The 53617-nt window shown below is 71.6% G+C and carries 52 protein-coding genes, 1 tRNA gene and 1 riboswitch (1 of these 54 running past the window's edge); of the genes, 20 read left to right on the forward strand and 33 right to left on the reverse strand.

All coding sequences use genetic code 11. The features are described from left to right. A protein-coding gene (locus tag ABT403_RS21705; RefSeq protein WP_344156658.1) for a class E sortase crosses the window boundary here: on the reverse strand, nucleotides 1–118 show its 5' portion. 752 nt of this gene lie to the left of the window's left edge; 118 of the gene's 870 nt are visible here — the first part of the coding sequence; it begins with the start codon at nucleotides 116–118; its stop codon lies off the left edge, out of view. 47 nt (nucleotides 119–165) lie between these two features. Here ABT403_RS21705 and ABT403_RS21710 point away from each other — a divergent pair, with 47 nt between their 5' ends. Both ABT403_RS21710 and ABT403_RS21715 read left to right on the forward strand, forming a co-directional pair. After that, on the forward strand, nucleotides 166–1167 hold the full coding sequence (locus tag ABT403_RS21710) for an SEC-C metal-binding domain-containing protein (protein WP_344156661.1): 1002 nt from the start codon (nucleotides 166–168) through the stop codon (nucleotides 1165–1167). Nucleotides 1168–1279: 112 nt separating this feature from the next. Then, complete coding sequence (locus ABT403_RS21715) at nucleotides 1280–4453, forward strand: DEAD/DEAH box helicase (RefSeq protein WP_425580156.1); 3174 nt, start codon at nucleotides 1280–1282, stop codon at nucleotides 4451–4453. 17 nt (nucleotides 4454–4470) lie between these two features. On the opposite strand, the gene ABT403_RS21720 is transcribed toward ABT403_RS21715, so the two are convergent. Beyond that, nucleotides 4471–5493: a hypothetical protein gene (locus ABT403_RS21720; protein WP_344156667.1), complete on the reverse strand. Its 1023-nt coding sequence runs from the start codon at nucleotides 5491–5493 to the stop codon at nucleotides 4471–4473. Nucleotides 5494–5591: 98 nt separating this feature from the next. Continuing rightward, complete coding sequence (locus ABT403_RS21725) at nucleotides 5592–6131, reverse strand: GNAT family N-acetyltransferase (RefSeq protein WP_344156670.1); 540 nt, start codon at nucleotides 6129–6131, stop codon at nucleotides 5592–5594. Nucleotides 6132–6585: 454 nt separating this feature from the next. Between ABT403_RS21725 and ABT403_RS21730 the strand changes: the two genes are divergently transcribed. After that, on the forward strand, nucleotides 6586–6885 hold the full coding sequence (locus ABT403_RS21730) for a hypothetical protein (RefSeq protein ID WP_344156673.1): 300 nt from the start codon (nucleotides 6586–6588) through the stop codon (nucleotides 6883–6885). 977 nt (nucleotides 6886–7862) lie between these two features. On the opposite strand, the gene ABT403_RS21735 is transcribed toward ABT403_RS21730, so the two are convergent. The 5 genes from ABT403_RS21735 to ABT403_RS21755 all read right to left on the reverse strand — a co-directional run bounded on the left by ABT403_RS21735 (nucleotide 7863) and on the right by ABT403_RS21755 (nucleotide 12871). Then, the gene (locus ABT403_RS21735; protein ID WP_344156852.1) at nucleotides 7863–9077 is read right to left on the reverse strand and encodes a DUF445 domain-containing protein; all 1215 of its coding nucleotides are present in this window, start codon (nucleotides 9075–9077) and stop codon (nucleotides 7863–7865) included. A 227-nt stretch (nucleotides 9078–9304) separates the two neighbouring features. Continuing rightward, nucleotides 9305–10039 (reverse strand): DUF1707 SHOCT-like domain-containing protein, encoded by a 735-nt coding sequence (locus ABT403_RS21740; RefSeq protein WP_344156676.1) that lies wholly within the window; start codon nucleotides 10037–10039, stop codon nucleotides 9305–9307. A gap of 186 nt (nucleotides 10040–10225) precedes the next feature. Further along, nucleotides 10226–11188, reverse strand: a complete 963-nt coding sequence (locus ABT403_RS21745) for an ABC transporter ATP-binding protein (RefSeq protein ID WP_344156678.1) — start codon at nucleotides 11186–11188, stop codon at nucleotides 10226–10228. A gap of 2 nt (nucleotides 11189–11190) precedes the next feature. Beyond that, the gene (locus tag ABT403_RS21750; protein ID WP_425580157.1) at nucleotides 11191–12075 is read right to left on the reverse strand and encodes an ABC transporter permease; all 885 of its coding nucleotides are present in this window, start codon (nucleotides 12073–12075) and stop codon (nucleotides 11191–11193) included. Further along, nucleotides 12068–12871: an ABC transporter permease gene (locus ABT403_RS21755; RefSeq protein ID WP_344156681.1), complete on the reverse strand. Its 804-nt coding sequence runs from the start codon at nucleotides 12869–12871 to the stop codon at nucleotides 12068–12070. The genes ABT403_RS21750 and ABT403_RS21755 overlap by 8 nt, the downstream gene beginning before the upstream one ends. Before the next feature lie 174 nt (nucleotides 12872–13045). Here ABT403_RS21755 and ABT403_RS21760 point away from each other — a divergent pair, with 174 nt between their 5' ends. Further along, nucleotides 13046–15595 (forward strand): transglycosylase domain-containing protein, encoded by a 2550-nt coding sequence (locus ABT403_RS21760; protein WP_425580158.1) that lies wholly within the window; start codon nucleotides 13046–13048, stop codon nucleotides 15593–15595. 18 nt (nucleotides 15596–15613) lie between these two features. On the opposite strand, the gene ABT403_RS21765 is transcribed toward ABT403_RS21760, so the two are convergent. The 3 genes from ABT403_RS21765 to ABT403_RS21775 form a co-directional block, all read right to left on the reverse strand. Next, the gene (locus ABT403_RS21765) at nucleotides 15614–15934 is read right to left on the reverse strand and encodes a DMT family transporter (protein ID WP_030158619.1); all 321 of its coding nucleotides are present in this window, start codon (nucleotides 15932–15934) and stop codon (nucleotides 15614–15616) included. A 29-nt stretch (nucleotides 15935–15963) separates the two neighbouring features. Next, nucleotides 15964–16042, reverse strand: a riboswitch (guanidine-III (ykkC-III) riboswitch). 55 nt (nucleotides 16043–16097) lie between these two features. After that, on the reverse strand, nucleotides 16098–16439 hold the full coding sequence (locus ABT403_RS21770) for a GroES family chaperonin (RefSeq protein ID WP_031150129.1): 342 nt from the start codon (nucleotides 16437–16439) through the stop codon (nucleotides 16098–16100). A gap of 49 nt (nucleotides 16440–16488) precedes the next feature. Then, nucleotides 16489–16806, reverse strand: coding sequence for a DUF3618 domain-containing protein (locus tag ABT403_RS21775; protein WP_344156686.1), 318 nt, complete (start codon nucleotides 16804–16806; stop codon nucleotides 16489–16491). A 117-nt stretch (nucleotides 16807–16923) separates the two neighbouring features. Here ABT403_RS21775 and bcp point away from each other — a divergent pair, with 117 nt between their 5' ends. From bcp to ABT403_RS21790, 3 genes are all read left to right on the forward strand, one after another. Then, nucleotides 16924–17391: a thioredoxin-dependent thiol peroxidase gene (gene bcp, locus ABT403_RS21780; protein ID WP_344156689.1), complete on the forward strand. Its 468-nt coding sequence runs from the start codon at nucleotides 16924–16926 to the stop codon at nucleotides 17389–17391. A gap of 132 nt (nucleotides 17392–17523) precedes the next feature. Further along, on the forward strand, nucleotides 17524–18543 hold the full coding sequence (locus ABT403_RS21785) for an HNH endonuclease signature motif containing protein (RefSeq protein WP_344156692.1): 1020 nt from the start codon (nucleotides 17524–17526) through the stop codon (nucleotides 18541–18543). A gap of 42 nt (nucleotides 18544–18585) precedes the next feature. Then, nucleotides 18586–18669 (forward strand) — tRNA-Leu (locus tag ABT403_RS21790). An 84-nt stretch (nucleotides 18670–18753) separates the two neighbouring features. Here the strand turns inward: ABT403_RS21790 and rdgB are convergent. From rdgB to ABT403_RS21810, 4 genes are all read right to left on the reverse strand, one after another. Continuing rightward, complete coding sequence (gene rdgB, locus ABT403_RS21795) at nucleotides 18754–19356, reverse strand: RdgB/HAM1 family non-canonical purine NTP pyrophosphatase (protein WP_344156695.1); 603 nt, start codon at nucleotides 19354–19356, stop codon at nucleotides 18754–18756. Nucleotides 19357–19384: 28 nt separating this feature from the next. Further along, entirely contained in the window at nucleotides 19385–19795 is a 411-nt protein-coding gene (locus ABT403_RS21800; RefSeq protein ID WP_344156698.1) for a hypothetical protein, read from the reverse strand. A gap of 96 nt (nucleotides 19796–19891) precedes the next feature. Further along, nucleotides 19892–20626, reverse strand: a complete 735-nt coding sequence (gene rph, locus ABT403_RS21805) for a ribonuclease PH (protein WP_344156701.1) — start codon at nucleotides 20624–20626, stop codon at nucleotides 19892–19894. A gap of 97 nt (nucleotides 20627–20723) precedes the next feature. Continuing rightward, nucleotides 20724–21035, reverse strand: coding sequence for a PTS sugar transporter subunit IIB (locus ABT403_RS21810; protein WP_344156704.1), 312 nt, complete (start codon nucleotides 21033–21035; stop codon nucleotides 20724–20726). Between the two features lie 138 nt (nucleotides 21036–21173). Here ABT403_RS21810 and ABT403_RS21815 point away from each other — a divergent pair, with 138 nt between their 5' ends. Then, nucleotides 21174–22475 carry a PTS transporter subunit EIIC gene (locus tag ABT403_RS21815; RefSeq protein ID WP_344156707.1) on the forward strand — a complete coding sequence of 434 codons (1302 nt, stop codon included), beginning with the start codon at nucleotides 21174–21176 and terminating at the stop codon, nucleotides 22473–22475. Between the two features lie 263 nt (nucleotides 22476–22738). After that, nucleotides 22739–23995: a PTS transporter subunit EIIC gene (locus ABT403_RS21820; protein ID WP_344156710.1), complete on the forward strand. Its 1257-nt coding sequence runs from the start codon at nucleotides 22739–22741 to the stop codon at nucleotides 23993–23995. Nucleotides 23996–24105: 110 nt separating this feature from the next. Here the strand turns inward: ABT403_RS21820 and ABT403_RS21825 are convergent, their stop codons facing one another. Beyond that, on the reverse strand, nucleotides 24106–24858 hold the full coding sequence (locus ABT403_RS21825) for an MBL fold metallo-hydrolase (protein ID WP_344156713.1): 753 nt from the start codon (nucleotides 24856–24858) through the stop codon (nucleotides 24106–24108). Between the two features lie 206 nt (nucleotides 24859–25064). Between ABT403_RS21825 and ABT403_RS21830 the strand changes: the two genes are divergently transcribed. Continuing rightward, nucleotides 25065–25487: a hypothetical protein gene (locus tag ABT403_RS21830; RefSeq protein WP_344156716.1), complete on the forward strand. Its 423-nt coding sequence runs from the start codon at nucleotides 25065–25067 to the stop codon at nucleotides 25485–25487. Nucleotides 25488–25640: 153 nt separating this feature from the next. Here ABT403_RS21830 and ABT403_RS21835 read toward each other — a convergent pair whose 3' ends face one another. From ABT403_RS21835 to clpS, 7 genes are all read right to left on the reverse strand, one after another. Beyond that, nucleotides 25641–26591: a PLP-dependent cysteine synthase family protein gene (locus ABT403_RS21835; RefSeq protein ID WP_344156719.1), complete on the reverse strand. Its 951-nt coding sequence runs from the start codon at nucleotides 26589–26591 to the stop codon at nucleotides 25641–25643. Continuing rightward, a complete protein-coding gene (locus ABT403_RS21840; protein ID WP_344156721.1) occupies nucleotides 26591–26869 on the reverse strand; it encodes a MoaD/ThiS family protein in 279 nt (92 codons plus the stop codon). The genes ABT403_RS21835 and ABT403_RS21840 overlap by 1 nt, the downstream gene beginning before the upstream one ends. Nucleotides 26870–26953: 84 nt before the next feature. Then, nucleotides 26954–27061 carry a putative leader peptide gene (locus tag ABT403_RS21845; protein ID WP_311736929.1) on the reverse strand — a complete coding sequence of 36 codons (108 nt, stop codon included), beginning with the start codon at nucleotides 27059–27061 and terminating at the stop codon, nucleotides 26954–26956. A 77-nt stretch (nucleotides 27062–27138) separates the two neighbouring features. Further along, entirely contained in the window at nucleotides 27139–27561 is a 423-nt protein-coding gene (locus ABT403_RS21850; protein ID WP_344156725.1) for a M67 family metallopeptidase, read from the reverse strand. Nucleotides 27562–27642: 81 nt separating this feature from the next. Further along, nucleotides 27643–29094, reverse strand: coding sequence for an amino acid permease (locus ABT403_RS21855; RefSeq protein WP_344156727.1), 1452 nt, complete (start codon nucleotides 29092–29094; stop codon nucleotides 27643–27645). Nucleotides 29095–29431: 337 nt separating this feature from the next. Then, entirely contained in the window at nucleotides 29432–30031 is a 600-nt protein-coding gene (locus ABT403_RS21860) for a DUF2017 domain-containing protein (RefSeq protein ID WP_344156729.1), read from the reverse strand. Beyond that, complete coding sequence (gene clpS, locus ABT403_RS21865) at nucleotides 30031–30345, reverse strand: ATP-dependent Clp protease adapter ClpS (protein WP_045948367.1); 315 nt, start codon at nucleotides 30343–30345, stop codon at nucleotides 30031–30033. The genes ABT403_RS21860 and clpS overlap by 1 nt, the downstream gene beginning before the upstream one ends. A 102-nt stretch (nucleotides 30346–30447) precedes the next feature. Here clpS and ABT403_RS21870 point away from each other — a divergent pair, with 102 nt between their 5' ends. Both ABT403_RS21870 and ABT403_RS21875 read left to right on the forward strand, forming a co-directional pair. Further along, the gene (locus ABT403_RS21870; RefSeq protein WP_344156732.1) at nucleotides 30448–31776 is read left to right on the forward strand and encodes a nicotinate phosphoribosyltransferase; all 1329 of its coding nucleotides are present in this window, start codon (nucleotides 30448–30450) and stop codon (nucleotides 31774–31776) included. A gap of 131 nt (nucleotides 31777–31907) precedes the next feature. Continuing rightward, the gene (locus ABT403_RS21875; RefSeq protein ID WP_344156734.1) at nucleotides 31908–32513 is read left to right on the forward strand and encodes an isochorismatase family protein; all 606 of its coding nucleotides are present in this window, start codon (nucleotides 31908–31910) and stop codon (nucleotides 32511–32513) included. Between the two features lie 31 nt (nucleotides 32514–32544). Here ABT403_RS21875 and ABT403_RS21880 read toward each other — a convergent pair whose 3' ends face one another. Next, the gene (locus ABT403_RS21880; protein WP_344156737.1) at nucleotides 32545–32847 is read right to left on the reverse strand and encodes a hypothetical protein; all 303 of its coding nucleotides are present in this window, start codon (nucleotides 32845–32847) and stop codon (nucleotides 32545–32547) included. Nucleotides 32848–32959: 112 nt separating this feature from the next. Continuing rightward, nucleotides 32960–35314, reverse strand: coding sequence for an immune inhibitor A domain-containing protein (locus ABT403_RS21885; protein WP_344156861.1), 2355 nt, complete (start codon nucleotides 35312–35314; stop codon nucleotides 32960–32962). 474 nt (nucleotides 35315–35788) lie between these two features. On the opposite strand from ABT403_RS21885, the gene ABT403_RS21890 reads away from it, so the two are divergent. Continuing rightward, nucleotides 35789–36094 (forward strand): hypothetical protein, encoded by a 306-nt coding sequence (locus ABT403_RS21890; RefSeq protein ID WP_344156740.1) that lies wholly within the window; start codon nucleotides 35789–35791, stop codon nucleotides 36092–36094. Nucleotides 36095–36171: 77 nt separating this feature from the next. Here ABT403_RS21890 and ABT403_RS21895 read toward each other — a convergent pair whose 3' ends face one another. After that, nucleotides 36172–36900, reverse strand: coding sequence for an RDD family protein (locus ABT403_RS21895; protein WP_344156743.1), 729 nt, complete (start codon nucleotides 36898–36900; stop codon nucleotides 36172–36174). An 81-nt stretch (nucleotides 36901–36981) separates the two neighbouring features. Continuing rightward, on the reverse strand, nucleotides 36982–38859 hold the full coding sequence (locus ABT403_RS21900) for an RDD family protein (protein ID WP_344156746.1): 1878 nt from the start codon (nucleotides 38857–38859) through the stop codon (nucleotides 36982–36984). A gap of 301 nt (nucleotides 38860–39160) precedes the next feature. Between ABT403_RS21900 and ABT403_RS21905 the strand changes: the two genes are divergently transcribed. Continuing rightward, the gene (locus tag ABT403_RS21905) at nucleotides 39161–39643 is read left to right on the forward strand and encodes an SsgA family sporulation/cell division regulator (RefSeq protein WP_344156748.1); all 483 of its coding nucleotides are present in this window, start codon (nucleotides 39161–39163) and stop codon (nucleotides 39641–39643) included. Nucleotides 39644–39666: 23 nt separating this feature from the next. Here the strand turns inward: ABT403_RS21905 and ABT403_RS21910 are convergent, their stop codons facing one another. Continuing rightward, complete coding sequence (locus ABT403_RS21910) at nucleotides 39667–41058, reverse strand: FAD-binding oxidoreductase (protein WP_344156751.1); 1392 nt, start codon at nucleotides 41056–41058, stop codon at nucleotides 39667–39669. 96 nt (nucleotides 41059–41154) lie between these two features. On the opposite strand from ABT403_RS21910, the gene ABT403_RS21915 reads away from it, so the two are divergent. Continuing rightward, nucleotides 41155–42693: a tetratricopeptide repeat protein gene (locus ABT403_RS21915; RefSeq protein ID WP_344156754.1), complete on the forward strand. Its 1539-nt coding sequence runs from the start codon at nucleotides 41155–41157 to the stop codon at nucleotides 42691–42693. 59 nt (nucleotides 42694–42752) lie between these two features. Here ABT403_RS21915 and hppD read toward each other — a convergent pair whose 3' ends face one another. Next, nucleotides 42753–43898: a 4-hydroxyphenylpyruvate dioxygenase gene (hppD, locus tag ABT403_RS21920; RefSeq protein WP_344156757.1), complete on the reverse strand. Its 1146-nt coding sequence runs from the start codon at nucleotides 43896–43898 to the stop codon at nucleotides 42753–42755. Nucleotides 43899–44027: 129 nt separating this feature from the next. Between hppD and ABT403_RS21925 the strand changes: the two genes are divergently transcribed. The 4 genes from ABT403_RS21925 (at nucleotide 44028) to ABT403_RS21940 (ending at nucleotide 46860) form a co-directional block, all read left to right on the forward strand. Beyond that, entirely contained in the window at nucleotides 44028–44498 is a 471-nt protein-coding gene (locus ABT403_RS21925) for an Lrp/AsnC family transcriptional regulator (protein ID WP_344156760.1), read from the forward strand. 104 nt (nucleotides 44499–44602) lie between these two features. Then, nucleotides 44603–45274 (forward strand): ArsR/SmtB family transcription factor, encoded by a 672-nt coding sequence (locus ABT403_RS21930; RefSeq protein ID WP_344156763.1) that lies wholly within the window; start codon nucleotides 44603–44605, stop codon nucleotides 45272–45274. 69 nt (nucleotides 45275–45343) lie between these two features. Next, nucleotides 45344–45562, forward strand: coding sequence for a hypothetical protein (locus ABT403_RS21935; RefSeq protein WP_344156766.1), 219 nt, complete (start codon nucleotides 45344–45346; stop codon nucleotides 45560–45562). Beyond that, nucleotides 45559–46860, forward strand: a complete 1302-nt coding sequence (locus tag ABT403_RS21940) for an MFS transporter (protein ID WP_344156769.1) — start codon at nucleotides 45559–45561, stop codon at nucleotides 46858–46860. Before ABT403_RS21935 ends, ABT403_RS21940 begins: the two co-directional genes overlap by 4 nt. Here ABT403_RS21940 and ABT403_RS21945 read toward each other — a convergent pair. Together ABT403_RS21945 and ABT403_RS21950 are read right to left on the reverse strand one after the other, a co-directional pair. Further along, the gene (locus ABT403_RS21945; RefSeq protein ID WP_344156772.1) at nucleotides 46790–47587 is read right to left on the reverse strand and encodes a S16 family serine protease; all 798 of its coding nucleotides are present in this window, start codon (nucleotides 47585–47587) and stop codon (nucleotides 46790–46792) included. The two genes, ABT403_RS21940 and ABT403_RS21945, sit on opposite strands and share 71 nt — an antisense overlap. A 148-nt stretch (nucleotides 47588–47735) precedes the next feature. Further along, nucleotides 47736–48377 carry an IclR family transcriptional regulator gene (locus ABT403_RS21950; RefSeq protein ID WP_007264382.1) on the reverse strand — a complete coding sequence of 214 codons (642 nt, stop codon included), beginning with the start codon at nucleotides 48375–48377 and terminating at the stop codon, nucleotides 47736–47738. A gap of 372 nt (nucleotides 48378–48749) precedes the next feature. On the opposite strand from ABT403_RS21950, the gene ABT403_RS21955 reads away from it, so the two are divergent. Beyond that, complete coding sequence (locus tag ABT403_RS21955) at nucleotides 48750–49811, forward strand: hypothetical protein (RefSeq protein ID WP_344156777.1); 1062 nt, start codon at nucleotides 48750–48752, stop codon at nucleotides 49809–49811. A gap of 82 nt (nucleotides 49812–49893) precedes the next feature. Here the strand turns inward: ABT403_RS21955 and ABT403_RS21960 are convergent, their stop codons facing one another. Together ABT403_RS21960 and ABT403_RS21965 are read right to left on the reverse strand one after the other, a co-directional pair. After that, nucleotides 49894–51681, reverse strand: a complete 1788-nt coding sequence (locus tag ABT403_RS21960) for a DEAD/DEAH box helicase (protein ID WP_344156780.1) — start codon at nucleotides 51679–51681, stop codon at nucleotides 49894–49896. 304 nt (nucleotides 51682–51985) lie between these two features. Then, entirely contained in the window at nucleotides 51986–53452 is a 1467-nt protein-coding gene (locus ABT403_RS21965; RefSeq protein WP_344156782.1) for an MFS transporter, read from the reverse strand. Between the last annotated feature and the right edge of the window lie 165 nt (nucleotides 53453–53617).

Genomic DNA, 53617 nt, shown 5'->3' on the forward strand with positions numbered 1-53617 from the left:
CCCCCACCGTGGTCAGCGCCTCAGCCGCCACCCACAGCAGCCCCGCGAGCCCGGCCCGGCCCGTCCGCCGTCCGCCCCCTTGCACCACGACACGCACCTGATCCCGCACGGCGGGCACCCTAAGACTTCCCCCCTCAACTGACCAGCGGCAGTACGGTGTGAACCATGCGCCCCGACACGCCTGCAGAGCACATCGCCGAAGCCGAGCGCCTCATCCGCACGGCGACCCGCTACCCCGAGGACCAGGAGCCCCTGCTCCTCCAGGCCGCGGCCCACCTCGAACTGGGCGACGCCAGGGACCGCGCGAGCGCCCTCTACGACCGCCTCCTCTCGGCCTCGCCCTCCAACCCCCACCTGATCAAGGCCCGCCAGGCCGCGAACCTGTGGGAGTACGGCCACGAGGCCGAGGCCCGCGCACTGATCTCCGGCATCCGCGCCGCGGCCCCCACGGACCCGGCCCCCTGGGAGGTGATCGCGGAGGCCCTCGAATCCCACGACGAGCTGGAGGCCTCCCACGAGTGCTTCACGGAGGCGGCGACCCTCCTCACCTCGGAGGACACCCCCCTCACCCAGGCCACGACCGCGCTCCTGACGGGTCGCCACCGCGTCCGCCGGCTCCTCGCCCTCCCGCACGACGACTGGGACATGGTCGCGGACACCCGCCACATCGGCCCGATCCCGCTGGACGAGCTCCACGACCCCAAGCGCATCTGGGCCCTGGGCTCCAACGACCCGGCGGAACTCCGCGCGGAGATCGCCCGCCTGCGCGCCGAACTCGGCGACCGCCGCGCCGCCCTCTCCCGCCCCTTCCCGGTCGCCATCCTCCACTGGCCCGCCCGCGAACTGGCCGAACTCCTGACGGGCTACCCCACCCTCGCGGCGGAGTACCCGTCCCACGAGGCCCACCTGAAGAAGGTCGAAGCCTCCCTCCGCGCCCTGGCCGCCTCGGGCACCACGAACCTCGGCATCGTCACCGGCAGCGTCCCCTCGTACGAGGCCTTCGCCGCCTCGGAGAAGTCCTCCCCGGCCTCCCCGTCCCTCCTGGCGGAATACGCCACCACCCTGGCCGCCCGAGGCAAAGCCACCCCCTGGCCCCCCACCCCCACGTCCCCCTGCTGGTGCACCTCAGGCAAGCCGTACGCGGAGTGCCACGGGGCAGCGAACTGATCCAAACCAGTCAATAACTGGCCGAGAAAGATCCTCCTCAACCATCAGTGCGCCACATTTCAGCGGCAACCGTCAGTGGCCCTTGCTACAACCAAGTGGCGAAGATCCATTGATGAGTGGAGGTTCCTTGTCTTCAGGTGTCCGCCCGACCGTGCCCACACCAGCGACCGGGGTGCATGAAACGCTGATCACGACTGCGCTGGAGGAGCAGCTCAAGGAGCTCATCTCCACCGGAGCAGTCGTGATACACGAACCAGTGGATAGCGATGTGGCGCAGCACGTCCTGACACGGCACGTGGCACACGCAGTTGGGCAGATCCTGAAGAAAGTGCCGCCTGGCGACTGGGTGCGCGTGACGAACGAAATCCTCCAGTCACTGCCTACGCGCGAGGGTGCCCGGCAATGGACGGAGCCCATCGTCGACGGGCCGCGTCAACTACTCGCAGTAGCGGAGCCGGTCACGGGTGCGGCATCGGCGGATGCAGGACCTTATGCCGTGCGACCGTCCACACCGTTCTCCGACACGGCACTCATCACCAACTCACCGGAGGATCCCAGTCTCGGAGCCGAGCTGCGGGCGGAGCTCGCCACAGCAGACCGGATCGACCTGCTGTGCGCCTTCGTGAAGTGGACGGGATTGCGCATCCTCGAGGAACCCCTCAAGCAGGCTGCCGCCCGCGGCGTCCCGATCCGCGTGATCACGACCACGTACATCGGGGCCACCGAGCGCCGCGCCCTGGACCGGCTGGTACGTGAGTTCAACGCGGAAGTGAAGATCAATTACGAGCTCCGCTCGACGCGCCTCCACGCCAAGGCATGGCTCTTCCGGCGCCGCTCGGGCTTCGACACCGCCTACGTCGGCAGCTCGAACCTCTCTCAAGCCGCGCTACTCGACGGATTGGAGTGGAACGTCCGCCTCTCTGGCGTCGCCACACCCGATGTGCTGCGCAAATTCGAGGCGACCTTCGACGCCTATTGGAGCGAGCGAGCGTTCGAGTCGTACGACCCCGACCGCGATGCAGCTCGGCTGGACGAGGCCCTGAAGATTGCCGGCGGTTCTGGCGGGGTCAACGCGGCACGAGCCATCAGCCTCTCGGGTCGCAGGATGCACCCCTTCCCCCATCAACGCGACATGCTGGAACGCCTTGAGGTGGAGCGCACGGTACACGACCGCCACCGCAATCTTCTCGTCGCCGCTACCGGTACCGGGAAGACCGTGATGGCCGCGCTCGACTTCAAACAACTGCAACTCATGTTGGGCCGTAAGCTGCGGCTCCTGTTCGTCGCCCATCGGAGGGAGATCCTCGACCAGTCCCTCCGCACGTACCGGAACGTCCTTGGCGACGCCGAATTCGGAGAACTGCTCTACAGTGGCGAGATCCCACAGGACTGGAACCACGTGTTCGCGAGCGTGCAGTCACTGAGCAAGCGGGCGCTGGACCGTCTTCCCGTCAATCATTTTGATGTCATCGTCATCGATGAGTTCCATCATGGGACCTCACCCACCTATCGCAGAATCGTCGACCATTTCAGGCCGCTCGAACTGCTCGGCCTGACAGCAACACCGGAGCGAATGGATGGGCTGACCATCCAGGACGAGTTCTTCCACGGGCGGATCGCAGCCGAGATGAGGCTGTGGGAGGCACTCGAAAACGACCTCCTCTGCCCCTTCCACTATTTCGGCATCAGCGACGACACCGACATGAGCGCCGTGGCATGGAAGCGTGGGGACTACGACCCCTCCTCCCTCAGCAGCGTTTTCACCGGCAACAATGATCGGGCTCAGCTCGTCATCACCGCCCTCCGACAAAAGCATGCCTCCCCCAATTCCATGCGCGCCCTTGGGTTCTGCGTCTCCGTCGCCCACGCGGAGTTCATGGCCAACTTCTTCACTCAGGCCGGCTTTAAGGCCATCGCCCTGTCGGGCGAAACCCCCGGCCCCCTCCGCAAGACCGCGCTCGACGAGCTTCGTGCGGGGGAGTTGAACGTCATATTCTCCGTGGACCTCTTCAATGAAGGGCTCGACGTGCCCGACGTCGACACCTTGCTACTCCTCCGCCCCACCTCTAGCGCCACCGTCTTCCTCCAGCAACTCGGTCGAGGGTTGCGACGCAGCGAGAACAAGCCGGTCCTGACCGTCTTGGACTTCATCGGGCAGCACCGCAAGGAATTTCGCTTCGAGGAGCAGTTCCGCGCACTGACTAATTTGACACGAAACCGACTGATCAACAGCATCGAACGCAACTTTCCTCACCTTCCTTCCGGATGCCAAATCCTCCTCGAGCGTAAAGCAAAGGAGAATATCCTGGCGAACATCCGAAGCCAAATCAACATCAATGTGACGCAACTCGCCAAGGAAGTTGCAGGCCACCGCGAAACGCGGATCTCCAATTACCTCAAGGAGAGCGGAAGGGAAATTAAGGAGATCTATCGAAACGATAGATCTTGGACGGAGTTGCTGCGGCGCGCAAAACTACTGACCGACGCATCTCCACAGAACGAAGAGGCCCTCTTGAAGCGGGTCTCCGCATTTCTTCACGTTGACGATCAAACCCGAGTTCAGGCGTACACCGCGCTCCTCGAAGACGGCGCACCTAGGTATGAGGACCTTGACGAACGAGGGCGAGCGCACGCACGCATGCTCTTCTTCTCCCTGTGGCCCCACGGCGGCGGCTTCTCCAGCTACCAGGAGGCTTTCGACTCGCTTCAGCCTCAAAAGCACTTCCGCGACGAGGTCCGTCAAGTACTGGCCCACGGCCTAGAGCAGGCCGACCATATGCCGCTGCCCCTGACGGGTGACCATGCCTCACTGCCCCTGTCCGTCCATGCGTCATACAGTCGCGAAGAAATCCTGCCAGCGCTGGGGCAGTCCGTGATCGGCGGTTTCATGCCCAACAACTTCCGAGAAGGTGCGCGGTGGTGCAAGGGTGTCCAAACCGACGCACTGTTCATCACTCTCGAAAAGGACGAGAAGGAGTTTTCCCCACAGACCCGCTACAGGGACTACGCCATGAATGACGTCCTCTTCCACTGGGAGTCACAGAACCAGACCTCGGAGAAGTCCCCCACCGGCATTCGGTACCAGAGACACGTTGAGAACGGGTCGCACGTGCTGCTCTTCGTTCGCCGCTTCAAGTCCACGGACATCGGGGGACCGCAAGCATGGATGTTGCTCGGGCCCGCCGACTACGTCCGCCACACGGGAAGCAAGCCGATGGCGATCGAATGGAAGCTCCATCACGAGATGCCAGCCGACGTTCGCTCATACTCCGCCATCACCAATTAGCCCAGGCCGCCAAGACCTCACCCCGCCCCCTGGAATAGCGGCAGTTGTTGGTGGCCGCGGGCTGTGAGGGTGGGTGGGGTTTGGCGGGGGGTGGTGAGGGTGAGGAGGGTGCGGAGGGCTGCCAGGACTTGCCCGGGGGTGTCGCGGATCATCGACGGGGTGGCGCTGACCACCAGGACGCCGTGGGACTCCAGGCGCAGGCGGCGGCGGAGGGTGGCGTGCCAGGCGTCGCGGGTGTAGTGGTACTCCGCCGAGTCGATCTCCAGGGCCACGCCCTCGTCGGGCCAGTAGGCGTCCGGGGTGGCCAGGAAGGTGCCGTCCGGGGTGTAGAGGCGGGCGTTCCACAGGGGGGTGGGGAGGTCCGTGCCGGTCAGGACGTCGCGGGCCTGGGCCTCGGCGACCGAGCGGACCCCGGCCAGGAGTTCCCCGGCGGCGGATCGGACTGCCGGGCGGGACAGGAGGCGGGCGCTGCGGAGTTCGGTGTGGAGGTCGCGCGGGTGGCACCAGCCGGACTGGACGACCTGGGCCAGGACCGAGCGGACGCGCTCCGGGCTCGGGCAGCGGGCGGCGAAGTCGGCGGCGGCGCGGACCGGGCGGGCGCTGGGCACGCCCGCGACGGTGAGGGTGCCCGGCCAGCGGGTGGTGGTCACGGGGCGGACCTGCGGGACGGGGGTGAGCCGGCGCGGGCTGCGGATCAGGACGTCGGCCGGGGTGGGTGGGGCGTCGCGGATGCCGAGGAGGGCGAGGGCCGCTCCGCCGGTCAGGGCGGCGGTGTCGCCGGCGAGGGGGTCCGCGGTGGGTTCGGCGGCGTACAGGACTGCGGCCAGGGCGCGTTGGCGGTGGTCGGGCGGGCCCGTCTGGAGGAGGTAGACGCGGGGCAGGAGGCGTTGCCAGGGGCCACCGGGGCGGGTGCGTGAGGTGACGGTGGCGTGGGGGACGCCGGCGGTGGTGGTGAGCTGGTGGCGGGTGGCGAGGTTCAGCTGACGGCGGGCGACGGGGAAGGGGGCGGGCGCGGTGACGGGGGCCTTGTGGGTGTTCATGGGCCCGGTATGCCCTGGGTGGGGGTGTCCAGTCGTCTCGATCGGGTGGCTGTGGATGAGGAGGGGGGTGGGGTGAGTGGGGGGAATGGGGTGAGTGGTCAGGGGCGGCCCGGGTGGGCCGGGGAGAGGAAGACGGCGACGTTCGTCTCCGTGCCGGGGAGGGCGGGGACCTCGTGCCAGCCGAGGCGGTGGTAGGTGGCGACGGTGTCCTCGGCCAGGCGTGAGGTGAGGAGCCAGGCGCGGTGCTGCGGGGCGTCGGCGGTGATCTCGTTGAGGAGGGCGCGTCCGGTGCCGGTACCGCGCGCGTAGGCCCGTACGGCCAGTTCGTCTATCTCCAGCGCCCCGATCAGCAGATCGCGCACCCGGTCCGGGCCGAGCTGGGCGGCGACCTGGGGGTAGCCGCGGCCGTCGGGGAAGGGGGCCTGGGTCAGCCAGGCGGTGGCGAAACCGTCGACGCCGACTGGGGATTGGGTGAAGGCGGCACGGAAGCCCGGGCGCCGGACGTCCGTCTGGAGGCGGTCCGCGAAGTGGCGAATGGTTTCTGCGTCTTCGTTCCAGGGCGGGGCGGAGAAGACGTCGGCGTAGGCGTCCAGGAGTTCGTCGGCGAGGTCGAGGACGGCGCGGCCGTAGGAGATCACGTGCGGCTCCCGGGTGGGGGTGGGTGGTGGGTGGGGCTGGGTGGGTGGCGCGTGGGTGTTTGGGGTGGAAGACCGAAAGTAGGCGATCGGGGTTCCAGGGCGACGGATGGGAGGAACCTGGCGTGTGCCGACAAATCGGCCGCCGTGATTGCGTGTCGCGGGGCGTCGCGGGGCGTTGAGCAGCCCGTGGACAGACTGCTGCGGGTCGCCGGGCGGTGCGCGCTCGCCTTCCTCCTCGTCCTCGGGGTCGTGGCGCTGTTGCCGCACGCCCTGCGGGAGGCGGTGCCCGACACCGTGGTGGGCGGGGCCGTGCTCGCGCTCGGGGCGGTGGGTGTCCGCCGGGGTTCTAGGCGTCCGCGTTAGCCTCGTGAACGGTTCATCGCATGACATGACTTATCTGGCGCGTACGCGGGTTGGTGTGGTGCGTACGTCTGACACGACGAGGGAGATCGACATGGCGCGGGTACCGAGTTCCGCGGTGGCGGCAGCCGGGCTGGTCGGCGGCTACGCCGTCGCCCGCTGGACGAAGAAGCGGCCCCTGGGCGGGGTCGTGCTCGGCGCCGCCGGGATCGTGGCCGGGCGGGAATGGTACCGCCGCGGCGGGGTGCCGGCGGCCGCCGGCCTGGGCGCCCTGTACCTCGCGGGCTTCGCGGGGGCGCATCCGCTGGCGAAGAAGGTCGGCGCGTGGCCGGCGGTCGTCGGCGCGGCGGGCGTCGTGGCCGCCACGGCGTGGGCGGTCGCGGACCGGGGCTGAGGGGCGCCGGGGGGGTGGGCGCGGGCCGGCTCTCACCCCGTCGACGGGTCGGGGCGGGGCGGTGGCTGCCACCCGCCTCCCCGGGTGCGGGTGGGTGGGGCGGGGCGGTGGCTGCGCACCCGTCTCCCCCGGTGCGGGTGGTGGGGCGAGGTGGTGGCTGCGCACCCGACTCCCCCGGCGCGGGTGGGCGAGGGAGCGGGTCCTGCCGGGCCGCGACCGGACGGCAAGCCGGTGGCTGCGCACCCGCCTCCCCCATCCCCGCCTCCCCCGTGCGGGTGGGTGAGGGAGCGGGTCCTGCCCGGCCGCGACCGGACGGCGAGCTGGTGGCCACCCACGCACCTCCCCCGGTGCGGGTAGGTGGGCCAGGGCTGCGGCTGCCCACCCGACACCCCCGGTACGGACGGGTGGGCCGAGGCGGTGGCTGCGCACCCGGCTCCCCCGGTGCGGATGGATGCGTCGAGGCGGTGGCTGCCCACCCGACACCCCCGGTACGGGCGGATGGGCCGGGGCGGTGGCTGCGCACCCGTCTCCCCTGGTGCGGGTGGGTGGGCCGGGCGGTGCCCGCCCACGCGCCTCCCCCGGCGCGGGTGGGTGGGCCCGGGGCGGTGGCTGCGCCTCCGTCTCCCCTGGTGCGGGTGGGTGGGCCCGGGCGGTGGCTGCGCACCCGCCCCTCCGGCGCGGGTGGGTGAGGGGGCCGGGCCCTGCCGGGCCTCGACCGGACGGCGGGCCGGTGGCTGCCCACCCGACTCCCCCGGTGCGGGTGGCTGAGGGGGCGGGTCCTGCCGGGCCGGGGCCGGGGGGCGGGCCGGTGGCTGCCCACCCGCCTCCCCCATCCCGGCCTCGCCCGGTGCGGGTGGGTGAGGGAGCGGGTCCTGCCGGGCCGGGGCCGGGGGGCGGGGGTCCGGGGGGCGGGACACGGCCGCCCCGCCCCCGGGCCACCGTTCAGTGCCGCCCCGCGCAGGTCCCCCCGTGCGTCCTCAGCCGCCCAGGGCCCGGGACGCCGTGTAGATCAGGAGGCCTGCCAGGGCGCCCACCACCGTGCCGTTGATGCGGATGAACTGGAGGTCGCGGCCGATGTGGGCCTCGATCTTGCGGGAGGTGTGTTCCGCGTCCCAGGCGGCCACCGTGTCCGTGATCAGGGAGGTGATCTCCGTGCGGTACGTCGTGACGACGTAGACCAGCGCGCCCTCGATCCAGCCCTCCACCTTCGCCTGCAGGCGGCCGTCCGTCGCCAGGCGGGAGCCCAGTGACATCAGGGACGAGCGGACCCGCAGCCGCAGTTCGCTGCGTTCGTCCTCGGCGGCCGAGATGATCATCGAGCGGACCGCCGTCCACGCCGAGGCGATCACGTCCTGCACCTCGCCCCGGGCCAGGATCTCGGACTTCAGCCGTTCCACCCGCGCCCGGGTCTCCGTGTCCGACTGGAGGTCCGCCGCGAAGTCCGTCAGGAAGCGGTCCACCGCGCCGCGCGCCGGGTGGCCCGGCATGTCGCGCATCTCCGTGACGAACCGCAGCAGTTCCTTGTACACCCGATCGCCGATCTTGCGGTCGACGAAGCGCGGGGTCCAGCCGGGAGCGCCGCCCTGGACCGCGTCCATGACCGAGTCCCCGTGGGTGACGAGCCAGTCGTGGGCCTTGGCGCAGATCAGGTCGACCGCGCGGCGGTGGCCGCCGTCGGCGACGACGCGCTCCAGGGTCTTGCCGATGCCCGGCGCGACCTCCGCCGTCTCCGCCCGCCGGGTGATGGCCTCGCCCACCACGGCCTGGACGTCGGAGTCGCGCAGGACCGTCAGGGCCCCGCGCAGCGCGGTGGCGAGTTCCGCCGTGACCCGGTCGGCGTGCTCGGGCTCGGCCAGCCAGGCGCCGAGCCGGCCGCCGATGCCGAGGGCGTGCAGCCGGGCGCGTACGACGTCGGCGGAGAGGAAGTTCTCGCCGACGAACTCGCCCAGCGAGACCCCCAGCTGGTCCTTCTTCGTCGGGATGATCGCCGTGTGCGGGATGGGCAGCCCCAGGGGCCTGCGGAAGAGGGCCGTCACCGCGAACCAGTCCGCGAGCGCGCCGACCATGCCGGCCTCCGCCGCCGCCGCGACGTACCCGGCCCAGCCGCCCGCGCCCCAGGCCTGCTGGGCGCATGTGGCCAGGACGTAGATCACGGCGACGACGATCAGCAGACCCGTCGCGGTGGTCTTCATCCGGCGGACGCCGCGTCTGCGCTCCTCGTCCGCCTCGTTGAAGACGAACGCGCCGCGGGCGGGCGGGTCCGCCGTTCCCGGTTCCTTCACGTCGTGCTCCTGCCTTCCCCCGGTGGCCGGTTTTGTCTGCATAGCATCCGACTCCCGGGAGGGTCCGGGAGTTCCCGGCGCGCCGCCGACCGGGTCCCGCTGGAGCGTCCGGGTCCCGCTGGAGCGTCCGGGGGCCTTCAGAGCTCCTTGCGGGTCTCGCCGCCGCCCAGCTTCCCGTCGCCCTTCGGCCGCTTCGGCTCCTTGACCTTGACCGCCACCCCGCCCCAGAAGGCGAGGCCGTTCACGATCACCCTCGGGGCCCCCGGCTCCGGGCGGTTCCCCGGCGACCGGCCCGGGTCGAAGCCGCCCATGACGCCGATGCCGCGCACGTCGACCTCGACGCCCGGCGGGACGGTGATCTCGATGCCGCCCATGATGGCCACGCAGGTGATCACGACCTCCCGCGCCGCGAAGTCGGCCTCCCGCAGGTCGAGCTCACCGCCGCCCCAGAAGGCCACGGCGTTGAACTGTGCGGGGACCGTCCAGCGCCCCTTGCGCTGGAACCCCGACATGATCGCGACGGCCGTGGAGGAGGCCGCGGTGCCGCCGATCCGGGACTGCCAGGAGCTGGTCGCGGGGGCGGAGGCGGGCGGGGCCGGGGCGGCGTCGGGGGCCGGGAGGTCACGGGTCAGCGGTTCGAGTTCCGCGTACGTACGGGACTTGTACGCGGCCTCCAGCCGCTCCTCGAACTCCTCCATGTCGAGCCGGCCCTCGGCGACGGCGTCACGCAGCCGGTCGACCACCCGCTCGCGGTCGGCGTCCGAGGCCCTCATGGCGGGGACCGGAGCGGGAGCCGCCTCCACCGGCGCGGGCGCGGCCTTCTCCAGGGATGTCTTCTCCGGCGTCGCCTTCTCCGGGCGCTCGTCACTCATACGGGCCAGACTATGTAGAGAAGGCGCCCGGCTGAACGGCCCCGACCCCGGTCTCCACCCCGGAACCGCCCCTGATTTCCCCCTTACGCGGACCCCTTACGCGGACCCCTCACCCGGACCCCTCACCCGGACCCCTCATCCGGACCCCTCACCCGGACCGCCTTACCGGTACCCCGCCCCCGCCCCCTACCCCCGACCCGCGTACATCCGCGCGATCACGTCCTCGATGTCCGGCTCCCGCACCGACAGGTCCAGCAGCGGGTACCGCGCCGCCACCGCCGCGACCAGCGGCGCCGCCGAGTCGCGCGCCGGGAAGGCCAGCCACTGCCGCGGCCCCTCCACCCGCACCACCCGCGCCCCCGCGACCTCCAGCGGCGGGAGCTCCCGCTCCAGGTCCACCACCAGCGTCCGCTCCCCGCCCTCCCCCAGCGCGTGCAGCCCGCCCAGCGCCCCGTCGTACATCAGCCGGCCGTGGTCGATCACCATCACCCGCTCGCACAGCTGCTCGATGTCCTGGAGGTCGTGCGTGGTGAGCAGCACCGTCGTCCCGAGTTCCTCGTTCAACTGCCGCAGGAAGCCCCGCACCCGCGCCTTGCTGACCACGTCCAGCCCGATCGTCGGCTCGTCCAGGTACAGCACCTCCGGGTCGTGCAGCAGCGCCGCCGCGATGTCCCCGCGCATCCGCTGCCCCAGTGAGAGCTGCCGTACCGGTACGTCGAGCAGCGCGGCCAGGTCCAGGCGGTCCACGCAGCGGTCCAGGTTCTCCCGGAAGCGGGCCGCCGGGATCCGGTACATCCGGCGCATCAGCCCGTACGAGTCCTTCAGCGGGAGGTCCCACCACAGGGTGGTGCGCTGCCCGAAGACCACCCCGATCCGGTGCGCGAGCCGCATCCGCTCCCGCGCCGGGTCGATGCCGGCGACGCGCAGCCGGCCGCCGCTCGGGGTGAGGATGCCGGTCAGCATCTTGATCGTGGTGGACTTCCCGGCCCCGTTGGGCCCGATATAGCCGACGACCTCGCCCCGGGCGATCTCGAAGCTGATCCCGTCCACCGCCCTGACCAGGCGTTTCTCCCGGCGCATCAGCCCCGTCCGGCGCCGCACTTCGAAGACCTTCTCCACCCCGTCGAGAGAGATGAGGGCATCGGACACGACTAACTCCCCGTGCTTCGGTACGAACGGACCCCCGCGCGCCACGCCAGCGACGCGGGCAGGAACACCACGAAGGCGACCAGCGGGCTCAGGTACGCGACCCATCCCGGGAGCCCCAGCGGATCGGGCCGCCCCAGCACGTACAGCGCGGGCAGCCAGTTGACGAAGGCCAGCGGGACGACGAAGGTCACCCCGCGCAGCAGGTCCTTCGCGAACACCGTCGGCGGGTACTGGAGCATGGTGCAGCCCCCGTACGTGAAGGAGTTCTGCACCTCCGCCGCATCCCCGGCGACGAACTGGAAGGCCGCACCGGCCACCAGCACCGCGCCGAAGATCCCCGCCCCGGCCACCACCATGACCGGCACCAGCAGCACCTTCCCCGGCGTCCACTGCACGTCCAGCACCGACACCGCCCAGCCCAGCACCCCCAGCCCCTGCGCGATCCGCCCCAGCCGGCGCAGCGCGAACCGGTCCGCGGCGACCTGCGCGAGCAGCGGGACGGGCCGCACCAGCATGGTGTCGAGGGAGCCGTCACGGATCCGGGCGCCGACCCGCTCGGTGTTGCCGAGCAGCAGGTCAGCCAGGCCCAGGGAGGCCGAGCAGGCCCCGTACAGCAGGGCGATCTCGGGCAGGGTGAAGCCGCCCAGCGCCGTGATGTGCGAGAACATCACGGCGATCGCCACGAAGTCGAGCACCGTGATCGCCGCGTTCCCCACGGTGGCCAGCAGGAACGACATCCGGTACGCCATCGTCGAGCGGATCCACATCCCGGCGATCAGCCCGTAGCCGCGCAACCCCTCCCGGAACCGGCCGCCGCGCCCCGGCGCCGGCTCGTAGGGACGCGCGGGCCGCTCCGCCCCCGCGCGGGTCGCCGTCGTCTCAGCCACCCTGGACCACCACCTTCCGGGTGGCCGCCGACTGGACCAGCCGCCCCGCGCCCAGCAGGGCCAGCGCCCACAGGGCCTGGAAGCCCAGCGCCCGGACGGCGCCGCCGGACCCGGCGTGGGTGCCGAGCAGCACGTCGAGGGGGACCTGGAGCATCGCCGCCCACGGCAGCAGCCGCAGCGCCTCGCCGAAGCCGCCGGGGAAGACGGTCAGCGGGAGCAGCATCCCGGAGCAGAAGATCGTCACGACGGTGGCCATCATGTTGACCCCGGCGCCGTCCAGCAGCCAGAACGCGGCCAGCCCGAGCAGGTAGCGCACCCCGAACCCGACGACCAGTCCGAGGGCCACCGACACCAGGAACAGCAGCCACCGCAGCGGATCGGAGGGCAGTGCCAGGGTGAAGGCGCAGGCCCCCGCCGCCAGGGGCAGCAGCCCGCGCCCCAGAAGCTGGAAGGCGGCCCGGCCGAGGTCGGCGGAGAGCCACCACGCCTGGAGGTCGGCGGGGCGGTAGAGGTCGACGGCGATGTCACCCGTCCGGATGCGTTCCTGGAGCTCCTCCTGGAAGCCGCCGCCGATGAGCGAGCCGGCCGCCAGCAGGGACTGGCTGACCCAGACGAAGGTGAGCGCCTGGGCCTGGTCGTAGCCGCCGAGCCGCGGGCGCTCGTCCCACAGGGCGATGTACGTGTACGCGACGATGAAGCCGAAGACGGTGTTGGTGAACACCCCCGCGGCCGTCGCCGTCCCGTAGGTCGCGTAGCGCCGGAACCCGCCCGCCGCGACGGCCAGATAGAGACGCACCGTATCCCTCCGTTTCCCACGTCGTTCCTACGTCGGCCAAAGCGCGCGAGCTTAGTGCGGAGGGGCGAGCCACGCGACCGTTTTATGCCCGTCCGGAGCGGAATCAGCGGCCATCAGGTAGACACCATGAGGTACGGATGTGGATATTTCACACGGTCACGAGGAGCCCCGGAGATGAGCGACCAGTCACCACCCCCGGGCTGGACCCCTCGCGATCCGGACACCCCGAAGCCGCAGGGCTCCGGACGCGACGCCGGCCGGGCCGAGGACGGGGACACCGGCAAGGCCCCCCAGGCGCCCACGGCCAAGGCCGCCAAGGGTCCCACGGACAAGGCCACCCAAGCCCCCACGGCCAAGGCCGCCAAGGCCGCCAAGGGCCCCAAGGCCCCCAAGGCCGCCCCGCGCAGACCCAAGCGCACCGGATGGCGCCGCCTCGTCCCCACCTGGCGGATGGTCGTGGGCGGGATCCTGCTGATCCTGCTGCTGATCGGCGGCGCGCTCGTCGCCGGCTACCTGCTCGTCGACATCCCCCCGGCCAACGCGGCGGCCACCGCCCAGTCCAACGTGTACCTCTACGCGGACGGTTCCCAGCTCGCCCGCGACGGCGAGGTCAACCGCGTCAACGTCCCGCTGTCCCAGATCCCCCGGAGCGTCCAGGAGGCCGTACTGGCCGCCGAGGACCGGGACTTCTACTCCGAACGGGCGGTGGACCCCAAGGCGATGCTCCGCGCCGCCTGGAACACCGCGACCGGCAAGGGCACGCAGTCCGGGTCCACCATCACCCAGCAGTACGTCAAGAACTACTACCTGGGCCAGGAACAGACCATCAAGCGCAAGGTCAAGGAGTTCTTCATCGCGATCAAACTCGGTCGCGAGAAGTCCAAGGACTACATCCTCGAGGGCTACCTGAACACCAGTTACTTCGGCCGCAACGCGTACGGCATCCAGGCCGCCGCCCAGGCCTACTACGGCAAGGACGTCAACAAGCTCAGCACCCCCGAGGGCGCCTACCTCGCCACCCTGCTCAACTCCCCCAGCGCCTTCGACGTCGTCTCACACCCCCAGAGCCGCGACCGTGCCCTCGCCCGCTGGAACTACGTCCTCGACGGCATGGTCAAGAAGAACTGGATGACCCCCCAGGAGCGGGCCGCGGCCACCTTCCCCGAGCCGGGCAAGGTCCGCGCCGCCGCCGGACTGTCCGGCCAGCGCGGCTACCTGGTGGAGGCGGTGAAGGACTACATCAGCGAGCACAAGATCCTCGACGACAAGACCCTCGCCGAGGGCGGCTACCGGATCACCACCACCATCGACAAGCGCCGCGAGAACGCCTTCGTCGACGCCGTCCAGAAGCAGATGGTCGACAAGCTCGACCCGGCGGCGCGCCCCGCGGACCGGGTGGTGCGGGCGGGCGGGGTCTCCATCGACCCGGCCACGGGCAAGGTCGTCGCCCTGTACGGCGGCATCGACTACACCAAGCAGTACGTCAACAACGCGACCCGGCACGACTACCAGGTCGCCTCCACCTTCAAGCCCTTCGTCTTCGCCTCCGCCGTCGAGAACGACTCCCGGACGCAGGACGGCCGCCGGATCACCCCGAACACCGTCTACAACGGCGACAACCGGCGCCGCGTGGTCGGCACCCGGATCCCGTACGCCCCCGAGAACGAGGGCCAGCAGTCGTACGGGCAGATCACCGTCAACACCGCGACCGACCTCTCCGTGAACACCGTCTTCGCCCAGATGGTCGTCGACGTCGGCACGGCCAAGGTCAAGCAGACCGCCATCGACCTCGGCATCCCCGAGAACACCCCGAACTTCGACGCCGTCCCCGCCATGGCGCTGGGCACCATGCAGGCCAGCGTGCTCGACATGACCCAGGCGTACGCGACCCTCGCCGACCACGGCCGGCGCACCCCGTACACCCTCGTGGAGAAGATCACCAAGGAGGGCGACAGCCTGCACCTGCCCGACCGCACCCCACAGCAGGCGGTGACCCGGGAGTCGGCCGACACGACCACGTCCATGCTGGTCAGCGTCGTGGACAACGGCACCGGTACGGAGGCCCTCGCGGCCGGCCACCCGGCGGCGGGCAAGACGGGCACCGCCGAGCAGGACCGCGCCGCCTGGTTCGCCGCGTACACCCCGGACCTGGTGACGGTGGTCTCGATCATGGGCCAGGACCCGGACACGGGCACCCTCCAGCCCCTGTACGGGGCCCTGGGCGAGCCCCGCGTCGGGGGCGGCGGCTACCCGGCGCGGATCTGGGCGGCGTACACGAAGAAGGCCCTGGAGGGCACGGAGCCGGTGGACTTCGACCTGGAGCTCCAGCCGGGCGCGGCCCAGCTCCCGCCGCCGGTCCAGCCCAGCACCCCGCAGCAGCCGCAGGGCAGCCGCCCGCCGTGGCTGCCGGACCAGACCGGCCGGCCCAACCCGCCGACCCCGCCGAACGGCGGCCAGGACAACGGCGGGCAGAACCAGGGCGGCCAGAACAACGGCGGCCAGAACCAGGGCGGTCAGAACAACGGGGGCCAGACGAACGGCGGCCAGACCACGGGCGGCCAGACGAACGGCGGGCAGACCAACGGAGGCCAGACGAACGGCGGCCAGACCACCGGCGGCCAGACCACCGGGGGCGAGACCACGGGCGGCGACACCACCGGCGGCCAGACCACCGGCGGCGGCCTCGCCCCGCGCCGCCGACCGCCGTCGGTGTTCCTCGAATGACCGGCGCGCGGCGAACGGTCAGTGCCCGGAGGTGGCCTTCAGACCCACCACGGCGACCAGCAGCAGGCAGATGAAGAAGATCCGGGCGGCGGTGACGGGCTCCCCCAGCACCGCCATGCCGAGCACCGCCGCACCGGCCGCACCGATGCCCACCCAGACCCCGTACGCCGTACCGATGGGCAGGGTCTTTGCCGCGTAGGACAGCAGCACCATGCTGGCGACGATCCCGGCGCCGGTGAAGACGGACGGCCACAGCCGGGTGAAGCCCTCAGTGAACTTCATGCCGATCGACCAGCCGACCTCGAGCAGACCGGCGACGAGAAGAAGAACCCAGGCCATGACGGCACCTCCGGAACGAGAGCGAACGGGGTGCGTCGTCTTTGCGTCGAGCTGATCGGTCAGCCACCCGGTACGGCGCGTCTCGTCGGGGCGGTTCCCCACCACCGTAGCAAAGGGCGTGCAAAAGGGGCCGGTGACCATCGTCACCGGCCCCCTAGGAGCCCTACAGGTACAGCCCGGTGGAGTCCTTCGACCCCTCCAGCCGCTCCGCCGCCACGGCGTGCAGGTCACGCTCGCGCATCAGCACGTACGTCGCCCCGCGCACCTCGACCTCGGCGCGGTCCTCGGGGTCGTACAGGACGCGGTCGCCGGGCTCCACGCTCCGTACGTTCTGCCCGACCGCGACCACCTCGGCCCAGGCGAGCCGCTTGCCCACCGCGGCCGTCGCCGGGATCAGGATCCCGCCGCCCGAGCGGCGCTCGCCCTCGGGGGAGTCTGACTTCACGAGCACGCGGTCGTGGAGCATGCGGATGGGCAGCTTGTCGTGGGTGGTGTTCTCGCTCACGCCCCGAACCTACCTGCCGCCGCGCGCCGCGCACTCCGGAGGGTGGTCATCACCGCTTGCGGCGCACGGAGACCACGAGCAGCCCGACCACGCCGACCGCGACCAGCGCGACGGGGGCGATCCGCTCGAAGCGCGGGGTGCCGTCCTCGTGGCGCAGGCCGTCCTTCACGTCGGTGATCAGCCGGTTGACGGCCGCGACGGCGCGCCCGGCGGTGTGGTCGACCGTGGAGGCGACCCTGGCCTTCGCGTCCCCGATGATCGTCTGCGGGTGCATGCGCACGCCGATCTCGTCGAGCGTCTCGGCGAGCTGCTCGCGGCGGCGGACGATGTCCGCCTCGATCTGTGCGGGGGTCCTGGCTTCCGGCACCGCGCTGCCTCCGTCGTCGTGTCTCGTCTGTATGGGCTTGATCCGTCATGGACAGTCTGTCAGCTCAGTCAGCTTAGGCTCCTCCCGTACGGATCCCCTCCCGAGGAGAGCACTGACATGAGCGAGCGACTCCAGCCGGGCGACATCGCCCCCGCCTTCACCCTGCCCGACGCGGACGGCAACGAGGTCTCGCTCGCCGACCACAAGGGCCGCAAGGTCATCGTGTACTTCTACCCGGCGGCCCTGACCCCGGGCTGCACGAAGCAGGCCTGCGACTTCACGGACAACCTGGACGTCCTGGCCGCCGCCGGCTACGACGTCATCGGCGTCTCGCCGGACAAGCCGGAGAAGCTCGCGAAGTTCCGCGAGCAGGAACACCTGAAGGTCACCCTGGTCGGCGACCCCGAGAAGGAGGTCCTGGCGGCGTACGGGGCCTTCGGCGAGAAGAAGCTGTACGGCAAGACGGTGACCGGGGTCATCCGCTCCACGGTGGTCGTGGACGAGGAGGGCAAGGTCGAGCACGCCTTCTACAACGTCAAGGCGACGGGCCACGTAGCGAAGATCATCAAGGACCTGGGCATCTGACCCCCACCCGGCCCCCGGAAACGGCCCGCACCTCCCCGGTGCGGGCCGTTCCGCTTATCGGACGTAACGGTCCACATATCGGTTCGTTACTCCGTACGAGGCCACGAACACGCGGCCGGGAACGGAGGGGCCATGACTGATCCGTACGAGCGGAACACACTGACCACCGCAGTAGCCGAATCAACGGGCTGGGCCGATCTGATGCGGCGCCTCGGCCTCAAGGAGAGCGGCGGACGGCGACGAACCCTCCAGGAGAAGGTCGCCCTCCACGGAATCGACACCAGCCACTTCGCGAAGCAGAGCCCCTGGCGCAAGTACACCGATGAGTCCATAGCCGCCGCAGTGGCGTCGTCGACCACGTTCCGCGAGGTCGCGATCAACCTGGGCGCCCGGCCCGCCACCGGCACCCTTTCTCACATCGGGCGCCGCATCGTGGCGGCGGGCATCGACATCGGCCATTTCCCGAGCACGGAACGAACCGGCACCGAACTGCCGTTCACTGCAGCCGAACTCGCCGCTGCGGCGGCCTCCGCCGACAGTATCCGCGGCGTGGCACGCATCTTGGGCGTTTCGGACGACAGCCGGTCGCGGGCCGCACTCGGACGCATGCTGAAGGAACACTCCATCGACACCGCCCACTTCCGGAACTCCCGATTGGCCGTCTCGAAAGAGGCCCTGCGCGCTGCCGTCCCGCAGTCCACCAGCTACGCCGATGTCATGCGGGCGCTCGGTCTCGAAGTGAATGACGTCAACCACCGGCGGGTGCGTCGACACGTGGCGCAACTCGAACTCGACGTCAGCCATTTCAAACGGCGCTCATGGGCAACCACACGAGCGACGGCACCGAGGCCCATCGCCCCCGAAGTACTGGCCGTCCTGCCGGATGGCTCCGCCCGGGCCAACCGCACCAGACTGCACCGGGCCCTGCAAGAAATCGGCGTTCCATACGCCTGCGCCGCCTGCGGGAATCCCGGCGTATGGCTGGGACAGCCGATCTGCCTCCAGATCGACCACATCAGCGGGGACTGGCTCGACAATCGGCGTGAGAACCTCCGCTACCTGTGCCCCAATTGCCACTCCCTCACCGATACGTGGTGCGGGAAGCGGCGTCGCGACCCTGTCGCCCTTCAGGCGCCCGCCGCCGTAGACTGAGCCGAGCCACTCAAAGGCAATGTCCGAATTGCCTGAACTGTCGCGGTTGTGGTGGAATTGGCAGTCACGCTGGGTTTAGGTCCCAGTGGGGTAAAACCCGTGGGGGTTCGAGTCCCCCCAACCGCACGCACACCGAAGGCCCCGTACGCAGTCGCGTGCGGGGCCTTCGGGCTGGTTCGGCCGGGTCGGGGCCGGGGGCGGGGGCGGGGGTCAGCCCAGGAGGTCTCGGAGGATGGGGATCAGGGCGCGGAAGGCCTGGCCCCGGTGGGAGATGGCGTTCTTCTCCGCCGCCGTGAGTTCCGCGCAGGTGCGGGTGTCGTTCAGGGGCTGGAGGATCGGGTCGTAGCCGAAGCCGCCGCCGCCCGCCGGGGTGTGGCGGAGGGTGCCCAGGAGGCGGCCCTCGACCACGCGTTCCGTGCCGTCCGGGAGGGCCAGGGCGGCCGCGCAGAAGAAGTGGGCGCCGCGGTGCTCGTCGGCGATGTCGCCGAGCTGGTTCAGGAGGAGTTCCAGGTTCGCCCGGTCGTTACCGTGTGCGCCGGCCCAGCGGGCCGAGAAGATGCCGGGGGCGCCGTTCAGGACGTCGACGCACAGGCCGGAGTCGTCCGCGATGGCGGGGTGGCCGGTGGCCTGCGCCAGGGCGTGGGCCTTGAGGAGGGCGTTCTCGGCGAAGGTGACGCCGGTTTCCTTGACGTCCGGGACCTGCGGGTACGCGTCCGCGCCGACCAGTTCGTGCGGCAGGCCGGCGTCGGACAGGATGGCGCGGAGTTCGGTGACTTTGCCCGCGTTGCGGGTCGCGAGGATCAGGCGGGTCATGCCGCCATTATCGCGGTCGGCCGGGCGGCTATCCCGGGGTGCAGACCTTGGAGATCTCCGCGGCGGCGTCGGCGACCGGCTTGATGTCGGGGGCGGTGTTGCCCTGCTCGACGGAGGTGCGGACGTTCCTGACGGCCGTGCTCATGGAGTCGACGGCCTTGCCGAGGTCGGCGTTGCCGGTCGAGTCCTTGATCTTCTTCAGGTCCGTGTCGATCTGGTTCAGCGCGTTCTGGGTGTCCTGGACGCTGTTGCCGGCGTTCGAGACGGCCTGCTGGAGGTCGTTGACGCTGTTGGCTATGGCCACCGCCGTGTTGGCGCAGTCCATGGCGGTGGAGATGGCGTCGCAGGAGGCGAGCGCCGGGACGGTGAGCGTGGCCGTCAGGGCCAGGGCGGCCATGCGGAGCTTCGGCTTGGTGAGGTTCATGCGGTTCCGGTTCATGCGGTTCCCCCCGGGGGTGTGGGTACGGGTACGGGCGCGCGGCCGTGAGACCGTGCGCCCGTACCGGCGTAGACGCGGGCCCGCCGCGCGCGGTTGCTACGGGAGCTGGAGCTCCAGGGCGCCGAGCTGGAGGGCTTCGAGGTCGGCGCAGCCGCCGGCGGCGAGGTCGAGGAGGGCGTTGAGCTCCTTGCGGTCGAAGGGCTCGCCCTCGGCGGTGCCCTGGACCTCGACGAAGCGGCCGTCGCCGGTGCAGACGACGTTCATGTCGGTCTCGGCGCGCACGTCCTCCTCGTAGCAGAGGTCGAGGAGGGGGACGCCGTCGACGATGCCGACGCTGACGGCGGCGACGGTGCCGGTCAGGGGCTTGCGGCCGGCCTTGATGAGCTTCTTCTTCTGGCCCCAGGCGATGGCGTCGGCGAGGGCGACGTAGGCGCCGGTGATGGCGGCGGTGCGGGTGCCGCCGTCGGCCTGGAGGACGTCGCAGTCCAGGACGACGGTGTTCTCGCCGAGGGCCTTGTAGTCGATGACGGCGCGCAGCGAGCGGCCGATGAGGCGGGAGATCTCGTGGGTGCGGCCGCCGATCTTGCCTCGGACGGATTCGCGGTCGCCGCGGGTGTTGGTGGAGCGGGGGAGCATCGAGTACTCGGAGGTGACCCAGCCTTCGCCGCTGCCCTTGCGCCAGCGCGGGACGCCTTCGGTGAAGGAGGCGGTGCAGAAGACCTTGGTGTCTCCGAAGGAGATGAGGACGGAGCCCTCTGCGTGCTTGCTCCATCCGCGTTCGATGGTGACCGGGCGGAGCTGTTCGGGCGTACGGCCGTCGATGCGAGACATGGCTGTGAGCCTAGTCGAGGCGGGGGTACGGGTGGACCCCGTCCGGCCGGGCCGGGACGGGGTCCTCGTCATGCGGTGGGTGCGGTGGGGGCGGTGCTCACATCATGTCTTCGATCTCGCCGGCGATCGGGTCGGCGTCGGTGCCGATGACGACCTGGACGGCGGTGCCCATCTTGACGACGCCGTGGGCGCCGGCGGCCTTGAGGGCGGCTTCGTCGACGAGGTCGGGGTTGACGACCTCGGTGCGCAGGCGGGTGATGCAGCCCTCGACCTCTTCGATGTTCTCGATTCCGCCGAGCCCGGCGACGATCTTCTCAGCCTTGGTGGCCATGTGTTTCTCCCTGAGTGTGGCGAAGAACGAGTCTCGGCGGCCGTAACCAGCTGCGTCCGCTTCGTCACGGTAGCTCACGGTTGGCCTATCTACGCGAGCGTGTGCGGGGCGTCTGCCGAATGATGACGATCAGCAGCAGCCTGCCCACAACTGGTCTACACCAGTGTGCCGCACGTACTGCGACTGCCAAAACGGGCCGGCCCAGGGAGGACGCGGATGAGCGCGAGCAGCGCGGCGGCGGCGCCACGGAACCAGTGGTGGAACGGCCTCTTCCAGGGGTTGCAGAAGATGGGGCGCAGCCTCCAGCTCCCCATCGCCGTGCTGCCGGCCGCCGGCATCCTCAACCGGCTGGGGCAGCCGGACGTGTTCGGCAAGGACGGGCTGGACTGGACGCGGGTGGCGAAGGTGATGGCGGGGGCGGGCGGGGCGCTGCTCGACGCCGATCTGGGTCTGCCGCTGCTGTTCTGCGTGGGTGTGGCGATCGGGATGGCCAAGAAGGCGGACGGCTCGACGGCGCTGGCGGCGGTGGCGGGGTTCCTCGTCTACCGGGGGGTGCTGCACGCCTTTCCGAAGAAGTGTCCGGAGGGGACGCGGGACATCGCGGGGGGCTGTCTGACCTCGGCGGACACCTTCGCGGGGTACACGTACCAGAATCCGGGGGTGTTCGGCGGCATCGTGATGGGGCTGCTGACGGCCTGGTTCTGGCAGCGGTACCACCGGGTGAAGCTGGTGGACTGGCTGGGCTTCTTCAACGGCCGCCGGCTGGTGCCGATCATCATGTCGTTCGTGGCGATCGCGTTCGCCGTGGTGTGCCTGTGGGTGTGGCCGCCGGTGGGTGCCGGGCTGGAGCACTTCTCGGACTGGCTGATCGGTCTGGGTTCGTGGGGTGCGGGGATCTTCGGTGTGGCGAACCGGGCGCTGCTGGTGATCGGTCTGCACCAGTTCCTGAACGTGCCGGTGTGGTTCCAGTTCGGTTCGTTCACCACGCCCGAGGGTCAGGTGAAGCACGGTGACATCAACATGTTCCTGGCGGGGGACCCGCACGCGGGGCTGTTCCTGAGCGGGTTCTTCCCGATCATGATGTTCGCGCTCCCGGCGGCGGCGCTGGCGATCACGCACTGCGCGAAGCCGCAGCGGCGCAAGGAGGTGGGCGGGCTGATGCTGTCGGTGGGCCTGACCTCGTTCGTCACGGGCATCACCGAGCCGCTGGAGTACTCGTTCCTGTTCGTGGCGCCGCTGCTGTACGCGGTGCACGCGGTGCTGACGGGGGTGTCGATGGCGGTGACGTGGGCGCTGGGGGTGCACGACGGCTTCAGCTTCTCGGCCGGCCTGATCGACTACGTCATCAACTGGGGGCTGGCGACCAAGCCGTGGCTGATCATCCCGATCGGGTTGTGTTTCGCGGTGGTCTATTACGTGGTGTTCCGTTTCGCGATCACGGCGTTCGGCATCCCGACGCCGGGGCGGGAGTCGGACGAGGAGATCGAGGCGATGCGGGCGGAGAACACCAAGGCGTAGCGGAGGCGGCGGTTTCGCCGCGAACCGCCTTGTGACACAAGGCCCGGGCCTTCGGATCCAGCGATCCGGAGGCCCTTCGTCCTGTGGCCTAGGCCACACAAAATCGAAGGTTCCTTATCTAACCCCGACCGTGCTACAACTGGTCTACACCACCTAATGGTGTAGACCATGCAGCTGCCGAGCAGCCAGTGGTCTCTTCCGAGGACGCCGCCACCCCATTTTCCCCTGTCCCCTGGCAGCGCCTTGCCCACTGGAGGAAGCCCATGTCCACAGCGACCGCTGCGGAGAAGAAGAAGGGCGCTGGCGTGATGGCCGTCATGCAGCGCATCGGCCGGAGCCTCATGCTCCCCGTCGCGGTGCTGCCGGCCGCCGCACTGCTGGTCCGTCTCGGCGACAAGGACATGCTGGGCTCGGCCTCGATGCCGGAGTTCATCAACAAGATCGCCGGCTACATGGCCGCGGGCGGCGGCGCGATCCTGGACAACATGGCGCTGCTGTTCGCCGTGGGCATCGCGATCGGCTACGCGAAGAAGTCGGACGGCTCGACGGCCCTGGCCGCCGTCACCGGCTACCTGGTCTTCAAGAACGTGCTCGCCACGTTCACCGACTCCAACCTCCCGAAGATCGCCAAGGTGGTCGACGGGAAGGTCGCCATGGTCGAGGCCCCGGTCGACGCCAAGGTGCTCGGCGGCGTCGTGATGGGCCTCGTCGTCGCCCTGATCTACCAGAAGTTCTACCGGACCAAGCTGCCCGAGTGGGCGGGCTTCTTCGGCGGCCGTCGCCTCGTCCCGATCCTCTCGGCCTTCGCCGGCCTGCTGATCGGCATCGTCTTCGGTCTCATCTGGCCGGTCCTCGGCACCGGTCTGCACGGCTTCGGTGAGTGGCTCGTCGGCTCCGGCGCCGTGGGCGCGGGCATCTTCGGCGTCGCCAACCGCGGTCTGATCGCGGTCGGCATGCACCACCTGCTCAACTCCTTCCCGTGGTTCCAGGCGGGCGAGTACGACGGCAAGAGCGGCGACATCGCCCGCTTCCTCGCCGGCGACCCGAGCGCCGGACAGTTCATGACCGGCTTCTTCCCGATCATGATGTTCGCCCTCCCGGCCGCGTGTCTCGCGATCGTCCACTGCGCCCGCCCCGAGCGCCGCAAGGTCGTCGGCGGCATGATGTTCTCCCTCGCGCTGACCTCGTTCGTCACCGGCGTGACCGAGCCCATCGAGTTCACCTTCATGTTCATCGCGCCGGTGCTCTACGCCGTCCACGCGGTCCTGACCGGTGTCTCCATGGCCCTGACCTGGGCGCTCGGCATGAAGGACGGCTTCGGCTTCTCCGCCGGCGCCATCGACTACCTGCTGAACCTCGGCAAGGCCACGAACCCGGCCGGCCTGGCGCTGGTCGGCCTCTGCTTCGCGGCGCTCTACTACGTGATCTTCCGCTTCGCGATCACCAAGTGGAATCTCCCGACGCCGGGCCGCGAGTCCGACGAGGAGCTCGCCGAGCTGGCGAAGGCCGAGGCCAAGTAAGCCCGGTGGTCCCCGCGATTTCGTAGGCGGCAACTACGCGACGGAGCCCCCGCTCTCCCGGAAGGGAGGGCGGGGGCTCCGTCGTGGTGCCGGCGCGTGCGGCGGGCGGCTCAGACCTCGTAGACGGCGCCCGCGTGGGCGAGGTCGACGCGGCCGTCGTAGACCGCGCGGGCGTCGGCCAGGTTCTGCGCGGCGTCCGTCCACGGCGGGATGTGCGTCAGCACGAGCCGTCCGACCCGGCCGCCGCGCGCGTACTCCCCGGCCTCGCGGCCGTTGAGGTGGAGGTCCGGGATGTCCTCCTTGCCGTGCGTGAAGGAGGCCTCGCACAGGAACAGGTCCGCGTCCTCGGCCAGCATCCCCAGCTCCGGGCAGACCCCGGTGTCCCCGGAGTACGCGAGCACCCGCCCGCCGTGCTCGACGCGGATCCCGTACGACTCGACGGGGTGGCTGACCCGCTCGGTGCGGACGGTGAACGGGCCGATCTCGAAGCTGCCCGGCTTCAGGGTCCGGAAGTCGAAGACCTCGCTCATGGACCGCTCGTCGGGGACGTCGTCGTAGGCCGTGCTCAGCCGCTGCTCCGTGCCCTCCGGCCCGTACACGGGCAGGGGGCCGCAGCGGCCGCCCTCGTGCCGGTAGAAGCGGGCGACGAAATAGGCGCACATGTCGATGCAGTGGTCGGCGTGCAGATGGCTCAGGAAGATCGCGTCGAGGTCGTAGAGGCCGCAGTGGCGCTGGAGCGCGCCGAGGGAGCCGTTGCCCATGTCGAGGAGCAGCCGGAAGCCGTCGGCCTCGACGAGATAGCTCGAACAAGCCGAATCCGCGGACGGGAAGGACCCCGAACAGCCGACGACGGTGAGCTTCATGGAGCGTGAACCTCCGTGGACGGTCCGTGGACGGAGTGCGGGCCGTGCGTGCGTCGAGCGTAAGGCGCGAAACCTCCGGTCGCTCCTCCGCGGCGGGCCGTTGTGGGGGGAATCACCTGTGCTGTCACCCAGGGGAGCGACGAGGGGTACGGACGTTGCCGCGTCGTTGCCGCGCCCGGGGTGGCCGACGCGGCTACGGTCGGTTTATGGACACGTCCTGGTGGTACGCCGTGGTGGCGGCGGTCGCCGTGATCGTGGTCGTGCTGCTCCCCCGGCACGCCAGGAGCCGTGCGGGCGCGCCCCCGTCGCCGCCGCACGGGCTGGGCCCGCCGCCGCGGGTACGGCCGGGTGAGCTGTGGTCCCTCGCGGACGGGCGGCCGTGCCTGGTGCTGTCGGCGCGGCCGCAGCGGGAGTCGGCGCGGGTGGCGTGGATCGTGGGCAAGTACGACGACCGGCGCCCGGGGGTGATCCCGCTGCCGCCGGGCATGGTGGGCGTCCGGGGGCGCGGCGGCTTCCTGGAGGCCGACCGGCCGGAGGAGATCTCGGTGTGGGAGTTCCGGCGGATGCTCGGGACGCTGGACCCGGTGCTGTGGGACGAGGCCAAGGGGCTGGGCGGCGGTGCCGGATGAGGGAGGCCCGGCCGCGGGCCCTGGCCGGGTCGCCGCTGCGCGGGGCCAGGTCCCCTACCCGCCCTTCCACCGTTCCCGCCTCACGCGCCGGCGCGGCTACGAGATTCGCCTCGAACGCCGGCGGGGCTGTGCACAGCCCCGCCGGCGCTTGGGCTACGCCCAGAGCTGGCCCTGGAGGACCTCGATCGCCTCTTCCGTCGTCGCCGCCGTGTACACGCCCGTCGACAGGTACTTCCAGCCCCCGTCGGCCACGACGAACACGATGTCGGCGGACTCCCCGGCGGCGGCCGCCTTGCGGCCCACGCCGATCGCCGCGTGCAGGGCGGCGCCCGTCGAGACGCCCGCGAAGATGCCCTCCTGCTGGAGGAGTTCACGGGTGCGGGTCACCGCGTCGGCCGAGCCCACCGAGTAGCGGGTCGTCAGGACCGACGCGTCGTACAGCTCGGGGACGAAGCCCTCGTCGAGGTTGCGCAGGCCGTAGACGAGGTCGTCGTAGCGCGGCTCCGCCGCCACGATCTTCACCCCGGGGACGTGCTCGCGCAGGTAGCGGCCGACGCCCATCAGGGTGCCCGTCGTGCCCAGGCCGGCCACGAAGTGGGTGATCGAGGGGAGGTCCGCCAGGATCTCCGGGCCGGTCGTGGCGTAGTGGGCGCCCGCGTTGTCCGGGTTGCCGTACTGGTAGAGCATCACCCAGTCGGGGTGCTCCGCCCCCAGTTCCTTCGCCACTCGCACCGCGGTGTTGGAACCGCCCGCGGCCGGCGACGAGATGATCTCGGCTCCCCACATCGCGAGAAGGTCGCGGCGCTCCTGCGAGGTGTTCTCCGGCATCACGCACACGATCCGGTAGCCCTTGAGCTTCGCGGCCATCGCGAGCGAGATGCCCGTGTTGCCGGAGGTGGGCTCCAGGATGGTGCAGCCGGGGAACAGGCGGCCGTCCTTCTCCGCCTGCTCGATCATGTGGAGCGCCGGGCGGTCCTTGATCGAGCCGGTCGGGTTGCGGTCCTCCAGCTTGGCCCAGATCCGGACGTCCGCCGAGGGGGACAGCCGCGGCAGGCGGACCAGCGGGGTGTTGCCGACCGCGGCGAGCGGGGAGTCGTACCGCATTACTTCGAGCCGCCGGCCACGGCCGGGAGGATGGTGACGCTGTCGCCGTCCTTGAGGGCGGTGGCGATGCCGTCGATGAAGCGGACGTCCTCGTCGTTGAGGTAGACGTTCACGAAGCGGCGCAGCTGGCCGCCCTCGACGATGCGCGCCTCGATGCCCTTGTGCCGGGTCTCCAGGTCCGCGAACAGCTCGGAGAGGGTGGCGCCCTCACCGTTCACGGCCTTCTCGCCGTCGGTGTAGGTGCGGAGGATGGTGGGGATGCGGACCTCGATGGCCATGGCAGCGTGCTCCAGTGTCGTGAAGGAGGTGGAGAGAAGAACGAGGGCGCGCTCTCGTGCGGCCCGCGCGCGGGGCCGTGGTGCTCAGGCGGCAGGACAGATGGCGCTGGCGAGGCGGCACAGGTCGACGTGCAGCCGCGCCACGAGCAGCAGCCTGCCGGGCGTCTCGATGCTCACGTCGTGGGAAACCATGCGGTCATGTTAACGATTCCCGGTCCCCCGTTTGGAGTGTGATCCCGCATCGTGGACGCCGGCCGCTCACATCGTGGTCAGTAGGCCGCCACGACCTGCACTTCTTCCTCCGTGATCACGCCGTCGACGATCCGGTACGAGCGGAACTGGAACTCGCCCAGGCCGTCGGTGTCGGCCGTGGAGACCAGGACGTAGTGGGCGCCGGGCTCGTTGGCGTAGGTGACGTCCGTGCGCGAGGGGTAGGCCTCGGTCGCGGTGTGCGAGTGGTAGACGATCACGGGCTCTTCGTCCCGGTCGTCGAGTTCGCGGTAGAGCTTCAGCAGGTCCTTCGAGTCGAACTCGTAGAACGTGGGCGAGCGGGCCGCGTTGAGCATCGGGACGAACCGCTCGGGGCGGTCGGTGCCCGCCGGGCCGGCCACGACGCCGCACGCCTCGTCGGGGTGGTCCTTGCGGGCGTGTTCCACGATCTGGTCGTACAGGGCCTGGGTGAGGGTCAGCATGAGCGACAGGATAAGCAGAGGGGCCCTCCCGTACCGAGGCGTGGTACGGGAGGGCCCATATCCTGGACGAGCGCGGCTCGGCTACGAGGAGCTGGAGGCCTTCTCGAACGCGGCGCCGCTGGGGTTGCGGGACTTGAGGACGAGGTAGGACACGCCGAGGATCAGGCCCCACAGCGGGGCGCAGTACAGCGAGACGCGGGAGTCCGCGTCCAGGGCCATCATCACGATGACCATGGCGATGAACGCCAGGGAGAAGTAGCTGGTGTACGGCGCGCCCGGGGTCCGGAAGGTGGACTGGGGCAGTTCGCCGCGGTCGGCCTTGGCCCGGTAGCGGATCTGGCAGACGAGGATGACGATCCAGGCCCACATGCCGGAGATGGTGGAGAAGGAGACGACGTAGTCGAAGGCCTTGCCGGGGGCGACGTAGTTGATCCAGACGCCGACGAGCATCAGGCCGGCGGAGAACGTCGTGCCGACGAGCGGGGTGCCCGTCTTGGTCAGCTTGGTGAAGAACTTCGGGCCCTGGCCGTTGAGCGCGAGGTCGCGCAGCATGCGGCCGGTGGAGTACATGCCCGAGTTGCAGGAGGACAGGGCGGCGGTCAGGACGACGAAGTTGACGATCGCGGCGCCGATGCCCAGGCCCATCTTCTCGAAGGCGAGGACGAAGGGGCTCTCGCCGGCCTTGAAGTTCGACCACGGGATGACCGACATGATCATGATGAGCGCGCCGACGTAGAAGACGGCGATGCGCCACGGCACGGTGTTGATGGCCTTGGGCAGGGTCTTCGCCGGGTCCTTGGACTCGCCGGCGGTGACGCCGACCAGCTCGACCGCGAGGAAGGCGAACACGACGATCTGCAGGGTCATCAGCGTCTCGCCGATGCCGTTGGGGAAGAAGCCGCGGTCGTTCCACAGGTTGGAGACGGAGGCTCCGGCGGCGGCGTCGGAGAAGCCGACCGTGAGGATGCCGGCGCAGATCAGGATCATGCCGACGATGGCGGTGACCTTGACCATGGAGAACCAGAACTCCAGCTCACCGAAGAGCTTCACGGAGATCAGGTTGGCGGCGTAGAGGATGACCGTGAAGATCAGCGCGTAGGCCCACTGCGGGAAGCTGTCGTGCGTCCAGTACGACATGTACTTCGCGGCGGCGGTGACCTCGGTGATGCCGGTGACGACCCAGAACAGCCAATAGGTCCAGCCGGTGGCGTACCCCCAGAACGGACCGAGGAACTCGCGGGCGTAGTCGGAGAAGGAGCCCGAGACGGGGCGGTACATGAGCAGCTCGCCCAGGGCCCGCATGATGAAGAAGATGACCAGGCCGACGATGGCGTAGGCCAGGATCAGGCTGGGCCCGGCCTTGGAGATCGCCTTGCCCGCGCCCAGGAACAGGCCGGTGCCGATGGCGCCGCCGATCGCGATCATCTGGATCTGGCGGGCGCCGAGCGCGCGGTGGTAACCCTCGCCGTCGCCCTCGCCCTGCACGCCCTCGCCGGGCGTCCTGTCGTGCTGCTCGACCTGCACAGAGGTCATGTTTGGTGCGCCTTTCTCCACGCCGACCCGCGCCTGAGACGGCTGCGGATCGGGTCCTCGATCCCCCCGGATACGGATGGAGTTGCACCCGGCGGTCAGCCGGTTCAAGCGGGCCGGGGGACAGGGGTGGCGTCCCGGCGGCGGTCGTGAAGATTTATCACGCGCTTAGGGGTGGAGGAAGGGGCGAAATGCCACGCGGCACACGGTTAAATCGGGACATCTGGCTAGAAACAGATCAGATCACCGCATGGCGGTGATCTGATCGTTATCCGGATTTGAGCGTCCGCTGAGCGAACGGTGTTCGCCCTTGAGGATCCTCAGAGCATCCGCAGGCGCCTCAGAGGGTTTCGACGAGGGTCTCCTGGAGTCCGCCCAGCCACAGGTACGCCATCACCATCGGCTTGCGCGGGTCGTCGTCCGGCAGCCGGTACAGCTCCGCGCTCTGCTCGTCGTCGGTGATCTCCAGCCGGGCCGCGATGGTCAGCCGGAGGTCGTTGAGGGCGCCGAGCCAGTGCAGCGACAGCTCCCCGCCCAGCTCCAGCACGGCCGCGCCGTCGCCCGCCGGGGTGAGCGCGTCGAGGCTGCGCACGACGGCGAGGGCGTCCTCCCGCTTGCGGGTGCGCAGGTCGTTCTCGGTGAAGCGGCGGAACTCCGACGAGCGCGCCCGCAGCTCCTCCGGGTCCTCGCCGGGCCCCGCGCCGGGGCCCCCGTAGGCGTCGGGGAACAGCCGGGCCAGCGCCGGGTCGGACGGGGGCTCGGTGGGGCCCTCGGCGGCGAACAGCACGGCCAGCGGGTCGGCGTCCGCGGCCGGCTCCGGCTCGCCCGGGCCGATCAGCTCCAGCAGCTGCACCGCGAGCGAGCGCAGGATGGAGATCTCGATCTCGTCCAGCGCGACGGCGGCCCCGCCGCCCTTCAGGGGCTCGAACACGCCGCCCATCAGTTGCGGTCCTGCGAGAGGGTCGCCCAGAGCCCGTAGCCGTGCATGGCCTGCACGTCGCGCTCCATCTCCTCGCGGGTGCCGCTGGAGACGACCGCCCGTCCCTTGTTGTGGACGTCGAGCATCAGCCTGGTCGCCTTGTCCTTGGGGTAGCCGAAGTACGCCTGGAACACGTACGTCACGTAGCTCATGAGGTTGACCGGGTCGTTGTGGACCAGGGTCACCCAGGGGACGTCCGGTTCCGGGACCGCGAAGGTCTCCTCTGCCGATTCGGTCCGTTCGATCTCAATCGGAGCAACACTCACTCGTCCCATGCTGCCACTGCGAGTGGCCCGTCGCACAAACGGGTCCCCTCCCGAGGTCCGCCCCGCAGTACATCTCGTCAGTTTGACGAAATGTGCGCTAGCATCCGTGACATGAACCCTGCGGACCTGGGCCTGCCGGTGGACGTGCCGTCGACAGCGCTCTTCACGGACCATTACGAGCTGACGATGCTGCAGGCCGCCCTGGCCAACGGCACGGCCGACCGGCGCTCCGTCTTCGAGGTCTTCACCCGGCGGCTGCCCGAGGGGCGGCGCTACGGCGTGCTGGCGGGCACCGGGCGCGTCCTGGACGCGGTGGAGAACTTCCGTTTCGACGGAGCGGTGCTGGAGTTCCTGCGCGAGCGGGCGGTCGTCGACATGCGGACGCTGGACTGGCTGGCCTCGTACCGCTTCTCGGGTGACATCTGGGGCTACCCGGAGGGGGAGGTCTACTTCCCCGGATCGCCCGTCCTGCGCGTCGAGGGCAGCTTCGCCGAGTGCGTGCTGCTGGAGACGGTCATCCTGTCGATCCTCAACCACGACTCGGCGATCGCCGCCGCCGCCTCCCGGATGGCCTCGGCCGCCGGCGACCGGCCCCTGATCGAGATGGGCGCGCGCCGGACGCACGAGCTCGCGGCCGTCGCGGCCTCGCGGGCCGCGTACGTGGGCGGCTTCACCTCCACCTCCGACCTGGCGGCCGGGTTCCGGTACGGGATCCCGACGGTCGGCACCAGCGCGCACGCCTTCACCCTGCTCCACGACACCGAGCGCGACGCGTTCACCGCGCAGGTGGCCTCGCTGGGCTCCGGAACCACCCTCCTGGTGGACACCTACGACGTCGCCGAGGCCGTCCGCACGGCGGTGGAGGTCGCCGGGACCGGCCTGGGCGCGGTCCGGATCGACTCCGGCGACCTGCTGCTCGTCGCGCACCGCGTGCGCCAGCAGCTGGACGAGCTGGGCGCGACGGACACGCGGATCGTGGTCACCTCCGACCTGGACGAGTACGCCATCGCCTCGCTGGCGGCCGCGCCGGTCGACGCGTACGGGGTGGGCACCCAGCTGGTGACCGGCAGCGGGCACCCGACGTGCTCGATGGTCTACAAGCTGGTCGCACGGGCGGAGTCGGCGGACCCGAAGGCTCCGCTGGTACCGGTCGCGAAGAAGTCCTCCGGCGGGAAGACGTCGATCGGCGGGCGCAAGTGGGCGGCGCGGCGGCTGGACGCCGAGGGCGTCGCGGAGGCCGAGGTGGTCGGGACCGGGCCGGTCCCGACGGCCCTGGCGGACCGGCAGCTGTCGGTGCAGCTCGTCAAGGCGGGCGAGGTGGTGGCCCGTGAGCCGCTGGACGCGGCGCGCGCCCGGCACCAGCGGGCCCGGGCGGGCCTGCCCCTCTCGGCGACGCAGCTCTCCCGGGGCGAACCCGTCCTCCCCACGGAGTACGCGTAGCCGCCGCGCACGGCCCCGCCCGCCCCTTCCCGGGCTCCCCGTTTCGGGAAGGGGCGGGGTGGGGGAAGAGCCCCCAGGGCCCGCCCCACCGCACCGCACGACCATCCACACCGACCCGAGGGGCACGTGACATGCACCGCGCACTGATCGTCGTCGACGTACAGAACGACTTCTGCGAAGGCGGCAGCCTCGCGGTCACCGGCGGCGCCGACGTCGCCGCCGCGATCACCGAGCTGATCGGGAACGCCACCGCCGGCTACCGGCACGTCGTGGCGACGCGGGACCACCACATCGACCCCGGCCCGCACTTCGCCCTGCCCCCGGCGGAGCCGGACTACGAGAACTCCTGGCCCGCGCACTGCGTCGCCGGGACCGAGGGCGTCGGGTTCCACCCGAACTTCGCCCCCGCCGTCGCCTCGGGAGCGGTGGCCGCCGTCTTCGACAAGGGCGCCTACGAGGCCGCGTACAGCGGCTTCGAGGGCACCGACGAGAACGGCTCCGGCCTGGCCGGCTGGCTGCGCGAGCGGAACGTGGCCGAGGTGGACGTCGTCGGCATCGCCACCGACCACTGCGTCCGCGCCACCGCCCTCGACGCCGCCCGCGAGGGCTTCACCACCCGCGTCCTGCTGGACCTGACGGCCGCCGTGGCCCCGCACACCACCGAGAAGGCCCTGGAGGACCTCCGGGCGGCCGGGGTGACCCTCGTCGGCACCGTGGGCGGCCGCCCCGGCGCCTGAGCCCCCAGGGCCCCGCAGCGCGACGCGGACGCTAGCGGCCCAGCAGCGCCCGGATCGGGTGCCACAGCTCCGCCGCCCCGTCCGGGGCTCCTCGCCACAGGAGGCCGTCCGGGTGGTGGAGGACCGCCGTGATCTCGTCCGGGGTCGGCGGCTGCGCGTTGCCGCGCAGGTACACCGCCCGCATACCGAGGTTCCGCAGCCTGGTCAGGGCGCGGGCCCGGTTCGCGGCGTGCACCAGCACACGGACGTCTCCGCCCTCGCCGGACGGCCTCGGCAGCGTCAGCGCGACCACGACGCTGCCGCCCGGCAGTCTGACGAAACCTCCACCTGGCATGATCCTCAGCTCCCCCGTCAATAAGAACAGTCGTCCGTGCATCTAAACGCGATCGGCCGCCGCCCGCTAGAGGGCGACGGCCGATCATGCTTTGACCTGCGGCTTTACCGGACTACTTACCGGAGGGGCCGACCTCGATCGTCATCTGGAGGCCGTCGTAGGTCTCCTTCGCGATCTTGATCTTGGTGTTGGTGTCAGCGACCTTCACCGAACCGGTCGGGTTCTCGTCGTAGTAGTACTTGCCCTTGTGGTCGTCGAAGACCAGGTTGGCCGGCTTCGGCTTCACGAAGAGCGACTCACCCTTGTTGTGCAGGGTGAACGCGTCCGTCGAGTAGGCGCTGAACGGGGCGTCGTACGGCTGGATCTTGTTGCGGAGCAGCGTGCCGTCGGCCCACTTCATCGGCTTGGCGTTGGCGTCGATCGGGAGGATCAGACCCGAGCCGGGGTGCTGGCTCGTGTTGTTGTCCTTCTGCGACTTGTCCCACAGCCAGATCAGCAGACCGTCCTGGTACGGGTAGTGCTCGACCCAGTTCGGCTTGGTGTTGGCCCAGCCGAAGTTGTACGGGCCCACCTTGAGGGTGTGGTCGTACGAGACGTAGCGGCGGTTCTCGGCGATGTAGTACTGCGGGTACTCCTTGGTGAAGCCCGCGCCGACCCGCTGGAAGCCCTTGCCGGTCCAGCCGTTGTCGCCGTTCTCGGCACCGTCGGTGAAGACGGCCGCACCGTCGGCGGTCAGGGTGATGGCGTCGGCCGTGAAGCCCTTGCCGCCCGCGCCGCCGTCCGTCTGGTAGCGGAAGCGGAGGTCGATCTTCTGGCCCGCGTAGGCGTCGAGCGGGAAGTTCAGCGACTTCCAGGCGCCGGAGACGCCGGTCAGCGAGGGGGCGCCGGAGGCGTCGGCCGGGAGGGCCGCACCGTCGGCGGTGCCGGCCAGCGCGTGCCAGGTGGCACCGCCGTCCGTGGACACCTCGGTGTAGAGGAAGTCGTAGTCCTGCTCGATGTCCCACCAGCCCTTGAGGGAGAGGGCCGCGGACTTCTTGCCCGTCAGGTCGACGGAGCGGGTCAGGGTGTTCTTGAGGTCGTCACCCATCTGGCTCCACCACTGCGAGGAACCCTCGGCGGGAGCGACGATGTCGGTCTTGACCTGCTTCTTGGGCAGCTCGACGACCAGCGCCTGCTTGTCCTTGGTGTTGTACTCCGAGACGCCCAGCTTGTGCGTGGACTTCGTCGCGGCCTTGGCCGTGTCGTAGTTCAGCCAGCCCAGCTGGAGCTTGTCCCAGGCCGTCATGTCGCCCGGGAGGTCGCCTATGGAGTCCTTGCCCTCGCCGAGCCAGGAGCCGGCCGACATCAGGGACCAGAAGCCGACCGAGTTCTCGCCGCCACCGGAGGTGTCGTAGAGGTCCGGCAGACCGAGGTCGTGGCCGTACTCGTGCGCGAAGACGCCGAGGCCGCCGTTCTCCGGCTGCATCGTGTAGTCGCCGACCCAGATGCCGGTGTCACCGATCTGGGTACCGCCGGCCTTGTTGCCCGCCGGGCCGGTCTTGCCGACGTCCGTGCCGTACGCGTACCAGCGGTGCGCCCACAGCGCGTTCTTGCCCTGCACGCCGCCGCCGGCCGACTCGTCCTCGCCCGCGTGGACGATCTGGAAGTGGTCGATGTAGCCGTCGGGCTCGTTGAAGTTGCCGTCGCCGTCGAAGTCGTTGCGGTCCCACTGGTCGTACTGCGCCAGCGTGGCCTTGATCTCGGCGTCGGTCTTGCCGGCCTTCTTCTGGCCGTCCACCCACGCGTTCACACCGTCGCGGACGGCGTCCCACACGTTGGAGCAGTTGGTCTGGCCGCAGTAGTTCGAGCCGTAACGGGCCTCGTTCCACGGGATCTTGACCCAGTCGGCGACCTGGCCGTCGACCGAGTAGCGGCCCGAGGAGGTCTTCTCGTAGTACGTCTTCAGGGAGTTCTTGCCCGGGCCGGTACCGAAGTACAGGTCCTGGAAGTAGTCGCGGCTGAAGTCCTTGCGCCAGGCGGTGCTGTTGTTGCTCGCGCGGTCGGGCTGCGCGATCTGGTTGTGCAGCGGGCCGGGCGTGCCGCCGTACTTGGGCTCCGGCGGCTTCGGGCCGGTCGGGCCGTCCGGGTCGAACATGGTCGTGTTGTCGACCTGGTCGCCGAAGTCGACGAGGATGGTGAAGATCTTGTCGGTCTTCTCGCGGCCGAGCTCGACGTACTTCTTGTCGTCGAGCTTGACGACCTTCGAGGCACCGCGCTGCTCGACCTGCTTCTTGCCCGCCAGCACCTGGTCAAGGGCAGCCTCGCGCTCCTGCGCCTGCTGCTTGCTGAACGGGGTTTCGAGGTCGTGCTTGACCTTCTCCTGGGCAGGAGCGGTCGGGTCCTGCTTGTCCGAGGCGGGCACGCCGCCCCAGGTGGTGTCGGCCTGAGCCGTGGCGAAGAAGGCGCCCGAGGCGGCGGTTGCCGCCATGGTCACGCCGACTACGGCGGCGCGCAGCGCGCGACGCCTTGCGGAGTTGCCGGTCACTTGATGTCGTTCCCCTCCCGCGGCCGCGGGCGTTGGTCGGAACGTCTCCATAGGAGTGGGGGGTCCCGCGCGGCGCGCGTCTCAAGTGACGACATTTGACCGGAGAGTCTAAAGAAAAGACAGACCTTGACTTCTTCCTTACAACTGCACTATGCGGTCTGCCAGTTCCGTTATTCGGACGTTTGGAGTCATCGGGGCCTTCCGGGCGAAGGGACACACCGCCGGCCGACGGTCGTCCGGTTGCGACCCGGTTTGTGACCCCGTGCGCCCCCCGTGCTCCGGCATCGTGGGTAAGGTCACGCTTACTTCTGGCCCTCCTCGGGCATCCCGTCGTATGGGTCACTTGACGCGCGAGACGGTCGAGCCGACTCCGAGCCGACGCACCTGCACCTCCCGCCTCCGAGGACGGAACACGTCATGCCGCGTCCGACTGCCGCACAGCTCGCCTACGGCTCCGCCACCGTCATCGTGTCGACGATCGCCATGCTGCTGCTCTCGCAGACGAGCACGGGGATCGGGGTAGCCGTCATCTCCGCCGCCGCCCTCGCCCTCGGGCTGCTGGTCGCCCTGACCGTCCCGCTCCCCCGCCGGCGCGGCCGCCACGCCGCCGCGCGCGGAGCGGTCCGGCGCGGCGGGGCCGCGGCGCCGGCGGCCGCGCCGGGCGAGGAGGTCCGGGTGCCGGAGCCGCGAACGGCCCCCGCGGAGCACCCCGTTCACCACTGAGCCGCCCCGGCGCGCGTACGCGGGCGGCCGGTCCCCTCCCTGGGGAACCGGCCGCCCGCGCACGTGCGCCCTGCGCGTCAGGTCACCGTGACCACCACGGTTTTGCCGGCCTTGTCGTGCCAGCCCTGCCGGTAGGGCTGGTCGATGAGGATCGAGATGCCCACGGCGATCCACCACAGGCCGCAGCAGCACGGAATCAGGAACGGCACCCAGAGGGTGGCCGCCCTGCTGAGGGAAGCACCCGACGAGGGCACACTGCCGTCGTTGAGCATGGCCACGCGCAGGCGCATCAGCTTCTTGCCGAGGGTCTGGCCGCCCTTCTGGACGAAGAACCAGTCATAAGCGATGCCGGCGACGGCGGCGACCAACACCCACAGCCAGAAGACGCCGCTGACCCATCCGGGGAAGGAGGCGTCGGTCGTGTCATCGGTCCGGTCCGTGCTGGACGGGACGCTGAGCAGGAACACCACCCAGATCGCCCAGATCGGGATGGCCAGGACCAGCACGTCGATGAGTCGCGCGAGGAGCCGTTTGCCCGTGTCCGCCAGCGGCGGCATGCCGGCGAGCGGGTCCGGCATGCCGTAGCCGTGGCCGCCGGGGCCGCCACCGCCGTACGGGTCGCCGGGGCCGCCGCCGTACGGGGGCGGCGGCGGGGGCGGCGGATAGCCCCCGCCCCCACCCGCACCGCCGGGCGGCGGCGGCGAACCGTACGGCGAACCGCCCGCCGGAGGCGTCGGTTCCTGCGGCTTCTTGAGGAACGGGTCGTCCTCGGGCGGCTGACCCGGCGGCGGCTGGTCGGTGCTCATGGCCCGAGTCGAACCCGTCCCCCCGCACCCCGCAACGCCACGGGGTCCGTCCGGGGGACGGGGCCTGGGGCCGTAGTGCCGTCAGCGGGCCGCGTACGTCCGGGCGGCCCGGTCGTGCAGCCCGCGCCGGCGCGGGCGGTCCGCCAGGGACCACAGGGTCCCGGGCAGCCCCAGGGACGCGAACACGAGCCAGCGCAGCAGGGCCGCGCCGAAGCCGGGCGGGCGCAGGGTGGCGGTGGCCAGGACCCGTACCCCGCACAGCTTCTTGCCCGGGGTGCGGCCCCAACGGGCGGTGGGCAGGGCCTCGTAGAACACCCCGAACAGCAGGACGGCGCCCAGGACGAGGCCCAGCCGGCCGGCGGTGGTGGCGTCGAGCAGCCACACGGTGGTGGTGCGTCCGCTGGCCCGGGCGGCGTCGACCTTGGCCTGGAGGTGGGCCGTCACCTCCGGTACGAGGGGCACCGCGACGGCGGCGGCCACCCCGGCGAGGACGAGCGAGTCCAGGAGCCTGGCCAGCCCCCGGCGCACGAGCCCGGCGGGCCGTACGGCCCGCTCCGCCATCCGTTCGAAGACGGCCCGGGAGTCCTCCCGTACGGCCGCCTCGGGCGGCGCGGCGGGGGCCGAGGACGGGGCGTGCGCGGCGGGCCCGGCGGGCCCGGCGGCCGCGCGGACGCCGGCCCGCGCCGCGGCGGCGGGCCCGCCGTGGCCGGCCTCGGCGGCCTCGGGAGCCCGGCCGGGGTCGGCCGGGGCGGCCGCCCGGGCCGCCGACCACGCCGCCAGGGAGCCCCTCTCCGGCTCGGGGCGCACTCCCCGGACGGCCCCGCGCTCCGGCCCGGGGGCCGGGGCCCGTGGGCCGTCGGTCGGCGCCGCGCCCTCCGGCGTCCCGGCCCGCCCTTGTACGGAGTCCCGCCCCGGCCCGGGGTGCCGGGCGCCGGCCCGGGCCGCCGCGGAGCCCTCCTCCGGGCGGGACCGCACGCCCCGGCCGGCAGCCGCGACGTCCTGGGCGGCGGACCACTCCCGGGCGGAACTCCCCCCGGCCTCCGGGGCGCCGAGCTCGGACCACTCCCGGGCGGGACTCCCCGCCCGCGCGCCCGGGACGGCCGCCGCCGGGGCGCCGGACCACGCGCCGGCGGAGTCCTCCTCCGGCCCCGGGTCCCCGGACCACCCCCGGGCGGGGGCCTGCGGGGCGGAGGTGTTCGCCGGTGTTCGCGCCCACGCCGGGGCCGGGTCGGCGGGCCACGCCGGGGCGGAACCGGCGGCCCGGCCCGGGTCGCCCGCCGGTGCGGGACTCCCCGCGGCCGTCCCCGGGGCCCCCGCCGGGGCCGTGGCCTCCGGCCAGCTGGACGTGAGGCCCGAGACGCCCGTGCCCGGGGCCTCGGGCCAGGCCGGCGGGCGGGCCGAGAGGATGCCCACGCTCTCGGCGCCGGCCTGCGCGGGCAGCCGCCGCGCGGCGGGTGCGGCGGCCGCCGGCCGGGCCAGGGAGATCCCGCCGGGCCGGGCGTCCTCGGGCTCCCCGACGTCCGGGCCGCCCCAGGAGACCCGGACGTCGCGGGGCCCGCCGAACCCTGCCTGGTGCGCGGGATCCGCCTGCCAGCCCCCGTGCGCGGGCGCCTCCCGCCCTCCGTCGGGCGCGGGTGCTTCCGAGGGGGCCGCGCCCCAGGGCCCGGCCGCCGGGTCGCCGCCCCGTCCCCCGCGCGCGGGCTCGCCCCGCCAGGCCGTCGCGGCCGCGTGGTCCCGTACCGCCGGACGGGGGCCGGGGCCGGGGTCCGGGAGGGCTTCCGTCGCGGAGGTGTCGTCGAGGAAGACCGGCCCCGTCTCCTCCACCCGGGCGGGGGCGGGACGGCTCGTACCGGGGACCCAGGCGGCGCCGTTCCAGTACCGGACGTACCCGGGGATGGACGGATCGGGGTAGAAGCCCTCGCGGGCCGCGTGCTCGCCGTCACCAGGGGAGGCCGTCAATGTCCCCAACTCCGATCGTGGCTCAAGGCTTGTGCAGGGGAGGACCCAAGGGGAGGACCATAGCCAAGAACCCCCTCCCGCCAGGTCCGGTAACGGCAGATTCCAAGCCTTTGAGCGAACCTCACCCCACCCCCGCCCCCACCTCCGCCCCAACGCATTGATTTCGGTCATCCGACAGATTTCGGCCAAGCTCGAAATCGGTGCCGGAAGTCGCGTCATACCCGGGCACATCGGCGCTCTCTCCGGACGTGGGGCGGTCCGCGTCCCACGTCCGAGGACGACCGACCGAAGTGAGGCCGCCGTGCACCACCACCCCGTCATCGAGCGCGATCTCGAACTCCAGCTGATCCTGTCCCCCGAGCGCAGCATCCGCGTCCCCGCGAAGCTGCTCTACCTCACCGACGACCCCTACGCCGTGCACATCACCTTCCACACGGGCACCAGCGCCCCCGTCAACTGGACCTTCGCCCGCGAGCTGCTCGTCGAGGGCGTGTTCCGTCCCTGCGGCCACGGGGACGTCCGGATCTGGCCCACGAAGATCGACAGCGAGTCGGTCCTGTGCATGGCCCTCAGCTCCCCCGACGGCGACGCCCTCCTGGAGGCCCCGGCCGGCGCCGTGTCGGCCTGGCTGGAGCGCACGCTGCGCGTGGTCCCGCCCGGGTCCGAGACGGAGCGGCTCCGCCTGGACGAGGCGCTGGCCGAGCTGCTCACCCCGACCCCGGCCGACGAGCTGTGGCTGCGCGACCCGTGGCCCTCGGACGAGTCCGCGGACGGTGACCTGTGAGGACCCGCGGCGAGGACCGCGCCTCAGAACAGCTTGCCGGGGTTCAGCAGGCCGAGCGGGTCGAAGGCCTGCTTGACGGCCCGCTGCAACTCCAGTCCGACCGGCCCGAGTTCGCGGGCCAGCCACTCCTTCTTGAGCACCCCGACCCCGTGCTCCCCGGTGATGGTCCCGCCCAGGGACAGCCCGAGGGCCATGATGGCGTCGAAGGACTCGCGGGCGCGCCGCGTCTCGTCCTCGTCCGCGGGGTCGAAGCAGACGACCGGGTGGGTGTTGCCGTCGCCGGCGTGCGCGCAGACGCCGATGAGCAGGTCGTACTTCCGCGCGATGGCGGCCGTGCCCTCCAGCATGTCGGCGAGCCGCGACCGGGGCACGCACACGTCGTCGATCATCGTCGCGGGCCGCAGGGTCTCCAGGGCGGTCAGGGACATCCGCCGGGCCTGGAGCAGCAGGTGCGACTCCGCCTCGTCCTCGGCGGGGACGACGGCGCTCGCCCCGGCGGCCGCGCACAGTTCGCCCACGGCCGCGAGTTCGGCGGGCGCGTCCGGGGTGTCGAAGGCGGCCAGCAGCAGCGCCTCCGTGCTCTCGGGCAGATCCATCCTGCCGAGGGCGTTGACGGCGCGGACGGTCGTCCGGTCCATCAGCTCCAGCAGCGAGGGCGTCAGACCCGCCTCCATGACGGCGCACACGGCGGCGCAGGCGGCGGCGACGGACGGGAACTCGGCGGCGAGGGCCAGCTGGCGCGGCGGCGCCGGCCGCAGCGCGAGGACGGCCCCCACGACCACGCCCAGGGTGCCCTCGGAGCCCACGAAGAGCCGGGTCAGGTCGTATCCGGCGACCCCCTTGGCGGTCCGCCGCCCGGTGCGCAGCAGCCGTCCGTCGGCCAGCACCACGTCCAGTCCGAGCACGTACTCGGCGGTGACCCCGTACTTGACGCAGCACAGCCCGCCCGAGGCGGTGCCGATGTTGCCGCCGATGGTGCACTGCTCCCAGCTGGAGGGGTCGGGCGGGTAGTACAGGCCCTGTTCGGCGACGGCCCGGGAGAGGACCGCGTTGACCACGCCCGGCTCGACGACGGCGGTCCGGTCGACGGTGGAGACCTCCAGGATCCGGTCCATCTTCACCAGAGAGAGCACGATGCAGCCGTCGGAGGCGTTGGCGGCCCCGGAGAGGCCCGTGCGGGCGCCCTGGGGGACCACGGGGACGCGTAGGGCGGTGGCGGTGCGCATCACGTGCCGCACCTGTTCCACGGTCCGGGGCAGGACGACGGCCGCCGGGGTGCCCGCGGGGCAGAAGCCGGCCATGTCGGAGGCGTACGCGGCGGTCACCTGCGGGTCGGTGAGGACCGCCTCGGGCGGCAGGCCCTCGCGCAGCCGTGCGAGGAGACCCGGGGGCGGGGAGGCGTGGTCGTCGTCCATGGGGTCAGAGTGGCAGCCGGGGCCATCGGTGTGAACACGGCTGCGGCGGGCTTCGGACACCCGGGCGGCCTCTTCATATTGACGCACAGTGAGCGCATGGACGGTTTCGACGAGCAATCCCCGCAGCCCGCGCCGCCCGTGACCTTCACCGGCCGCAAGACGGTGGTGGCGGCCGCGGTGACGGTGGTGCTGATCGCCGCGACCCTGCTGATCCGCCCCGCCCGCGCGGGCGACGACGCCCGCCCGCCGGGGCCGAGCGAGCGGGCCGCGGCGGCGGTGGGCATGGGCGCCCCGGCGGCGGCGGTGGACCTGACGGCGCTGGTGGCGGACCGGGAGAAGTGGCTCGCCGGGCACCCCGACGACGACGCTTCGTGGGCGGTGCTGGGCTCGGCGTACCTGGAACAGGCCCGGCGGACGGCCGATTCCGGCTGGTTCCCGAAGGCGGAGCGGGCCCTGAAGCGGTCACTGGAGGTCCGGCCCGCGGAGAAGGGCAACCTCGACGCGATGACGGGCATGGGCGCGCTGGCCGGTGCCCGGGGGGACTTCGTGACGGCCCGCAAGTGGGGCGAGCTGGTACGGGCGCAGGCGCCGAGGCGCTGGACGGCGTACCCGGTCCTCGTGGACGCGTACACGGGCCTGGGCGACTACAAGGGCGCGCAGCGGGCGCTGGAGCAGCTCCAGGAACTGCGGCCGGGCCTGGCCGGGGACCTGAGGGCCGCCCAGGTCTACCGCGACCGGGGCTGGCGCGAGGACGCGGTGGTGGCGCTGGAGGCGGCGGGGGGTTCGGCGAAGTCCCCGGCGGAGAAGGCGTACGTGCTGTTCCGGCTCGGGGAGCTGGCCTGGGAGCGGGGCGACCCGGCCGAGGCGCTGCGCCAGTACGAGGCCGCGCAGCGCACGGACCCGGCGCAGGCGGAGGCCCTGGGGGGCCGGGCCCGGGCGCTGGCGGCGCTGGGGCGCGGCGGGGAGGCGGTGCGCGACTACCGGCTGGCGCTGGGGCGCACGCCGGTGCCGAGGCTGGCGCTGGAGCTGGGCGAGCTGCTGGACTCGCTGGGGCGGCCGCAGGAGGCGCGGGCGCAGTACGAGGCGGTGCCGGTGCTGGCGGCGCGGAGTGCGGCGGACGGGGTCGACCAGGAGGTGGTGCTGGGCCTGTTCGAGGCGGACCACGGCGATCCGGCGGTGGCGGTGCGCCGCCTGTCGGCGGAGTGGGAGCGGCACAAGAGCGTGCAGGTCGCCGACGCGCTGGGGTGGGCACTGCACCGGACCGGGGAGGACGCGGCGGCGCTGGAGTACGCGAAGAAGGCGACGGAACCGGGGCTGCGGAGCGCGGAGTTCGCCTACCACCGGGCGGTGATCGAGCAGGGGGTCGGGGACGAGGCGGCCGCGCGGCGGCACCTTCAGGAGGTCGAGCGGACGAACCCGGTCTTCTCGCCGCTCCGCGGCCCGCTGGCCAAGGAGGCCCTGGCCTCGGTCGGGCAGCCGGCGCCCGGGGGGCCGGAGAACATGCAGCCGCGCACGCCGTGGGTGGCTCCGGAGATGCCGAAGCCCCGCCCGAAGCCGAAGCCGGCGGCGCAGCCCGCGAAGCCGGCGCCCGCTCCGGCCCCGCCGAAACCCAGGCCGAGCCCGTCGGCCGGCTGAGCCCGTCGGCCGGCTGAGCCCGGGTGCCCCCGGCGGTGGCCGGGGGCACCTCCGGGGAACTACAGGTTGCCGCGGATGGCCTGCTCGCGCTCGATCGCCTCGAAGAGCGCCTTGAAGTTGCCCTTGCCGAAGCCCATCGACCCGTGGCGCTCGATGATCTCGAAGAACACCGTCGGCCGGTCCTGCACCGGCTTGGTGAAGATCTGCAGCAGGTAGCCGTCCTCGTCGCGGTCCGCGAGGATCTTCAGCTCGCGCAGCTCGTCGATCGGCACGCGCGTGTCGCCGACCCACTCGCCCAGCGTGTCGTAGTACGTATCCGGCACCGACAGGAACTCCACGCCCGCCGCGCGCATCGTGCGCACGGTCGAGACGATGTCGTTCGAGGCGAGCGCGATGTGCTGGACGCCCGGGCCGTTGTAGAACTCGAGGTACTCGTCGATCTGCGACTTCTTCTTCGCGATCGCCGGCTCGTTGATCGGGAACTTCACCTTCTTGGTGCCGTCCGCGACCACCTTCGACATCAGCGCCGAGTACTCGGTCGCGATGTCGTCGCCCACGAACTCCTTCATGTTCGTGAAGCCCATGACCTTGTTGTAGAACGCGACCCACTCGTTCATGCGGCCGAGCTCGACGTTGCCGACGCAGTGGTCGATCGCCTGGAAGGTGCGCTTGGCCGGCGCCGCGACCAGCGGCTCGCGCTCCACGTAGCCCGGCAGGTAGGGGCCGGTGTAGTCCACGCGCTCGACGAGGGTGTGGCGGGTCTGGCCGTAGGTGGCGATGGCCGCCAGCACGACCGTGCCGTGCTCGTCCTTGACCTCGTACGGCTCGTCGAGGCCGCGCGCGCCCTGCTCGACGGCGTACGCGTAGGCGGCGCGCACGTCCGGGACCTCGATGGCGAGGTCGACGACGCCGTCGCCGTGCTCGGCGACGTGCTCGGCGAGGAAGCGGCCGTGGTCCGTGGTCGCCTTGATGACCGAGGTCAGGACGAAGCGGGCGGAGCCGTTGGTCAGGACGTAACTGGCGGTCTCCCGGCTGCCGGTCTCCGGTCCGGAGTAGGCGACGAGCTTCATGCCGAAGGCGGTGGAGTAGTAGTGCGCGGCCTGCTTGGCGTTGCCCACGGCGAAGACGACCGCGTCCATGCCCTTTACCGGGAAGGGGTCGGCCTCACGCGCGGTCTGCGGGGTGGTGTCCAGGGTCTCAGTCATGTGGGCAGCGTCCCGCCGTTCCACAAGCTGCGCAATAGTTTCCATTTCCGCTGTACATATTGCCCAGTGAGGTTCGAGGATGACTGAGAGATCTGTGCAGTATGACCAGCCGATCGAGGGAAGGTTTCCATGGCTATCGACGAGCTCGACGGGCGCTTGATCGTGCTGCTGGCGCGCGAGCCGCGGATCGGGGTCCTGGAGGCCTCGCGCCGGCTCGGGGTGGCGCGCGGCACGGTGCAGGCCCGCCTGGACCGGCTCCAGTCGAACGGGGTCATCCGCGGCTTCGGCCCGCAGGTGGACCCGACGGCCCTGGGCTACCCGGTGACGGCCTTCGCCACGCTGGAGATCAAGCAGGGGCAGGGCGCGGACGTACGGGCCCACCTGGCCGGGGTGCCGGAGGTGCTGGAGCTGCACACGACGACCGGGCACGGGGACATGCTGTGCCGGCTGGTGGCGCGGTCCAACGCCGACCTCCAGCGGGTCATCGACCGGGTGGTCGGCTTCGAGGGGATCGTGCGGGCCTCGACGGCGATCGTCATGGAGAACCCGGTACCGCTGCGGATCATCCCGCTGGTGGAACAGGCGGCCGGGGACCACTGAGCGCGGCCAGCTGGCCGACGGGGGTCCGGGGGTCCGGTGACATCCAAAGAAAAGCTTGCAAAAAAACCCTTGCATAGGAGTCTTTGCAAGCTTACGGTTGAGCCATGCCCGAGAAGCCCGAGAAGAACGCCGAACCGGCCCAGTCGCAGCCGCGACCCCAGCCGCAGGCCCAGCCGCAGCCCCGGTCGCAGCCGTCGGCCGAGCCCAAGCAGCCCACCGTCCGCACCCTGGACGCCCGGTCCCTGCGCGGCCTCGCCCACCCCCTGCGCATGCGCATGCTGGCCGCCCTGCGGCACGAGGGACCGGCCACCGCGTCCCAGCTCGCGGAGCAGCTCGGCGAGTCCAGCGGCGCCACCAGTTACCACCTGCGCCAGCTCGCCGCCCACGGCTTCGTCGAGGACGCGCCCGGGCACGGCAAGGGCCGCGAGCGCTGGTGGCAGGCGATCCACCAGGGCACGGCCTTCGACGAGACGCTGATGTACGACGAGAGCGACCCTCAGACGCGCGGCGCCGCCGACGCCTTCCTGCACGAGATCGCCACCATCCACACCCAGGAGCTCAACACCTGGCTCGGCGACTCCCACAACTGGCCGCGGGAATGGCGGTCCTCGACGGACATGAGCGACTTCACCCTCCGCCTGACGCCCGCTCAGGCCACCGAGCTGATCCACAAGATGCACGACCTGGTGAACGGCTACCGCGACCTGCCGCAGGCCGAGGACACGGAAACGGTCCGCTTCCACACCCACGCCTTCCCGCGCCGCGGCCACGCGTAGCCCCGCGCCGCACCGCCGCTTCCCCACCCCTTCCCCGCCCTTCCCCACCCGCTCCGAAGGAGTCCTGCCATGCACGCCTTCACGCACACCCGGATCCACGCCGCCCGCACCGCCGAACTCGCCGCCGAAGCCGCCACCTGGCGCCTCGCCCGTGACACCGCCCCCGCCGCCGCGCCCGCCGTGCACGCCGCCCTGCGCAACCGGCTCGGCGAGGCCCTCGTCGCCGCCGGGATCCGCCTGATGCGCCCCGAGCACCTCCATGCCCGTATCCAGCGGCACGCCGTATGAGCCGGCGCCCGTTCGCAGCCGTCCTGGCCGCCAACACCATCTCCATCGCGGGGAGTTCACTGACCCTGATCGGCGTCCCGTGGTTCGTGCTCCAGACCACGGGCAGCGCCGGACGGGCCGGGGTCGTCGCCTTCTGCGCCACCCTGCCCATCGTCGTCGCGGCCCTGGCCGGCGGCCCGGTCATCGACCGGATCGGCCGCCGCCGGGTCTCCGCCGCCTCCGACCTCGTCTGCGCCGTCTCGGTCGGCGCGATCCCGCTGCTGCACTACGCGGGACTGCTGGAGTTCTGGATGCTGTGCGCGCTCATGGCCCTCGGCGGCCTCGTGCACACCCCGGGCCTGACCGCCCGCTCCGTGCTGCTGCCGAGCCTCGCCGAGCACGCGGGCACCACGGTCGCCCGGGCCGCGAGCCTCTACGACGCCGTGTCGCGCGGGGCCCGGATGATCGGGGCCGCCGTGGCGGGCCTGCTGATCGCGGTCCTCGGCGCGGAGACGGTCCTGCTGATGGACGCCGCCACCTTCGCCGCGTCGGCACTGCTGGTCTCCGCCTTCGTGCGCGGCCTGCCCGCCGCTGAACCCCAACGCGCCGCTGGGAAGCCCTCGTTCGCCGCCTACCGCGCCGAACTCGCCGAAGGCTGGCGGTTCCTGACCCGCTCACGGCTGCTGCTGGGGATCACCGTCATGGTGATGACGACCAACGGCCTGGACCAGGGCTGGTCCTCCGTCCTCCTGCCGGTCCACGGCCGCGAGGACCTCGGCGGGGCCACCGCCCTCGGCCTGATGATCTCCCTCTTCGGCGGCTTCGCCCTGCTCGGCGCCCTCCTCTACGGGGCGTGGGGCGACCGCTTCCCGCGCCGGGCGGTGTTCGCGGGCGCCTTCCTGATCTCCGGCGCCACCCGCTACGTGGTCGCCGCCGTGACCCACACCCCGCTCCCCCTCGCCGTGACGATGGCCCTGGCCGGCCTGGGCGCGGGCATGCTGAACCCGATCCTGACGACGGCGATCTACGAACGGGTGCCCGAGGAGCTGCGCAGCCGGGTCTCCGGCGTGACCACGGCGGGCTGCGAGCTGGTCATGCCGGTGGGCGGCCTCGCGGCGGGCCTCCTGGTCGACGGCTTCGGCGTCCGCCGGGCCCTGCTCGCCTTCGGCGGCGCCTACCTCCTGACCACCCTGGCCCCGCTGCTCTTCCCGGCCTGGCGCGGCCTGGACGAGAAGCCCGCGGCCCCCGTCAGCAGGACGGCACGTCCGCACCCCGGTTCAGCCCCCGCAGCGCGTTCACCGCATCCGTCAGCGAAGTGACGGGGACCAACTGAAGCCCCTCGGGCAGCTCGGCCTTCGCGTCGGAGCACTCGGCCTTCGGCACGAGGAATACGGTCGCCCCGTCCCGCCGCGCGGCCTGCGTCTTGAGCCCGACCCCGCCGACCGCGCCGACCGTCCCGTCGGCGCTGATGGTCCCCGTGCCGGCGATGGTGCGCCCGCCCGTGAGGTCGCCGCCGCTGCCGTCGCCGTCGATCTTGTCGACGATGCCGAGGGTGAAGAGCAGGCCGGCGCTGGGGCCGCCGACGTCGGCGAGGTTGAGGTCGACCTTGACTGACTTGGGGTCCTTGTGGAGGAAGCCGAGCGCGGCGGCCTCGGCGGCCGACTGCGACTGGTTCATCTCCTCCAGGTTGTGCTCCTCGATCTCCTTGTCGCTTCCGCCCGAGGGGTAGACCACTTCCCTGGGCATGACCGCCTCGTCGCTCCTGAACCAGTGGTCCACGAGCTCGTGCAGCCGCATCGTCGAGGAGGGGCCGGTGGCCCGGATGGTGGTCATCCGCAGCTGGCCCTTGGTGTCCCGGACCGGGGCGCCGGTGACGGTGATCACCGGCTTGCCCTGGTCGGAGCCGAGCACGTCGGCCGTGGGCCCCGGGACGGCCACCACGAAGGGCAGCGGTGCGAGGGCCGCGACGGCGAGCAGCGCGAGGACGGGCGCGGCGCAGACGGCCAGGGCGGTGGGACGCGGCAGACGTGTGAGGCGAGAGAGCACCCGGTCAATCTACCGACCCGCACGCTCCGCCCCGCGCCGCACACAGCGGCACCCATCGGCCCGGTACGCACAGGGCCGCACCCGGCGGCCGTCAGGCGGCGCGGGCGCGGCAACGGTCGACGTGGGCGCAGGACGTCAGCGCAGGGCGTCAGCGCAGGGCGTCGGCGACCTCGCGGGCCGCGTCGACCACGCGGGGCCCGACCCGCTCCGGCACGGCGTCGGCGAGCATGACCACACCGACGCTGCCCTCCAGGCCGGTGATGCCGACCAGGGGCGCGGCGGCGCCGCTGGCGCCCGCCTCGAGTTCGCCGTGGGTGAGCGTGTAGCCGGGCTCGATCAGCGAGCCCTGACGGGCCGCCAGGATGGCCCGGCCGGCCGCGCCGCGGTCCAGGGGGTGGCGGAAACCGGCGCGGTAGGCGACGTGGTAGTCCGTCCAGGTCGGCTCCACGACGGCCACGGCGAGCGCCTCCGTGCCGTCGACGAGCGTCAGGTGCGCGGTGGCGCCGATGTCCTCGGCGAGCGAACGCAGCGCGGGCAGGGCGGCCTCGCGCACGAGCGGGTGGACCTGGCGGCCCAGCCGCAGCACGCCGAGTCCCACGCGGGCCCGGCCGCCGAGGTCGCGGCGGACCAGGGCGTGCTGTTCCAGGGTGGCGAGCAGGCGGTAGACCACGGTGCGGTTGACGCCGAGCCGGTTGGAGAGCTCGGTCACGGTCAGCCCGTGGTCGGTGTCTGCGAGGAGTTTGAGGACTCTGAGCCCTCGGTCGAGAGTCTGGGAGGTTTCCGCGGTCACGTCGCCTCTCCCTCTGTGTCGTCGGTGGACGGCGGTGACTCTCACGAGGTTCGGCGCTGCCGGTCCCTCGGCGACGCACGGAGAGGCCGCCGGTAGCGGCCATGGCACCGGCTGCGCTCCCGCGGCGGCGCTGCCACGGGGCGTTCGATGCGGGGACAGTAGCGAGCGGGTCCGCTCAGCGGAAGACCTCGTCCAGAATCCGGTCGCCTCCTGCCGGTTTCAGCCCTTTTCACCTCGCGCCTGTATCGATTCGTAATGTCCCCCGACCGAAAATCGGTTTACATGCCCACTAGTCTGATCGTGTTCAAAAGGATGTTGGGGGGGTCGGGGCGACACGCGCCTCGAACGCGTACCAGGGGAGAGAAGCAGCAAGTGAAGCTGAAGCGCATGGCCGTCGTGGCCGCCGCAGCCGTGGTGGGCCCGACGGTCCTCATGGCCACGCCCGCGATGGCGGACGAGGCGAAGAACACCGCCGTCACCACCCCGGACTCGGCCCCCAAGGGCGACTCCGCCGCCGCCGAGACCCCGGCCCCGGCCGCGGACACGGCGAAGCCGGCCGTCGAGACCCCGGCCGCCAAGCCCGCTGCGGAAACCCCGGCGAAGGACGCCAAGCCCGCTCCGGAGACCCCGGCCAAGCCGTCCGCCGACAAGCCGGCTTCCAAGGAGACCGCCGAGGACGAGTCCGGCGACGAGTGGCAGGCGACCGGCCCGAAGCTCGACGTCAAGGGCCTGCCCGGCTCCTTCACGGCGGGCGGGGGCTGGCAGGAGTTCAGCCTGCACGTGAACAACAAGGGCGGCAAGGACCTCGAGGACTACAGCCTCGGTCTGAACCTGATGACCCACACGAACTTCAAGGGCGACTACGTCTCCTTCGAGGCGTGGGTCGAGAACGAGCACGGCAAGTGGGGCTGGCAGCCGGTCGAGGTCGAAGGCTCCGAGGAGTCCTACGGTCTTTACATCGGTACGGGTTCGATCGCGAAGAACGATGCCTTCGACGTCAAGCTCCGTCTGAAGTTCTCCAAGGACGCCACGCCCACCCAGTTCGGTCTCTGGACCGTTGGCTGGAGCAACGTCAAGGGCGAGAACATCTACTCCGAGAGCACCGGCGCCCGGTCCGAGATCAAGGCCGCCGCCAACCAGGGCGGTGGCAACACCGGCGGCCACACGGGTGGCAACACCGGTGGCAACCACAACGGTGGCGGCAACACCGGTGGCGGCAACGACACCAAGCCGAACGGCGGCGGCACCACCACGCCGATCGTCGACCACAACACCGGCACCGGCACCGGCACCGGCACCACCGCCGGCGGCGAGCTCGCCGAGACCGGTACGGACGCCGCCACCAGCTGGGCGCTCGGCGCCGGCGGTGTGGCCCTGGCCATGGGCGCCGCCCTGGTCGCCGGCACCGGCCGTCGTCGCCGCGTCACCAACTGACCCGGCTCCACGCCCGACGGCAACGGGGTCCGTGCGCACCGCGCACGGACCCCGTTCCGCATCCACCTCCGGGCCGGAAGGCTCACCGCATCCGGGTGGCCCACTCCTGGACCTTCTTGATCCGCTCCTTCAGCTGCCCCGCCGTCGCCTCCGCGCTCGGCGGCCCGCCGCACACCCGGCGCAGCTCGGTGTGGATCACCCCGTGCGGCTTGCCGCTCTGGTGGACGTACGCGCCCACCATCGTGTTCAGCGACTTGCGCAGCTCCAGCAGCTCCTTGTGCGAAACCACCGGCCGCCGGTCGGCCGGCAGCTCCAGCAGGTCCGCCTCCGCGTCCGGCCTGCGCCGGCTGTGCGCGATCTGCCGCGACTGCCGCTTCTGCAGCAGCAGCTGCACCTGGTCCGGCTCCAGCAGGCCCGGGATGCCGAGGTAGTCCTGCTCCTCCTCGCTGCCGGGGTGCGCCTGCATGCCGAATTCGGCGCCGTCGTACAGCACCCGGTCGAAGACGGCGTCGGATTCGAGGGCCTCGAAGGACATCTGCTCGTCCTCGCCGGTGTCCTCGTCCTCCTGCCGGTTCGCCTCCTCCATCTCCTTCTCGGACTGGGCGTACGGGTCCTCGTCCTCGCCCGCCTTCTTCGGCCGGTCGAGGACGTGGTCGCGCTCGACCTCCATCTCGCTGGCGAAGCCGAGGAGGTAGGGGATGGTCGGAAGGAACACGGACGCCGTCTCGCCGCGCCTGCGTGATCGCACGAAGCGGCCGACGGCCTGCGCGAAGAACAGCGGGGTCGAGATGGTCGTCGCGTACACGCCCACCGCGAGGCGGGGGACGTCGACGCCCTCCGACACCATGCGGACCGCGACCATCCACCGGTCGTCGTTCGCGCTGAAGGTGTCGATGTTCTTCGACGCGCCGGTGTCGTCGGAGAGCACGACGGTCGGCTTGGTCCCGGTGATCTCCCGGATCAGCTTCGCGTACGCGCGCGCCGCGTCCTGGTCGGCGGCGATGACGAGCCCACCGGCGTCCGGGATGCCCTTCCTGACCTCCGTGAGGCGCTGGTCGGCGGCGCGCAGCACGTTCGGCATCCAGTCGCCGCGCGGGTCCAGCGCCGTGCGCCAGGCCTGCGAGATGGCGTCCTTGGTCATCGGCTCGCCGAGGCGGGCCTCGATCTCGTCGCCGGCCTTGGTGCGCCAGCGCATGTTGCCGCTGTAGGACAGGAAGATCACGGGCCGGACGACGCCGTCGCCCAGCGCGTTGCCGTAGCCGTACGTGTAGTCGGCGGAGGAGCGGCGGATGCCGTCGTTGCCCTCCTCGTACGTCACGAACGGGATCGGGTTGGTGTCGGAGCGGAACGGGGTTCCGGTCAGCGCGAGGCGGCGGGTCGCGGGGTCGAAGGCCTCCAGGCAGGCCTCGCCCCAGGACTTCGAGTCGCCCGCGTGGTGGATCTCGTCCAGGATCACCAGGGTCTTGCGCTGCTCGCAGCGGTTGCGGTGCAGCATCGGCCGCACGCCGACACCGGCGTAGGTGACGGCGACGCCGTGGTAGTCCTTGCTGAGCGGCCCGGCCGAGTACTCGGGGTCGAGCCGGATGCCTATGCGGGCGGCGGCTTCCGCCCACTGCTTCTTCAGGTGCTCGGTCGGCGCGACCACGGTCACCTGCTGCACCACGTGGTGGTGCAGCAGCCAGGAGGCCAGGGTCAGCGCGAAGGTGGTCTTGCCGGCGCCGGGGGTGGCGACGGCGAGGAAGTCACGGGGCTGGGTCTGGATGTACTTGTCCAGCGCCCCCTGCTGCCAGGCACGCAGCTTGCTGGCGGTACCCCACGGCGCACGGCCGGGGAAGGCGGGTGAGAGGTGGTGGGAGGCGGTAGTAGTCACGGTCTCCGGTTCGGGCTCTCGGTGGCGGTCGTTCTGTACTCAGGACGACCGGGCGGACAACCGGGCCACCTTACCCGCGCCGCGACACCCTCCGCGGAGGGACAGGCCCGTGACCTCGGGCAGTGCGGCGAGGGTCACACCGGGACCAACTCCCGCGGCCATCGGCGATCTTCGGCGGTCACCGCCGTCCGGCCGGCACCCCCGGACCCCGGGATTCCGGGCTGCGGCCCGGTCCGCGGCGGCGGGACGGGCGTCCTCCGGGACGCCGGTCCCGCACGCGGCGTGACGTTCCGCCTCCGGCCGGTCAGGCGCTCTCCGCGCCCGGACGCTCCTCCTGGAGCCGGGTCGCCACCCACGCCCCCACCAGGGCCACGCAGGTCATCATCAGGAAGACCACGAGGAAGGCCGCGGGGTGCGAGGCGCCACCCTCCGTGCCGATCACGTGCCCGGCCCCCACCGCTCCGCCGCCGAGCGCGGCGAAGGCCGCACCGCCGGCGGCCAGCAGCACCACGTTCGCCAGCGCGTCGGAGATCTGGAGCGCGGCGGAGTTCGCCCCCGCCTCCTCGGGCGCCGACAGCCGCATCAGCAGCACGCTCGCCGAGCCGACCACCAGCCCCATGCCGAGGGAGCCCACGGCCCACGCCAGGGCCAGCGTCCACACCGGCACCGACTCGATCAGCACCGCCGGGGCCGCGAGGATCGCGAGCGCCACCATCACCATCCCGGCCGCCATCAGCCGCTCCCGGTACGGCGCCGTCCGCCCCTGGGACTGCACCCACGAGCCCAGCGCCCACGTCACCCCGCCGAGCGCCAGCGAGAACCCGGCCAGGGTCGGGCTGAGCCCGCGCTGGGTGACCAGCATCAGCGGAACGAAGCTCTCCGACCCGATGTAGGCCCCGCCCGCCAGCCCGCGCAGCAGCACCACGGACGGCAGCCCGCGCCGCGCCCGGTACGTCCCGCGCGGCAGCAGCCCGAGCACCGCCGGCACCAGCAGGGCCGCGCCGACGGCCCCGGGCAGCAGCGACACCCACCGCAGGTCCTGGGCGGCGTACTGGAGCAGCCCGGCCCCGACCGAGATCCCGAGCGCCAGCCGGATCCGCCGCCGGTCGAACGCCGCGGGCGCCGCCCCGCCGGTGTCCACCGGCCCGGAGGCGGTCCGGCGGATCGCCGGCAGCGCCACCAGCAGCGGCACGACGACCAGCACGGGGATCCCGAGGAACACCCACCGCCACCCGAGGTACTCGGTGACGGTCCCGGCGGCCAGCGGCCCGACGATCGACGGCACCACCCAGGCGGCGGCGAAGGCCGCCATGATCGCGGGCCGCAGCCGCTCCTCGTAGGCGCGGCTGACGACGACGTAGAGCGCGACGATGACCAGCCCGCCCCCGAGCCCCTGCAGGGCCCGCCCGAGCACGAACATCCCCATGACCCCGGCGGTCCCGGAGCACACGAGCCCGGCGGCGAAGGCCCCGATCCCCACGGTCAGCGGCCGCAGCGGGCCCTGCCGGTCGGCCCACTGGCCGGAGAGGACCATGCCGAAGAGGCTGGTGGTGAAGTAGGCGGAGAACCCGAAGGCGTAGAGCCCGATCCCGTCCAGCTCACGCGCGGCGACGGGCATGGCGGTCCCGACGGCGGTGGCCTCGAAGGCCATCAGGAAGATCACGGAGATGATCCCCACGCTCAGCGCCCGGTAGGCCGGCCCGAGAATGCCGCCCGGTGGTGGGGACGGGGCGGCGGAGGTCTCCGATATCCGGGGTTCAAGGGCGCTCATCGCCCCAGAGTAAGGTCCGCTGCCTGGATTTACCCCTGTCAATTGGTCGGATCCCGCTTACTCCGCACGACCTAGTGCTGTGACCGGGAAGGTTTGCCGGGTTGCTCGTTGTGCTGGTCGGATGTGACGACTTCGACAGGCATGGGGGCGGGCATGGCGTTACCG

The sequence above is a fragment of the Streptomyces sp. NPDC000075 genome, from assembly GCF_040301925.1.
In the GTDB taxonomy this organism is placed as follows: Bacteria; Actinomycetota; Actinomycetes; order Streptomycetales; family Streptomycetaceae; genus Streptomyces; species Streptomyces polychromogenes.

Bases quoted from the DNA above. Each gene is read 5' to 3' on its own strand.
- ABT403_RS21870 (WP_344156732.1), top strand. From the start codon at position 30,448: ATGAACCCTGCGGACCTGGGCCTGCCGGTGGACGTGCCGTCGACAGCG.
- ABT403_RS21855 (WP_344156727.1), bottom strand. From the start codon at position 29,094: ATGACCTCTGTGCAGGTCGAGCAGCACGACAGGACGCCCGGCGAGGGC.
- ABT403_RS21940 (WP_344156769.1), top strand. From the start codon at position 45,559: ATGAGCCGGCGCCCGTTCGCAGCCGTCCTGGCCGCCAACACCATCTCC.
- ABT403_RS21785 (WP_344156692.1), top strand. From the start codon at position 17,524: ATGACTGATCCGTACGAGCGGAACACACTGACCACCGCAGTAGCCGAA.
- ABT403_RS21720 (WP_344156667.1), bottom strand. From the start codon at position 5,493: ATGAACACCCACAAGGCCCCCGTCACCGCGCCCGCCCCCTTCCCCGTC.
- ABT403_RS21965 (WP_344156782.1), bottom strand. From the start codon at position 53,452: ATGAGCGCCCTTGAACCCCGGATATCGGAGACCTCCGCCGCCCCGTCC.
- ABT403_RS21800 (WP_344156698.1), bottom strand. From the start codon at position 19,795: ATGAACCGGAACCGCATGAACCTCACCAAGCCGAAGCTCCGCATGGCC.
- ABT403_RS21925 (WP_344156760.1), top strand. From the start codon at position 44,028: ATGGCTATCGACGAGCTCGACGGGCGCTTGATCGTGCTGCTGGCGCGC.
- ABT403_RS21710 (WP_344156661.1), top strand. From the start codon at position 166: ATGCGCCCCGACACGCCTGCAGAGCACATCGCCGAAGCCGAGCGCCTC.
- ABT403_RS21930 (WP_344156763.1), top strand. From the start codon at position 44,603: ATGCCCGAGAAGCCCGAGAAGAACGCCGAACCGGCCCAGTCGCAGCCG.
- ABT403_RS21730 (WP_344156673.1), top strand. From the start codon at position 6,586: ATGGCGCGGGTACCGAGTTCCGCGGTGGCGGCAGCCGGGCTGGTCGGC.
- ABT403_RS21735 (WP_344156852.1), bottom strand. From the start codon at position 9,077: ATGAAGACCACCGCGACGGGTCTGCTGATCGTCGTCGCCGTGATCTAC.
- clpS (WP_045948367.1), bottom strand. From the start codon at position 30,345: ATGGGACGAGTGAGTGTTGCTCCGATTGAGATCGAACGGACCGAATCG.
- ABT403_RS21830 (WP_344156716.1), top strand. From the start codon at position 25,065: ATGGACACGTCCTGGTGGTACGCCGTGGTGGCGGCGGTCGCCGTGATC.
- ABT403_RS21760 (WP_425580158.1), top strand. From the start codon at position 13,046: ATGAGCGACCAGTCACCACCCCCGGGCTGGACCCCTCGCGATCCGGAC.
- ABT403_RS21845 (WP_311736929.1), bottom strand. From the start codon at position 27,061: ATGGTTTCCCACGACGTGAGCATCGAGACGCCCGGCAGGCTGCTGCTC.
- ABT403_RS21910 (WP_344156751.1), bottom strand. From the start codon at position 41,058: ATGGACGACGACCACGCCTCCCCGCCCCCGGGTCTCCTCGCACGGCTG.
- ABT403_RS21815 (WP_344156707.1), top strand. From the start codon at position 21,174: ATGAGCGCGAGCAGCGCGGCGGCGGCGCCACGGAACCAGTGGTGGAAC.
- ABT403_RS21890 (WP_344156740.1), top strand. From the start codon at position 35,789: ATGCCGCGTCCGACTGCCGCACAGCTCGCCTACGGCTCCGCCACCGTC.
- ABT403_RS21880 (WP_344156737.1), bottom strand. From the start codon at position 32,847: ATGCCAGGTGGAGGTTTCGTCAGACTGCCGGGCGGCAGCGTCGTGGTC.
- ABT403_RS21740 (WP_344156676.1), bottom strand. From the start codon at position 10,039: ATGAGTGACGAGCGCCCGGAGAAGGCGACGCCGGAGAAGACATCCCTG.
- ABT403_RS21860 (WP_344156729.1), bottom strand. From the start codon at position 30,031: ATGGGCGGCGTGTTCGAGCCCCTGAAGGGCGGCGGGGCCGCCGTCGCG.
- ABT403_RS21820 (WP_344156710.1), top strand. From the start codon at position 22,739: ATGTCCACAGCGACCGCTGCGGAGAAGAAGAAGGGCGCTGGCGTGATG.
- rph (WP_344156701.1), bottom strand. From the start codon at position 20,626: ATGTCTCGCATCGACGGCCGTACGCCCGAACAGCTCCGCCCGGTCACC.
- ABT403_RS21835 (WP_344156719.1), bottom strand. From the start codon at position 26,591: ATGCGGTACGACTCCCCGCTCGCCGCGGTCGGCAACACCCCGCTGGTC.
- ABT403_RS21885 (WP_344156861.1), bottom strand. From the start codon at position 35,314: ATGGCGGCAACCGCCGCCTCGGGCGCCTTCTTCGCCACGGCTCAGGCC.
- rdgB (WP_344156695.1), bottom strand. From the start codon at position 19,356: ATGACCCGCCTGATCCTCGCGACCCGCAACGCGGGCAAAGTCACCGAA.
- hppD (WP_344156757.1), bottom strand. From the start codon at position 43,898: ATGACTGAGACCCTGGACACCACCCCGCAGACCGCGCGTGAGGCCGAC.
- ABT403_RS21915 (WP_344156754.1), top strand. From the start codon at position 41,155: ATGGACGGTTTCGACGAGCAATCCCCGCAGCCCGCGCCGCCCGTGACC.
- ABT403_RS21935 (WP_344156766.1), top strand. From the start codon at position 45,344: ATGCACGCCTTCACGCACACCCGGATCCACGCCGCCCGCACCGCCGAA.
- ABT403_RS21765 (WP_030158619.1), bottom strand. From the start codon at position 15,934: ATGGCCTGGGTTCTTCTTCTCGTCGCCGGTCTGCTCGAGGTCGGCTGG.
- ABT403_RS21875 (WP_344156734.1), top strand. From the start codon at position 31,908: ATGCACCGCGCACTGATCGTCGTCGACGTACAGAACGACTTCTGCGAA.
- ABT403_RS21715 (WP_425580156.1), top strand. From the start codon at position 1,280: ATGAGTGGAGGTTCCTTGTCTTCAGGTGTCCGCCCGACCGTGCCCACA.
- bcp (WP_344156689.1), top strand. From the start codon at position 16,924: ATGAGCGAGCGACTCCAGCCGGGCGACATCGCCCCCGCCTTCACCCTG.
- ABT403_RS21840 (WP_344156721.1), bottom strand. From the start codon at position 26,869: ATGGCCATCGAGGTCCGCATCCCCACCATCCTCCGCACCTACACCGAC.
- ABT403_RS21825 (WP_344156713.1), bottom strand. From the start codon at position 24,858: ATGAAGCTCACCGTCGTCGGCTGTTCGGGGTCCTTCCCGTCCGCGGAT.
- ABT403_RS21850 (WP_344156725.1), bottom strand. From the start codon at position 27,561: ATGCTGACCCTCACCCAGGCCCTGTACGACCAGATCGTGGAACACGCC.
- ABT403_RS21895 (WP_344156743.1), bottom strand. From the start codon at position 36,900: ATGAGCACCGACCAGCCGCCGCCGGGTCAGCCGCCCGAGGACGACCCG.